Source organism: Fructilactobacillus sp. X2R6C1, from assembly GCF_059901295.1.
Window position 1 is genome coordinate 115175 of sequence record NZ_JBWXUZ010000004.1, and the last position, 55238, is coordinate 170412.

General features: G+C 37.0%; 77 protein-coding genes, 2 tRNA genes, 1 other RNA gene and 1 other annotated feature (2 of these 81 running past the window's edge). Of the genes, 14 read left to right on the forward strand and 66 right to left on the reverse strand.

Going from position 1 to position 55238, the window contains the following annotated elements; translation table 11 throughout:
• The 29 genes from AC6UDF_RS05450 to AC6UDF_RS05590 form a co-directional block, all read right to left on the reverse strand.
• Positions 1–98 carry the beginning of an ArpU family phage packaging/lysis transcriptional regulator gene (locus AC6UDF_RS05450; protein ID WP_500694538.1) on the reverse strand. The gene continues 346 nt to the left of window position 1, outside the view, so 98 of the gene's 444 nt are visible here — the first part of the coding sequence; it begins with the start codon at positions 96–98; the stop codon falls past the left edge of the window.
• 114 nt (positions 99–212) lie between these two features.
• Positions 213–662, reverse strand: coding sequence for a hypothetical protein (locus AC6UDF_RS05455; protein WP_500706896.1), 450 nt, complete (start codon positions 660–662; stop codon positions 213–215).
• Positions 662–850 carry a hypothetical protein gene (locus tag AC6UDF_RS05460; protein ID WP_500724007.1) on the reverse strand — a complete coding sequence of 63 codons (189 nt, stop codon included), beginning with the start codon at positions 848–850 and terminating at the stop codon, positions 662–664. Before AC6UDF_RS05460 ends, AC6UDF_RS05455 begins: the two co-directional genes overlap by 1 nt.
• Positions 843–1268, reverse strand: coding sequence for a DUF1642 domain-containing protein (locus AC6UDF_RS05465; RefSeq protein WP_500706898.1), 426 nt, complete (start codon positions 1266–1268; stop codon positions 843–845). The genes AC6UDF_RS05460 and AC6UDF_RS05465 overlap by 8 nt, the downstream gene beginning before the upstream one ends.
• 62 nt (positions 1269–1330) lie before the next feature.
• Positions 1331–1828, reverse strand: a complete 498-nt coding sequence (locus AC6UDF_RS05470) for a MazG-like family protein (RefSeq protein ID WP_500706899.1) — start codon at positions 1826–1828, stop codon at positions 1331–1333.
• Entirely contained in the window at positions 1829–2056 is a 228-nt protein-coding gene (locus AC6UDF_RS05475; RefSeq protein WP_500706900.1) for a hypothetical protein, read from the reverse strand.
• Complete coding sequence (locus AC6UDF_RS05480) at positions 2053–2250, reverse strand: hypothetical protein (protein WP_500706901.1); 198 nt, start codon at positions 2248–2250, stop codon at positions 2053–2055. Before AC6UDF_RS05480 ends, AC6UDF_RS05475 begins: the two co-directional genes overlap by 4 nt.
• A complete protein-coding gene (locus AC6UDF_RS05485) occupies positions 2247–2471 on the reverse strand; it encodes a hypothetical protein (RefSeq protein WP_500706902.1) in 225 nt (74 codons plus the stop codon). The genes AC6UDF_RS05480 and AC6UDF_RS05485 overlap by 4 nt, the downstream gene beginning before the upstream one ends.
• Positions 2472–2762, reverse strand: coding sequence for a hypothetical protein (locus AC6UDF_RS05490; RefSeq protein ID WP_500706903.1), 291 nt, complete (start codon positions 2760–2762; stop codon positions 2472–2474). It abuts the gene before it with no gap.
• The gene (locus tag AC6UDF_RS05495) at positions 2755–2934 is read right to left on the reverse strand and encodes a hypothetical protein (RefSeq protein WP_500706904.1); all 180 of its coding nucleotides are present in this window, start codon (positions 2932–2934) and stop codon (positions 2755–2757) included. The genes AC6UDF_RS05490 and AC6UDF_RS05495 overlap by 8 nt, the downstream gene beginning before the upstream one ends.
• 6 nt (positions 2935–2940) lie before the next feature.
• Entirely contained in the window at positions 2941–3240 is a 300-nt protein-coding gene (locus AC6UDF_RS05500; RefSeq protein ID WP_500706905.1) for a hypothetical protein, read from the reverse strand.
• Positions 3241–3257: 17 nt separating this feature from the next.
• Positions 3258–3464, reverse strand: a complete 207-nt coding sequence (locus AC6UDF_RS05505; protein ID WP_500706906.1) for an HPP family protein — start codon at positions 3462–3464, stop codon at positions 3258–3260.
• A complete protein-coding gene (locus tag AC6UDF_RS05510; RefSeq protein WP_500706907.1) occupies positions 3457–3990 on the reverse strand; it encodes a hypothetical protein in 534 nt (177 codons plus the stop codon). The genes AC6UDF_RS05505 and AC6UDF_RS05510 overlap by 8 nt, the downstream gene beginning before the upstream one ends.
• Positions 3977–4189: a DUF3310 domain-containing protein gene (locus AC6UDF_RS05515; RefSeq protein WP_500694525.1), complete on the reverse strand. Its 213-nt coding sequence runs from the start codon at positions 4187–4189 to the stop codon at positions 3977–3979. The genes AC6UDF_RS05510 and AC6UDF_RS05515 overlap by 14 nt, the downstream gene beginning before the upstream one ends.
• A complete protein-coding gene (locus AC6UDF_RS05520; protein ID WP_500706908.1) occupies positions 4176–4871 on the reverse strand; it encodes a putative HNHc nuclease in 696 nt (231 codons plus the stop codon). The genes AC6UDF_RS05515 and AC6UDF_RS05520 overlap by 14 nt, the downstream gene beginning before the upstream one ends.
• Before the next feature lies 1 nt (position 4872).
• Positions 4873–5064: a hypothetical protein gene (locus AC6UDF_RS05525; RefSeq protein WP_500706909.1), complete on the reverse strand. Its 192-nt coding sequence runs from the start codon at positions 5062–5064 to the stop codon at positions 4873–4875.
• 14 nt (positions 5065–5078) lie between these two features.
• A complete protein-coding gene (locus AC6UDF_RS05530) occupies positions 5079–5453 on the reverse strand; it encodes a DUF1064 domain-containing protein (RefSeq protein WP_500706910.1) in 375 nt (124 codons plus the stop codon).
• Entirely contained in the window at positions 5434–6156 is a 723-nt protein-coding gene (locus tag AC6UDF_RS05535; protein ID WP_500706911.1) for a phage antirepressor KilAC domain-containing protein, read from the reverse strand. The genes AC6UDF_RS05530 and AC6UDF_RS05535 overlap by 20 nt, the downstream gene beginning before the upstream one ends.
• Before the next feature lie 5 nt (positions 6157–6161).
• On the reverse strand, positions 6162–6350 hold the full coding sequence (locus AC6UDF_RS05540) for a hypothetical protein (protein ID WP_500706912.1): 189 nt from the start codon (positions 6348–6350) through the stop codon (positions 6162–6164).
• A complete protein-coding gene (locus AC6UDF_RS05545; RefSeq protein ID WP_500706913.1) occupies positions 6347–7138 on the reverse strand; it encodes an ATP-binding protein in 792 nt (263 codons plus the stop codon). The genes AC6UDF_RS05540 and AC6UDF_RS05545 overlap by 4 nt, the downstream gene beginning before the upstream one ends.
• Positions 7128–7874, reverse strand: a complete 747-nt coding sequence (locus tag AC6UDF_RS05550) for a DnaD domain protein (protein ID WP_500706914.1) — start codon at positions 7872–7874, stop codon at positions 7128–7130. The genes AC6UDF_RS05545 and AC6UDF_RS05550 overlap by 11 nt, the downstream gene beginning before the upstream one ends.
• Positions 7875–7888: 14 nt before the next feature.
• Positions 7889–8263, reverse strand: a complete 375-nt coding sequence (locus AC6UDF_RS05555; protein ID WP_500694517.1) for a hypothetical protein — start codon at positions 8261–8263, stop codon at positions 7889–7891.
• A gap of 11 nt (positions 8264–8274) precedes the next feature.
• Entirely contained in the window at positions 8275–9120 is an 846-nt protein-coding gene (locus tag AC6UDF_RS05560; protein ID WP_500724009.1) for a PD-(D/E)XK nuclease-like domain-containing protein, read from the reverse strand.
• Entirely contained in the window at positions 9059–9940 is an 882-nt protein-coding gene (gene bet / locus AC6UDF_RS05565) for a phage recombination protein Bet (RefSeq protein ID WP_500706916.1), read from the reverse strand. The genes AC6UDF_RS05560 and bet overlap by 62 nt, the downstream gene beginning before the upstream one ends.
• Before the next feature lie 3 nt (positions 9941–9943).
• Positions 9944–10165, reverse strand: a complete 222-nt coding sequence (locus AC6UDF_RS05570; RefSeq protein WP_500706917.1) for a hypothetical protein — start codon at positions 10163–10165, stop codon at positions 9944–9946.
• Between the two features lie 266 nt (positions 10166–10431).
• Positions 10432–10659 carry a hypothetical protein gene (locus AC6UDF_RS05575; RefSeq protein ID WP_500706918.1) on the reverse strand — a complete coding sequence of 76 codons (228 nt, stop codon included), beginning with the start codon at positions 10657–10659 and terminating at the stop codon, positions 10432–10434.
• Positions 10660–10672: 13 nt separating this feature from the next.
• Positions 10673–10987 carry a hypothetical protein gene (locus AC6UDF_RS05580; protein ID WP_500706919.1) on the reverse strand — a complete coding sequence of 105 codons (315 nt, stop codon included), beginning with the start codon at positions 10985–10987 and terminating at the stop codon, positions 10673–10675.
• On the reverse strand, positions 10984–11244 hold the full coding sequence (locus tag AC6UDF_RS05585; protein ID WP_500706920.1) for a helix-turn-helix domain-containing protein: 261 nt from the start codon (positions 11242–11244) through the stop codon (positions 10984–10986). Before AC6UDF_RS05585 ends, AC6UDF_RS05580 begins: the two co-directional genes overlap by 4 nt.
• A complete protein-coding gene (locus AC6UDF_RS05590) occupies positions 11237–11491 on the reverse strand; it encodes a helix-turn-helix transcriptional regulator (RefSeq protein WP_500694507.1) in 255 nt (84 codons plus the stop codon). Before AC6UDF_RS05590 ends, AC6UDF_RS05585 begins: the two co-directional genes overlap by 8 nt.
• A 135-nt stretch (positions 11492–11626) precedes the next feature.
• Here AC6UDF_RS05590 and AC6UDF_RS05595 point away from each other — a divergent pair, with 135 nt between their 5' ends.
• From AC6UDF_RS05595 to AC6UDF_RS05610, 4 genes are all read left to right on the forward strand, one after another.
• Positions 11627–12271 (forward strand): LexA family protein, encoded by a 645-nt coding sequence (locus AC6UDF_RS05595; protein WP_500706921.1) that lies wholly within the window; start codon positions 11627–11629, stop codon positions 12269–12271.
• A 32-nt stretch (positions 12272–12303) separates the two neighbouring features.
• Positions 12304–12768: a hypothetical protein gene (locus AC6UDF_RS05600; protein WP_500706922.1), complete on the forward strand. Its 465-nt coding sequence runs from the start codon at positions 12304–12306 to the stop codon at positions 12766–12768.
• Positions 12769–12819: 51 nt separating this feature from the next.
• The gene (locus AC6UDF_RS05605; RefSeq protein ID WP_500706923.1) at positions 12820–13758 is read left to right on the forward strand and encodes an SHOCT domain-containing protein; all 939 of its coding nucleotides are present in this window, start codon (positions 12820–12822) and stop codon (positions 13756–13758) included.
• A gap of 143 nt (positions 13759–13901) precedes the next feature.
• Complete coding sequence (locus AC6UDF_RS05610) at positions 13902–15020, forward strand: tyrosine-type recombinase/integrase (RefSeq protein ID WP_500706924.1); 1119 nt, start codon at positions 13902–13904, stop codon at positions 15018–15020.
• 66 nt (positions 15021–15086) lie between these two features.
• Here AC6UDF_RS05610 and AC6UDF_RS05615 read toward each other — a convergent pair.
• Positions 15087–15160 (reverse strand) — tRNA-Glu (locus AC6UDF_RS05615).
• A gap of 117 nt (positions 15161–15277) precedes the next feature.
• On the opposite strand from AC6UDF_RS05615, the gene AC6UDF_RS05620 reads away from it, so the two are divergent.
• Positions 15278–15350 (forward strand) — tRNA-Gln (locus AC6UDF_RS05620).
• A 63-nt stretch (positions 15351–15413) separates the two neighbouring features.
• Here AC6UDF_RS05620 and AC6UDF_RS05625 read toward each other — a convergent pair.
• The 5 genes from AC6UDF_RS05625 to AC6UDF_RS05645 all read right to left on the reverse strand — a co-directional run bounded on the left by AC6UDF_RS05625 (position 15414) and on the right by AC6UDF_RS05645 (position 17226).
• On the reverse strand, positions 15414–15881 hold the full coding sequence (locus AC6UDF_RS05625; protein ID WP_500694340.1) for a DUF2798 domain-containing protein: 468 nt from the start codon (positions 15879–15881) through the stop codon (positions 15414–15416).
• A gap of 132 nt (positions 15882–16013) precedes the next feature.
• Positions 16014–16508, reverse strand: a complete 495-nt coding sequence (locus AC6UDF_RS05630) for a DnaJ domain-containing protein (RefSeq protein WP_500694339.1) — start codon at positions 16506–16508, stop codon at positions 16014–16016.
• 96 nt (positions 16509–16604) lie between these two features.
• Complete coding sequence (locus AC6UDF_RS05635) at positions 16605–16829, reverse strand: TipAS antibiotic-recognition domain-containing protein (protein WP_500709641.1); 225 nt, start codon at positions 16827–16829, stop codon at positions 16605–16607.
• Positions 16801–16962, reverse strand: coding sequence for a hypothetical protein (locus tag AC6UDF_RS05640; RefSeq protein ID WP_500694421.1), 162 nt, complete (start codon positions 16960–16962; stop codon positions 16801–16803). Before AC6UDF_RS05640 ends, AC6UDF_RS05635 begins: the two co-directional genes overlap by 29 nt.
• A gap of 39 nt (positions 16963–17001) precedes the next feature.
• Entirely contained in the window at positions 17002–17226 is a 225-nt protein-coding gene (locus AC6UDF_RS05645) for a MerR family DNA-binding protein (RefSeq protein WP_500694338.1), read from the reverse strand.
• Positions 17227–17613: 387 nt separating this feature from the next.
• Between AC6UDF_RS05645 and AC6UDF_RS05650 the strand changes: the two genes are divergently transcribed.
• Positions 17614–19665 (forward strand): NlpC/P60 family protein, encoded by a 2052-nt coding sequence (locus AC6UDF_RS05650; protein WP_500694337.1) that lies wholly within the window; start codon positions 17614–17616, stop codon positions 19663–19665.
• A 115-nt stretch (positions 19666–19780) separates the two neighbouring features.
• On the forward strand, positions 19781–20095 hold the full coding sequence (locus tag AC6UDF_RS05655) for a hypothetical protein (protein WP_500694336.1): 315 nt from the start codon (positions 19781–19783) through the stop codon (positions 20093–20095).
• A gap of 72 nt (positions 20096–20167) precedes the next feature.
• Here AC6UDF_RS05655 and AC6UDF_RS05660 read toward each other — a convergent pair whose 3' ends face one another.
• Both AC6UDF_RS05660 and AC6UDF_RS05665 read right to left on the reverse strand, forming a co-directional pair.
• Positions 20168–21532, reverse strand: coding sequence for a glucose-6-phosphate isomerase (locus AC6UDF_RS05660; protein ID WP_500694335.1), 1365 nt, complete (start codon positions 21530–21532; stop codon positions 20168–20170).
• Between the two features lie 97 nt (positions 21533–21629).
• Positions 21630–22799: a class I SAM-dependent methyltransferase gene (locus AC6UDF_RS05665; protein ID WP_500694334.1), complete on the reverse strand. Its 1170-nt coding sequence runs from the start codon at positions 22797–22799 to the stop codon at positions 21630–21632.
• A gap of 117 nt (positions 22800–22916) precedes the next feature.
• On the opposite strand from AC6UDF_RS05665, the gene AC6UDF_RS05670 reads away from it, so the two are divergent.
• Together AC6UDF_RS05670 and ssrA are read left to right on the forward strand one after the other, a co-directional pair.
• Positions 22917–23690, forward strand: coding sequence for a Cof-type HAD-IIB family hydrolase (locus AC6UDF_RS05670; RefSeq protein WP_500694333.1), 774 nt, complete (start codon positions 22917–22919; stop codon positions 23688–23690).
• Between the two features lie 49 nt (positions 23691–23739).
• Positions 23740–24106, forward strand: a transfer-messenger RNA (tmRNA) gene (gene ssrA, locus AC6UDF_RS05675).
• 55 nt (positions 24107–24161) lie between these two features.
• Here the strand turns inward: ssrA and AC6UDF_RS05680 are convergent.
• Positions 24162–24821, reverse strand: coding sequence for a hypothetical protein (locus AC6UDF_RS05680; RefSeq protein ID WP_500724011.1), 660 nt, complete (start codon positions 24819–24821; stop codon positions 24162–24164).
• 136 nt (positions 24822–24957) lie between these two features.
• Between AC6UDF_RS05680 and AC6UDF_RS05685 the strand changes: the two genes are divergently transcribed.
• Positions 24958–25434, forward strand: a complete 477-nt coding sequence (locus tag AC6UDF_RS05685; protein WP_500724013.1) for an isochorismatase family protein — start codon at positions 24958–24960, stop codon at positions 25432–25434.
• A gap of 4 nt (positions 25435–25438) precedes the next feature.
• Here the strand turns inward: AC6UDF_RS05685 and AC6UDF_RS05690 are convergent, their stop codons facing one another.
• The 8 genes from AC6UDF_RS05690 to AC6UDF_RS05725 all read right to left on the reverse strand — a co-directional run bounded on the left by AC6UDF_RS05690 (position 25439) and on the right by AC6UDF_RS05725 (position 32893).
• Positions 25439–26023, reverse strand: coding sequence for a YdeI/OmpD-associated family protein (locus AC6UDF_RS05690; protein WP_500694330.1), 585 nt, complete (start codon positions 26021–26023; stop codon positions 25439–25441).
• A gap of 95 nt (positions 26024–26118) precedes the next feature.
• Complete coding sequence (locus tag AC6UDF_RS05695) at positions 26119–26604, reverse strand: C40 family peptidase (protein WP_500696040.1); 486 nt, start codon at positions 26602–26604, stop codon at positions 26119–26121.
• Positions 26605–26811: 207 nt separating this feature from the next.
• The gene (locus AC6UDF_RS05700; protein WP_500694328.1) at positions 26812–28212 is read right to left on the reverse strand and encodes a DHA2 family efflux MFS transporter permease subunit; all 1401 of its coding nucleotides are present in this window, start codon (positions 28210–28212) and stop codon (positions 26812–26814) included.
• 120 nt (positions 28213–28332) lie between these two features.
• Positions 28333–29730, reverse strand: a complete 1398-nt coding sequence (gene asnS, locus AC6UDF_RS05705; RefSeq protein WP_500724015.1) for an asparagine--tRNA ligase — start codon at positions 29728–29730, stop codon at positions 28333–28335.
• Positions 29731–29773: 43 nt separating this feature from the next.
• Positions 29774–29983, reverse strand: a binding site (T-box leader).
• A gap of 46 nt (positions 29984–30029) precedes the next feature.
• Positions 30030–30779, reverse strand: a complete 750-nt coding sequence (locus AC6UDF_RS05710) for a sulfite exporter TauE/SafE family protein (protein ID WP_500724017.1) — start codon at positions 30777–30779, stop codon at positions 30030–30032.
• A 23-nt stretch (positions 30780–30802) separates the two neighbouring features.
• Positions 30803–31549, reverse strand: a complete 747-nt coding sequence (locus tag AC6UDF_RS05715) for a sulfite exporter TauE/SafE family protein (protein WP_500696847.1) — start codon at positions 31547–31549, stop codon at positions 30803–30805.
• A gap of 25 nt (positions 31550–31574) precedes the next feature.
• A complete protein-coding gene (locus AC6UDF_RS05720; protein WP_500696035.1) occupies positions 31575–32348 on the reverse strand; it encodes a sulfite exporter TauE/SafE family protein in 774 nt (257 codons plus the stop codon).
• A 17-nt stretch (positions 32349–32365) separates the two neighbouring features.
• Positions 32366–32893, reverse strand: coding sequence for a GNAT family N-acetyltransferase (locus AC6UDF_RS05725; protein WP_500724025.1), 528 nt, complete (start codon positions 32891–32893; stop codon positions 32366–32368).
• Between the two features lie 157 nt (positions 32894–33050).
• On the opposite strand from AC6UDF_RS05725, the gene AC6UDF_RS05730 reads away from it, so the two are divergent.
• Positions 33051–33932 carry a 3-hydroxyacyl-CoA dehydrogenase gene (locus tag AC6UDF_RS05730; protein ID WP_500694323.1) on the forward strand — a complete coding sequence of 294 codons (882 nt, stop codon included), beginning with the start codon at positions 33051–33053 and terminating at the stop codon, positions 33930–33932.
• 44 nt (positions 33933–33976) lie between these two features.
• On the opposite strand, the gene AC6UDF_RS05735 is transcribed toward AC6UDF_RS05730, so the two are convergent.
• The 12 genes from AC6UDF_RS05735 to cdaA form a co-directional block, all read right to left on the reverse strand.
• Positions 33977–35317, reverse strand: a complete 1341-nt coding sequence (locus AC6UDF_RS05735; RefSeq protein WP_500724019.1) for a dihydrolipoyl dehydrogenase family protein — start codon at positions 35315–35317, stop codon at positions 33977–33979.
• 81 nt (positions 35318–35398) lie between these two features.
• Entirely contained in the window at positions 35399–36001 is a 603-nt protein-coding gene (locus AC6UDF_RS05740) for a cation efflux transmembrane domain-containing protein (protein WP_500706785.1), read from the reverse strand.
• Positions 35991–36311 carry an ArsR/SmtB family transcription factor gene (locus AC6UDF_RS05745; RefSeq protein WP_500694320.1) on the reverse strand — a complete coding sequence of 107 codons (321 nt, stop codon included), beginning with the start codon at positions 36309–36311 and terminating at the stop codon, positions 35991–35993. Before AC6UDF_RS05745 ends, AC6UDF_RS05740 begins: the two co-directional genes overlap by 11 nt.
• A gap of 87 nt (positions 36312–36398) precedes the next feature.
• Complete coding sequence (locus AC6UDF_RS05750) at positions 36399–36647, reverse strand: hypothetical protein (protein ID WP_500694319.1); 249 nt, start codon at positions 36645–36647, stop codon at positions 36399–36401.
• A 50-nt stretch (positions 36648–36697) separates the two neighbouring features.
• On the reverse strand, positions 36698–37510 hold the full coding sequence (locus tag AC6UDF_RS05755) for an HAD-IIB family hydrolase (RefSeq protein ID WP_500724021.1): 813 nt from the start codon (positions 37508–37510) through the stop codon (positions 36698–36700).
• 110 nt (positions 37511–37620) lie between these two features.
• Positions 37621–38664, reverse strand: coding sequence for a lactonase family protein (locus AC6UDF_RS05760; RefSeq protein WP_500708223.1), 1044 nt, complete (start codon positions 38662–38664; stop codon positions 37621–37623).
• A gap of 102 nt (positions 38665–38766) precedes the next feature.
• Positions 38767–39081, reverse strand: a complete 315-nt coding sequence (locus AC6UDF_RS05765; RefSeq protein WP_500696028.1) for a hypothetical protein — start codon at positions 39079–39081, stop codon at positions 38767–38769.
• A 60-nt stretch (positions 39082–39141) separates the two neighbouring features.
• On the reverse strand, positions 39142–40287 hold the full coding sequence (locus AC6UDF_RS05770) for an ABC transporter ATP-binding protein (RefSeq protein ID WP_500708225.1): 1146 nt from the start codon (positions 40285–40287) through the stop codon (positions 39142–39144).
• Positions 40288–40432: 145 nt separating this feature from the next.
• Positions 40433–42250 (reverse strand): glutamine--fructose-6-phosphate transaminase (isomerizing), encoded by a 1818-nt coding sequence (gene glmS, locus AC6UDF_RS05775; RefSeq protein WP_500694314.1) that lies wholly within the window; start codon positions 42248–42250, stop codon positions 40433–40435.
• A gap of 201 nt (positions 42251–42451) precedes the next feature.
• Positions 42452–43804, reverse strand: a complete 1353-nt coding sequence (gene glmM / locus AC6UDF_RS05780) for a phosphoglucosamine mutase (protein ID WP_500694313.1) — start codon at positions 43802–43804, stop codon at positions 42452–42454.
• Between the two features lie 17 nt (positions 43805–43821).
• Complete coding sequence (locus AC6UDF_RS05785; RefSeq protein ID WP_500694312.1) at positions 43822–44793, reverse strand: CdaR family protein; 972 nt, start codon at positions 44791–44793, stop codon at positions 43822–43824.
• Between the two features lie 2 nt (positions 44794–44795).
• Complete coding sequence (gene cdaA, locus AC6UDF_RS05790) at positions 44796–45644, reverse strand: diadenylate cyclase CdaA (RefSeq protein ID WP_500694311.1); 849 nt, start codon at positions 45642–45644, stop codon at positions 44796–44798.
• Between the two features lie 167 nt (positions 45645–45811).
• On the opposite strand from cdaA, the gene AC6UDF_RS05795 reads away from it, so the two are divergent.
• Positions 45812–46462, forward strand: coding sequence for a DUF1361 domain-containing protein (locus AC6UDF_RS05795; protein WP_500694310.1), 651 nt, complete (start codon positions 45812–45814; stop codon positions 46460–46462).
• A 37-nt stretch (positions 46463–46499) separates the two neighbouring features.
• On the opposite strand, the gene AC6UDF_RS05800 is transcribed toward AC6UDF_RS05795, so the two are convergent.
• Together AC6UDF_RS05800 and murB are read right to left on the reverse strand one after the other, a co-directional pair.
• Entirely contained in the window at positions 46500–48611 is a 2112-nt protein-coding gene (locus AC6UDF_RS05800) for a cation:proton antiporter (RefSeq protein WP_500694309.1), read from the reverse strand.
• 15 nt (positions 48612–48626) lie between these two features.
• Positions 48627–49526, reverse strand: coding sequence for a UDP-N-acetylmuramate dehydrogenase (gene murB, locus AC6UDF_RS05805; RefSeq protein ID WP_500694308.1), 900 nt, complete (start codon positions 49524–49526; stop codon positions 48627–48629).
• Between the two features lie 100 nt (positions 49527–49626).
• On the opposite strand from murB, the gene AC6UDF_RS05810 reads away from it, so the two are divergent.
• Positions 49627–50397 carry an exodeoxyribonuclease III gene (locus AC6UDF_RS05810; RefSeq protein WP_500694307.1) on the forward strand — a complete coding sequence of 257 codons (771 nt, stop codon included), beginning with the start codon at positions 49627–49629 and terminating at the stop codon, positions 50395–50397.
• 14 nt (positions 50398–50411) lie between these two features.
• A complete protein-coding gene (locus AC6UDF_RS05815) occupies positions 50412–50945 on the forward strand; it encodes a 3'-5' exonuclease (RefSeq protein WP_500694306.1) in 534 nt (177 codons plus the stop codon).
• A gap of 19 nt (positions 50946–50964) precedes the next feature.
• Here AC6UDF_RS05815 and AC6UDF_RS05820 read toward each other — a convergent pair whose 3' ends face one another.
• The 6 genes from AC6UDF_RS05820 to rnr form a co-directional block, all read right to left on the reverse strand.
• Positions 50965–51453 carry a GNAT family N-acetyltransferase gene (locus AC6UDF_RS05820; RefSeq protein ID WP_500694305.1) on the reverse strand — a complete coding sequence of 163 codons (489 nt, stop codon included), beginning with the start codon at positions 51451–51453 and terminating at the stop codon, positions 50965–50967.
• Positions 51440–51919 (reverse strand): tRNA (adenosine(37)-N6)-threonylcarbamoyltransferase complex ATPase subunit type 1 TsaE, encoded by a 480-nt coding sequence (tsaE, locus tag AC6UDF_RS05825; protein ID WP_500694304.1) that lies wholly within the window; start codon positions 51917–51919, stop codon positions 51440–51442. The genes AC6UDF_RS05820 and tsaE overlap by 14 nt, the downstream gene beginning before the upstream one ends.
• Before the next feature lie 15 nt (positions 51920–51934).
• Entirely contained in the window at positions 51935–52909 is a 975-nt protein-coding gene (gene pta / locus AC6UDF_RS05830) for a phosphate acetyltransferase (protein WP_500694303.1), read from the reverse strand.
• 2 nt (positions 52910–52911) lie between these two features.
• The gene (locus AC6UDF_RS05835) at positions 52912–53613 is read right to left on the reverse strand and encodes a uracil-DNA glycosylase (RefSeq protein WP_500694302.1); all 702 of its coding nucleotides are present in this window, start codon (positions 53611–53613) and stop codon (positions 52912–52914) included.
• Between the two features lie 82 nt (positions 53614–53695).
• Positions 53696–54169, reverse strand: coding sequence for an SsrA-binding protein SmpB (smpB, locus tag AC6UDF_RS05840; RefSeq protein WP_500694301.1), 474 nt, complete (start codon positions 54167–54169; stop codon positions 53696–53698).
• 11 nt (positions 54170–54180) lie between these two features.
• Positions 54181–55238, reverse strand: the 3' end of a protein-coding gene (gene rnr, locus AC6UDF_RS05845; protein ID WP_500694300.1) for a ribonuclease R. 1282 nt of this gene lie beyond the right edge of the window; 1058 of the gene's 2340 nt are visible here — the last part of the coding sequence; its start codon lies beyond the right edge, outside the window; it ends in the stop codon at positions 54181–54183.

The following is a 55238-nucleotide window of genomic DNA, read 5'->3' on the forward strand; positions in this document are numbered from 1 at the left end:
TGACTTAATTCTCTGTTGTGCCAATACGTGTATTTCTCTAAAGCCATTTTTGCATTTGCGATCGTCTGTTCTTTATTTAGAAATGTGAAGTGAGACATAAGCAGAACTCCTTTTCGTGTGATATACTATAGAAGTTCTGTAATACGAACGTACGTTTTTCGATGAATAGAGAAAGTGGGCTTTAGGGATATGGTCTGCTTTTTTTGTTTGGTCTAAAATTCTTTTATTTCTTGTGCGTATGGCCGGTAAACTTCTGGGACCTCTGTATCAATCTGCTTTTTTGTAAATTCATCAGCCCAAGTGTTTTCTACGCATTCCCACTTCTGTTTATCTCCCTTTCTTAAATAAAGACTGTGTCCTTTCGAATTGGAAATAACTGGAAGTTTAACTACATATTTTGTTGGCTTAATCTTGAATCCATTGACTAAAGCGATTAACAATTTTGATTGATATTTGTTTAAATCCTTAAACATAGGATTGTCTAACGACATGCGAGTGATATCTCGTTTCATTGTTACAGCGACATCTAATTTATCGTCTGATCCGGTTTCCTCAACTGTCTTTCTAACTTCCTCATTTAACCAAGTTGCTTGACCAGCAGTTAGCTCTGGTACATTTTCTTCCTTGTTATCTGGAACTTTGCTAAATAAAATGTTAGTCATTACCAGCACTCCTTATTTTTGAATTTTGAAATGATTTGATGATTAGTGGCCATAAATTGACCATCAACCAATTCAACATCAATGTTTCCAACTACTTTCAATGATTCTTTATCAATATTTCCATAAAACTTTTTTGCTTCGCCGTTCATTTCTTGGACGGCTTTTTCAATCGGCTCGAATTTACCCATCATCAATCACCAACTCTTTTGGAATTTTAAACTTACGATACATTTCTGGCACTTTATCTAATTCATCATCAGTAAACGTAATTTTGGTGTCAGTAAAACTTGGCCTTGCTTGAAACTTATCTAATTTATATGAATCATATGCTGACAAATACATTTGGCTTCCATGGTCAATAATATTTGGCATAGGAATTACATATTCTTGATTATCAAATGTATAGCCATCCTTTACCGCTCCTAAAATTAATCGAACATGCTCACATAAATCTAAAAATAACCATTCAAACACTTGTTTGTCTGATTTATCTAATTCAGACTTATCAGCAAATAACAGTTCACCAAGCGCCGCACAATGATAATTTTTATTTCTTTCAATCCAACCTGCGACAAATTGTGGTATCTTTACCTTTTCTTTTTCCATAATCTAAAATCTCCTTTGTTTGTGTTCGGAACTAATTACGCAAGTTTTAGATTATTTGTTTTTTATTTTTCGATATCTTCTTTTTTAATGAAAGTACCGTGGTCAGTCTTGCCTGTACGATCCTTAATCACGTTGTAAGAAGCTGAAATTAAATCCTCAATATTCCAACCATTCTGTTGAGCAATGATTGTAATTACTATATAGATATCGCCCAAAGCGTCTTTTAAGTCATCTGTGTGTTTCTTGTTGTGAGCTTCAGCTAACTCGCCAGATTCTTCCATGAGCTTGATAACTTGCTTATCGGTCTTTTTATCTAAACCATGTTGGACCGCCCATTCTCTGATTTTTTCTGTTGCATTTTGCTGTTTTTTCAATTCTTGCTCTCTCCAATACAACTCTTTTTCTCTATGACGTATACTTTCTTCTTTTTCATAATGAATCTGGTTGCTATCTTTCATCTGTTTTCTAAGTCGTTTTTTATTTATTTTCATATGTTTCCCCTCAACCAACGAATTTAAACATTGTGATTTGACACTCTCTATTTCATCAAAACTAATCATTTATAGTTTCCTTCCACACATCGGACAGTAATTTATATCAGCAAATGGATGGTTCTCTAAATACGAACCTGCTGAAACATCTATACACAAATAGTATTTTTTATAGTTTTTGTTACTGCCAATATATAAAATCGTTGAAATGTCAGATGGATCGTTATCTTCATCAATTTCAATTAAGCTCTTTTGTTCATGCTGACAGTAGTGGCAATTCTTTTGTTCTTTAGTCATTTGTATAAATTCCTTCCACATTTAGGGCAATAATAAGCTTCAGTCATAATAGCTTTGTCTCCATATTTCCAATAAAACAGTTTCCATTTATGGTCTGAATCATAATTTAAACCTAATGCTCTATTTTGCTTATCGTGATACATAAATTTCCCAATACCTGTACAATAAGGGCACTCTTTTTGTTGTTCAGTCATTGCGCGTCAACCTCTTTCGCATACTTTTGATAATCTTTTGGCATTTCTTGAATTTCATCTAATGAAAAGATTGCATAATCATGTTTGCTAGCCTCTGAATCGCTAATAAAATAGCAAAAAGCATAACATCCACTATGTCTATCTGATCGAAATACTGTGACGTAAGCAACTGGTAATTGATATAAATTAACATCTGGTAGTGGAACTACATACTTTTTCATTTAATTAACCTCAACTGCCATTTCTTGATATGGTTTTGGTAAATCTTTTAATTCTTCCTCGCTAAAAATTGCCTCATCATGATTTTCTACTTCACTAAGATCATAAAGTCGTTCTCCATATTGTTGAGCCTCATATTGTTCAACCGCATATGGACCATTTAAGTAATAACTTCCTTCTGGAACTTTAGTTAAAAATGAATTCATATAAATGGGGATATAACTATCCATATTTCTACTTGTTACATAAGTAGTATCAAGTAAAGGAATTGCATACTTCTTTTGTTTAGTCATTCTTATGTTTTGCTCTCATTTCTTTTACATAACCAACTAACTCGTCTTCCATTTCGTTAGCTTCTTTTTCAGTGATTGGAAATCCTTTTTCGTTAAAGTGCATAAACACACCTGGAATCTTTTTATGAATTCGTTTAACAAATTCCTCATAACTTACTGTTTTATCGTTCATTCATTCTCACCACCCATGACTAGATACATCCTCACTAATTAAAAATGCTAAGTCGCCTAAATCTTCAATTTTAAAATCGCTATCCTTCTTTTTCTGGTAATCAACTTGTTTATAATCATCTAAATTAACTTGTTTAGAAAAATCAGTTTGGAAAAATGAGTCTAAAGATTCTAAAACATCTTTTATCATTTCCTTATTGTCTTCATACTCTTGTTTAACCTCTTCATGGATAGCTTTATCGATAGCTTTGTCATACTTATCAGAATTTTGCATGATTTCCTGTTCTTTGCCTAAATTTCTATTCATGTAAAAGCACATTTCAATCATCTCGTTTTCTTTGGATGGCCTGAATATAAACGCCCTTTAAATCCATGTTCGTCAAATAAATCAGACATATCTATTTCTTGGTGCATATCACGTTGTTTTGTTTTTTTAATACTGCTATACAACAACATCATTGATGCAATTGCACAACCAACGCTAATACCGGCACAAAACCAGCTGATACAAATTGGAATTAAATTAGTCAATGTAAACCTCCTGAGCTAAAAGCTGATTATACGGTGAAAATTGTTCAACTTCTGATTCAGTGAAAATAAATTGTTCTTTATACCTGCTAGGGGACAAAATACCTAGTTCTTGTGGATGAAGTATTGATTCTTTGTTGCTCATTGCAACACCTATCCACGTTTTCCCCCAGTAAGGGCTAGTTGTTTTCACTAAATAGTACTGGTATTCACCATCTTCAGTATCTGGGATTGGAATAATGTATCTTCTTTGCTTCCCATTTTTCTTACATTCCGATCTTGACTTAATTAAAATCAATCTATCTAATAAACAATTATTTAGTTTTAATTTGCTTTCAATTCTTTCTAAACGCTCATCTGTTTTCTTATTTTTCATATTTTCTGATTGTTCCCTCTGGTGCCTGCCCCTCTCTAAAATCTTTAGGTACTCCTCGTGTGTCTCATGTAGTAGTTGAAAATTTTCATCCATTGATTTGTCTAATTTTTTCATTGATTCTTCCTGTGATATTTTCTCTTTAGACTTTTTCATCTTTTGCCTCCATATAATCAATTAATCGATTCAAATAATCACGCGCTTTTTTCAAATCTTGAATCGGTGTTCCTTTATCCTCGAATCGAACAATATACTTCATGATATTTCCAACCATGAATCCAATGAACTTATCTTTTGGCAAGATATCTGACATATGAGTGATTAGATCATATTTCCCATGCTTATAACGGTTCATCATTTCTCTCCTGTTCGTCTAATCGTTTGTTACTCGTCAATTTAAGCTGTCTGATTAACTCATCATCCAATTTAATCGGCTTGATTTGGAACTGTCTGGCAAAGTCAGCAATTCCCATTGAATGCCGTAAATTGTGATGCTTTCTACAAAGTGACCACACATACATCCCTCGTTGATCAATCTTGTATCTGTTTCGGCCCATTCCAACTGCCTTAAAGTGGTCAATGTCAGCTCCCGGCTTTCCACAGATAATGCAATCACGATGTAAAACACACTTTCGGACGAGACCATAATTACCTTGGATTTCATCAAAACACTTCGTTTTAAACGGCACATCTTCATCAATAAAGTAACCAATAATGAAGTCGATAAACTTCTTTGCTAGTGTCACAGAACAGTCAGCCATTGAAAAGTATTGCGGTTCTTTCATGGTCTCAATGAACTCATACTTTAGAAAAGCTTCAGACTCTGGTTTTAAGAATCCTGTGTACTCAGAAAAGTCGCCAATCAATCCAAATATCTTTTTTCGCTGGTCTGGAGTTATATGGCGTCCATCAGCAATATCAATCTCCACAATTGGCTGGCGTCCATCTGAGAAACGTTTTATCTTTTCCATGTCTAATTGTTCGTCAACATTTAAAACGAGATGTGAGCCTTTAATATGCTCTAATTTTGCATACATACTATTTGCCAGCTCCAATCCAACCAACAATGCCAAATATTGCAACTAAGATCAGAATTACCCACCATAGTTTCAGAGCAAACAGAATAACAAACCAGAAAATTATCAGAAAGAACAACCAACTGCAGCAGTCAGAATCCAAAAACCAGCAACCTAAAATTAATAATAAAATCAAAATTGTAACTAGCCACATGTTGGCCAACCTCCCTACATTTCCTTTTCTGTAAATGCGTGTCTCTTATAGTCATATCTGGCAATTGTGACTGGTATCTTGTACAGATATTCAAACATTGCCATTCTTAAGCTAGCGTCTGCCGTGATTTTGCTACCTTTAACGTCTACTACCTTGACTAATCGTTTTGTATTGTCGTAAATACAAAAATCTGGTGTGTAATAACGTCTTGAATGCCGCTTATTGTTTAGCTTGAATTTTGGCACAATCTCAAATCTTTCATGAAAGCTAATCGGGCATTGTTTGTTCTTCAATTCTTGCCGGTAGTATTGATACTCAGCTTTACTATCAAACTTGATACCGTCCGCTATGACTTTTTTCGCATGATATTTATTCAACGACCAAATCATCCTTTAAGAACTTATTAATAAAATATTGTTGTCCTTTACCAGTGACTTTGGTTGTTTTGGAAACAACAGTATTATTTGCATGCATAACTAACGTTTCCTTAACTTGGAACAATCCTTTATCCACTGATTTTTGAGTTGGCATGTTGTAGTCGGTTCCTTTACGTTTGATTAAGTATCCATTATTTCTTAGATATTGGAATAAACGGTTTTGCCCCATTTGAACGCCATTTTGACGAAGCAATTTAGCAAGTTCTCCAACCAAAATGCTAGTCTTGCTAGCGGTGACAGCATCAGCAAATAACGCTTTTGGCTGCATGGTTTCAATTTGTTTAGCTTGATTAGCTGCTAATTGAAGTGCGTCTCCCATATTTTGAGGAATATCGAAACCACCGTACTTTTTAATTCTGTCTTCCATCTGGTTGAATGCCTTAATATATTCTGCTTTGAATTTCAGAGCCTTTTTGCCATTAAAACCAAAGGCAAGCATTGTAAATCCATCGCGATTCATAAAATAAATTGGTCTATCTCTGCCATAATTATCTTTAACTGTGGACCTAGTAAACATCTCCTCAAAAGTGAGGACATCTTTTTCGAGATTTTGAACATCTCTAAGCACATTATCGTGACGTTTGCCAAATACTTCAGCTACTTTTAAACTAGTTGTTACTGCGTGTTTATCTTTCATGATTACTAAATCATTCATTTTTGTTACGCTCCTTTGCTTGTTTTAGTTTCTTGATTTTCAACATAACGTTGATAATGTGCTACCCAATTGTTTTTCGCTCGTCTTCTCATAACTCGCAACGCTTCTTCGTTTTGTTGATGTTCTTGTAGATTTTCGTAGAAAACACCGCCGTTTTTTAACGGTTTAACAAGTATTACTGATTCGTTTTTCAAAATAACCTCGCTCTATAATCTTTTGTGTCCTTGAATTTAATTATTTTATCTTGACTGCCTTTCATCACTCTCGAAACTACTTTGTCGTTATAGATGTGTAGCATTTGCTCTCCGGACAAATTAGTTGTGATAATAGTTCGATTGCGATGATTCAAAATTGCGTATAAAACATTTTGAGCCCAATTAGATGCTTCGCTGTCCCTCGTTTGAAAAGTTGCTTCACTACCTAAATCATCTAAAACTAAGAGATCCACTCCACTTAGTAGTGAAACCATTGACGCTTCTTGATAAGGACTTGTTTTATCGTGAAAGCTACCTTTGATACGTCTAAGCAATTCGTTAAAATCCACAAACAAACAACTCTGCATTGGCTCAGCATGATTATTTACATACTTTAGAATTGAATAAGCTAAATGAGATTTCCCAACTCCAGCTTTGCCAGAAATGATTGCATTACCTTTATTATTTTTATCGGTATAATAAGTTGCTAACTTTTCTGCTAGCTGCTTATTATTCTTCGTTTCTGAATTACGTTCTTGATAGTCGTTGAAACTTACCCTTTTTAAGTCCGGATCGTCCATAATTGAAGAACGTTTAAGCATGTTATAAGTGCTTCGACGCTTTACTGTTTTTCGAAGTTCTTCCATATGCTTATGCTCACGTTCTTTGGTGCACTTCCAACAACTTTTATGACCCTTAAATTCTTTAAGTTGAACGTCCGGATGAATTGAGCAAGTTTCTTCCAACGTTTTTAAGTCTTTACTTAAAAATCTAAGGTCAGAAGTCAAGGTTCCTTTCCTCCAATTCTTCTTGTGTTATTGTCTTGTGTTGCTTTTTATTACTATTTTGGAAATGTCGATGTTTGAAATTATCCTCAGCCGTCTTAGCCTGTTGAACAGTATTAATGTTGTTTTTGCGATAACTTCTAAAAATGCTATCCATATAAGAACATGCAGCGTTATTACTGACGTTTCTCTGAGCAGTTATCTTAATGACATAGTTGACTAAGTCATTGCCAAATTCTTTAGACCATTCACTTAAATTCTCAATAACTGCATTTCGTGGAACTCCAAAATAGTTTTGAAACGAATTAATTGGCTTCAGTTCTTCTCGCTCTACTTCTTCTTTAGTTTTTGTTTTATTAGTACTTGTTTTATTAGTACTTGTTAGTGTGCGATTTTCCGATGTCGGGTTTTCCGATGTCGGATTACCCGATGTCCGATAATCGAACATCGGTGTATCAGATAATTCCCAAAATGGATCACCAAAATTACCTTGTTTATTTCTCAATTGTGACCGTCTTAAATATCCATACTTTTCAAGTTCTTCTAGTCCTTTCCTTAATGAAGCTCTTCCATCAATGGAATGGTTCATCACTTCGGTTTCATAAAACTTCCAAGTATCTTTTTGTGCCCACACGTACATAAATATTCCACGTGCTTTCCAACTTAAGCGTTCATCTTGAATTATTTGATTATCTGCAATAGTAAAATGCTCTTTATGATGTCTAACAACTTTTACCATGTTTAATCACCTCTTTATAGACGCCACAATTTACCATCATTAATTGTTAAGTGTTCAATTGCCCCAATTTTGAAATCTTTATAATTTTTAATTGAAATTAAATTTTTATCTACTAAGCTATCCATAGTTTCTTTTATTTCATCTAAAGTTAAAAACGGAAGCAATAGTTGAAGATGCTCATAATTTTCTGCTAGATGAAGTTCATTTCTACCAGCAATACGTCCTTCTTTTTCTGCTTCTACCCATTCTTCATCTGGTTCTCCAACTAAATTCATTCGTTCATATAATTTTTGGAGAATAATCGTTTCTTTTAATCCAATTTCAGTAGCTAATTTTTTAGGAATTAAAATGGGTGTTTCATTAATCAATGGAAATTTTGGGAAATACATATTATTACCTCCTAATACAATTCAATTGAGTCAATTGGTGTCACAGTACTTAGCTTCTTATTCATTCGACAGTAATCGCAATGTTCACATGCAATTGGTTTTTCAGTACCATTGATCACATTTGCAATATGCTGCTGTTTCTCTTTTAATTCGTCCATTTCTGTATCCATCATGAATTGTGGAATTGAAAAGATGGCTTTGTCTGGTTCTTGTTGTTTAGAAACAGCAATGATATAAGGAGTGGACTCAATACCAAATGTTTGTTTAATCAACTCTTGGTAAATTGCCATTTGCAAAATATATCCACGACTTTCTGCAAAATTCTCAGGAATATGTCGTTCAGCATTCCAGTGTTTTTTGTGGAAATCATCAACAGTTTTCAAATCAAAGAACATGTTTTTATCAGGAGACAAGCAATCAAGTTTCCCCATCCATTGAATGCCGTCAATTTTTCCGGTTACAATAACTTCTTTTTTTCCTTGATAAATCAATGGAAACTTAGGGTCATTTTCAAGTGCTTCAATCATCTTATTGGCGTCTTTGTAATCTTTTTTAATTCCCTTTTCAGGGTTGCCATACTTATACAATTGCTTTTTATGCTCATCTAAAAACGCCTGATGTGATTCTTTACTTTCAAAATAAGAATGGAGATAATTGCCAACCAATAAGGGTGTTTCATCCCTTTTGGGTGCATACAATCCTTTAAGTTGTGCTAAAGCAGAAGATTCACATTGTAAGAAATTCCAGTAAACCGATTTTGACAAGTAATGCCAGTTAGCTTCAGAACTATAGTAATTACTTTTTGTCAGGTCGAAGGTCGTCGAGTTGTCCAAAGAGTTGCTCTTGTTGCTGTTCATTGAGTTCTTTACTGCTTCCGTCATCACTTGTCACATCCCTTTCTGGTTTCTTAGGTTTTTCTGATTGTGCTTTTGATTCGTCAACATCTCTGTTATCTTCATCAAATGGAGTTTCTGGGAATTCATCAGAGTTTTTGTTGTTTGTAACATCTTGTGGTTCTTGTTTTTTAGAATTATCAGAAATTAAATCATCCACACTAGTAGCAGTTTCTTCTTCAGCATTTACAGTTCTAGGTTTCAAATTAGCTTCTGGATCGCCTTGTTCTTCCTCTGTATAAAGTGATCCAAGATTTTCTGGGAACGCTTCACGCAAAGCATTAACAATTGCAGTCTTCCTAATCATATTCAGTGGCATTTGTTTCCAAGTAGCCTGACCCTTTGAGAACTCATCAAGTGAAATTTCAACGCTAATTGGAACCTTACGATCATCTCTATAAACCTTTGCCCAACCACCAATTAATGTATCCTTTGGAAGTTTGATAGCACCATTTAATTTAACAATTTCATCGCCGCGTTGAACGATGATTCCAGCTTCAAATCCTTGGAAATGAGGATCAGCATTAGCTCTTTTCATAAATGCTTCCTTTGAAGTAATAATCTGTGCTGGTCGACCTCTGAACTTAACCAAATAAGCCTCATTCAAGAATGGGTTTAATCCTTGAAATTTACATAGCTGTAAGAAATTAACAACTTCTTGATTAGTTACTTCAGCATTACCTGATACTAGATATTCTTTAACCATATTCCCTGATAATTTAACGTTTTTGCCGTTTGCTTCATATTCAATTGGTTTTGTCATTGCTGTGTTTTCGTTTGCCATTTTCTAGTCCTCCCAAGTTGTTAGTGCTGGATGAATTGCATTGATAATGCTTTGTTTGCGTTTATCCTCATCAGTAAATAATTGTTGTAGTACTTTTTGATCATCGACAGTCCTACTAGAAATATTTGCTTGAATATCGCTAAGTTGACTAAAACTATCGAATAAACGTTGATTTGAACTGATTAATTGTTTTCTTTGTTTTAATAATTGATTTATTCTTCTCATTATTTTTACCTCTCTATTCAAAATACTTGTCTTTGTGGTCATGGAGTTCTTTTGCACAATATCCAATAACCATTCCAATAATTAATGTGAGAAGTAAAAATAATCCTTGTGTTTCTGTAAAACTAATCATGTCTAATTCCTCCTATTTCATAGTCCGTTGAATTAACTGGCCATCACTGGTAGAATTAAACCGTTGGATGTTTAATAGAACCAATTTGTTAAGACCTGTCGAGCTGTTACTCGATTGGTCTTTTTTTGTGTCTTTATTAGTCATCTGATTTCATCTCCTCGCTAGCTATATATTCATCCATACAACTTTTGATAAGTTCGGTGGTGTTTGCTCCAGCAACTGGTTTGACTACTTCAAATAATGCATGCATTAATCCATTTGCTGATTTAGCAACTTCATCCATTCCAACAATATTTGCTTGAAATGAAGTTTTTTGATCTCCAACAATAAGCTTCAAAATTGTTTTTTTATTTTCTTCTTCCATTTCATTTACCTCATTAAATTTCAAATCCTTGGTTTCTTTCGGCCTCAATCATGTTGCTTTCAATTTCTAGATATTCTTCAGCATCGCTTGGGACAACTTCAAATTGATAATTCTTGTATGAATATCTGGCTGTCCCAGACGCTAATACCTTAGTTTTGCTTGAAAGCTTAACAATAGGCTTACTTACATCACTAATCAGTACCTTTATCTCGTCTGATTCAGTATTACTTGGATAACTACCATTCGACCAAAGAGTCCAATCAACGGTTTCGGTAAGTTGGTTTCGTAAATCTTCACTTTTAATGTTTTGCAGTTCGCATACTCTCAATTGATCGCCTCCTTATAAGTCACTGTGTGATTTGTAATCCACTCATCAACACCCTTACGCGGATATACATATTTGTTTCCTCGTGGAATTACTGGAAAATCCGGTTGGTAAATGTAGTATTTTTTGAGTGTATTAACGTCACAACACAGATATTTTGCTAATTCTTTTTGGTTAAACATTCCCTGCTTGATTTGCTGATTTTTAATGATTGAATCAGCAATTTTGAAGAGAACACTTTTAATTGTTTCTTCAATCATTCTTGCCCATCTCCTTTGTTGGTACACTTTTGTTACCATTAAGAGCAAAAAAAATATCACTAATTTTCAAGCCTAAACCATCAGCAATTTTTTTAGCTGTCGGTGGATATGGATTATGTTTTCCAGATAGGATGCTTTTTAAATTTGCATCACTAATTTTATTCTTTTTTGCAAATCCATTAATTGAATAACCATTCATTGCAATTGCTTCTTTTATCTTTTCTGGATCTTTTAATTTTAATAACATTTCTTAACCTCCCTTCAACATCTATAACTATAAAACATTTGGTATACAAATGCAACCATTTTTGGTATCTTTTTGATATTTTTTGGTATCTTTTTTCAACTTTATTGATAAAATACAGTTAAAGGAAGGTTACTCATGAATACTAATAGTGTAGATTTTGGAAAAGAACTAGCCAAAATCAGAAAAGAAAAAGGATATTCAATTAGACAAGTAGCTTTACAAGCGGGAATGTCCCATCCATACATTTCACAGGTCGAACATGGAAAAAGAAATATCCCTAAACCATCAACTTTAAAAAAGCTAGCTAAAGGTTTACGTATTTCAGATGAACAAATTTTTCAGTTAGCAGGACTAAAAGAATTGCTGCCTGCTAATGCAATAAAATTCGAAAATAATATGGTAGACGTACCAGTATTAGGAGAGATAGCTTGTGGTGATCCTATTTTAGCTCAGGAAAATATAGAGGGTTATAGAGCGACATCAATAAACTCATTACCTTATGGTGACAATTTTTGGCTAAAATGTAGGGGAGACTCAATGGAACCTAAAATTCCAGATGGTGCATATGTACTTATACATGTTCAATCTACAGTTGAAACTGGCGATATTGCAGCTGTTCTTGTTGATGATGAGACTAACGCTACACTTAAAAAAATTGTTAACCAAGAACATGAAACGATCTTAATGCCAATTAATCAAAAATATACCCCTATCGTCATTAACAAAAGCAATCCTGGTAAAATAATTGGAAAAGCAATTCAAATAACGATAGATTTATAAACTTTTTTAATATAAAAATAAAGGGAGATTTTATGAAAAAAAGTATTTTTTTATCAGCAGCCATACTAGTAGCATTATCTTTATCGTCTTGTTCATCTAAAACAAACAAAAACGAACATAAAAGTAGTAAGCCCAAAACTGAGAAAAAAGTTAAAAAGAATAAACAAGCAAACAATAAAAATAACAAAGAAAATAATAGTAGCAAAAAGACTAGTCAAGAGAGCCACACAAGTGTTAGTTCTAACAGTTCTTCATATACAAATACGCAACAGACAACTAACTCTCAGCAAACTACATCCCCTAACCAATCAAGTACATCTCAACCTGCTGTGTCTAACCAAACGAATAACCCTAACCAACAATCTGTTACCAGCCAGTCAGATAATTCTAACGTTGATCAGGACCAAGACCAAGCACCAGGAAATAATCCAGATGGAAGCCCAGATTCTTGGGTACAAGGTCAAATTGATTGGGCCAATTCTCATCCAAATGGATAGATAGTCCAACATTAATGGCCATAAAAACTGATACATAAGGAGAAACAAGCAATGGAAGAACTAGCGAGTTTAAAAGGAACTAACGGGCAATTGACAGTATATGATGATTATCTAATCATAAGTCGCAATGGTATATCTGCAATCAGCGCTCAAGGAACTCAAAAAGATAGAACTATCTATTTAGATGATATTCAATCAATAAACTACCAAAAGCCTACTCTATATCGAAACGGGTATCTTCAAATAATATTGGATCCTAAAATGGCTCACAATCAAACAACTTCTAAAATAGGATTTACTAATTCGCAAGCTCTTAAAGATCCAAATTCAATTGTTCTTAGAGCATTCAAAAAGAAAACAATAACAGATAGTGAAAATGTTTATAAAATAATTTCCGATAAACTAAAAGAAATTGAAAAAAATCCTAGTAATAAGACACACGGTCCATCATCGACAGGAAACGAGATAAAAATACTTAATCTGTCTATTAACAGAGACGATGAAGAAATTACAAAAAAAGCTACGATGCTTTCACCTAGTGAGTCTTATAAATTTAAGGACATCGTCAGTTATAAAATAAATCAACGTGGAAACAACGAAACAAAGCATCATGGAATAACACGAGCAATTGTTGGTGGAACTCTAATGGGTGGAGTTGGTGCAATTGTTGGAGCTATGACCGGTGGAAAGACTTATGAAGTCGTAAATTATTTGTCAGTGAATATTAATTTTAAAAACGATCAAACATGGGAAATTAAATTTATAACCACTAAAACAAAAGCTAATTCTTTGACTTATTCCAATTCAATTAAGCAATGTAATAAGCTCTGTGCCATTTTAGATGAAATTTTAAAAGATAACGACAACTCAAATACTACTTCAGATATTGACTCTGCTGATGAAATAAAGAAATACAAACAATTGGCTGATGAAGGAACTATCACTAGCGAGGAATTTGAAGCAAAGAAAAAGCAGCTTTTAGGATTATAAAAACAAAAAGCATCCCTACCGTGCGTGGTAGAGATGCTTAACCAGAGGATTTGAATATAAGAAAATTGGTAAAAGTAAACTCTACAATTTGTGGAGCTTATTTTTAACCATTATATCGAACATATGTTCAGAGGTAAATAATAATGGCAACTTTTCAAAAACGTGGAGAAAAATGGCGTGCAAGAGTCTACTATCAAGACCAAATGCATAAAAGACATGCGGCAAGTAAGACGTTTAAAACTAAACGTGAGGCTCAGAAATGGGCAACTGATCAAGAAAGTAATTTGAATAACGACCAATTCATTGAGAAAAGCAATCAAACTTTAGTTGAGTATTTTGATGATTGGTACAAAACTTTTAAAGAGCCGTCTTCATCAAAAGCAACCAAAAGACGTTATTTGGCCACTGAGAGATATTTGCAACGATACTGGAAAGATACCCCACTGCAAAAAATAAGTTATTTCTCGTACCAAAAATTCATCAATGAAATGGGTAAAAATCAAAGCATTAACTCTGTCCGGAAAATCCATCGACAAACTAGAACAGCAATTACACGTGCTGTGCAAATTCATTTAATCAATGAGAATTTTACAGATGGAATCGAATTAAGTGGTCGTCCGGAAAAAGATAGTTCAATGAAATATCTTGAAGCGGAAGACATGGAAAAGCTACTAGATTATTGCTTGAATTTTAGAAATATTGAAGATGTTTCAAAGGCTATGGTAGCAACTGCCCTATTAACAGGATTAAGGTATGAAGAAATAATTGGCTTAACATGGGACAATATCAATTGGAATGATCAGACACTAACGGTTAATAAATCATACAGTCAAGTTGATAAGGAATTTCAAAAAACCAAAAACGCTAGTTCAATGCGTACTATCAAAATTAACAACTCATTGATTGACTTATTTAAAAAAGATAAAAAAGTCCAAAATGAATTCTTGTTGAGAAATCATTTGAAAAATAAAAACAATTTTGTTTTCCTTGGACGCATGAATAATTTTATTTCTAATTCGAGTATTAATAAATCTATGAAATACTATGCAAAAAAATTAGGCATTAAACGAGTATCTTTTCACGGACTGAGACATACCCATGCAAGTTATCTTTTAAGTCAAAATGTTTCAATCCAATATGTATCCAAACGACTTGGCCATAAAAACATTGGAATTACCCAAGATGTTTACGCACATCTCCTCAAAACTAAGGAGAACGATGAAGCAGAGAAAACGCAGAAATTACTCGATAAAATCAACTAAAGAGACCAAATGGAGACCAATACAAAATAAAAAGCCTCTAAACCAATGTTTAGAAGCTTATATCAATTACCCGTATGAGACTTGAACTCATAGCTCCGCCTTGAGAGGGCGACGTCTTAAACCAGTTTGACCAACGGGCAATAAACTGAACAATTACATAGTTTACCCAATTTAAACCGGTCTGTCAACAAAGTAATGCAAAATTTTCTGTTGACAACTGTCCATAAAGAATTGTAGTATATTAGTTGTTCAAATATTGAGTATTCGCCAAATTGGTAAGGCAGCGGACTCTGAATCCGCAATTTACTGGTTCGAGCCCAGTATACTCAACTATAAATACTAAAAGAACCATTTCAATAACTATTGAAATGGTTCTTTTTTATTGAATTGATTCTAATTCCTGATTTCTTGAACCTTACTTAAAACCATTCTAGCAATTGGTCCAACGATCAGAAGTTGTAATGGCAGAGCCAAAATCAAGTTTCTAATCCATGTCATCCCAAACGTTGCTAGATTAAGACTAGAAAATCCGCCTTCAACTACAATTCCGAAAATTGACATGCAAGTTACCATCCCTAAAACCATCAAAATTGAAATTCCTAAAGAAATCAAAAGTGGCTTCTCTTCCATTTTTTCAGTAAAAATAAATTTGAAAAAGATTCCTTTTGCAAGTGGTCCCACAAAAAGTAAATCACAAACAGCCGCAATAACTAACGCAAATGGATAACCCATTAACACACTTTTAACAAAAGTGGAATCAACCCCACTCCCGAGTGCAATGTTATAGGCTTCCATCACGATCACCATCATACCTGCCATTAATCCAGTAAACAATAATTCTTCCTTAAAATCCTTTGGCATACTTAACCTCCTAATTTTTCAGCAATGATTAATCTACCACAAAGAATTTTTTCATGTAAGTTTTTATTACCATAAAAACTTAATTAATAAAAATAAAGACCAGGCATTACAATGCTCGATCTTTATAATTAATCACTTTTTCTGATAGAAGTAATACAAAATTCCACACACAATCAAAACCGCATAAGTAATACTAAGAGGTAAGACCTTAATGACAATCACTACCGTCGCAATCGAAATTGCGATTGCAATCCAGAAAATTACCTTACCAATGTCAGCTTCAGTAAAATGATAAGGTTCATGATTTTGATTTTGTTGCTGGTAATTAGAATAATTGTAATTAGTGTTTTGCTGATAAGAATCATTGTTAGCGTTAGACTCATTAGAATGTGATTCATAACTAGACTGACTTGATCCTGCATATGATCCAGAACTATAATTATTTTCTTTAATAATTTCATACGCACTGGTAATTTCTTTGAACTTGGAGGCAGCATCAGGAGAATGATTAACATCAGGATGATACTTCTTAGCCAATTTGCGATAAGCTCGGTCAACTTCTTGTTTGTCTGCTGTTGTGGGCAATCCTAATATTGCATAATAATAGTCTAAGTTTCCATATGCCATCATAATCCCCCCTTAAATGTATTTACACTAATTCTACCAAACATTGAACAATTCGGTTAATCAGTGTTTAATAAAACGTCTTTAGGGTTAGGATCATTACTTTGCATATTTTTGAATTGATTGAACCAAAATTTCTGTGGCACCAGTTCCCGCTTTATTATCGTAATATTTTTGAAACCGGCCATCATTTAAATAAATTTTAAACAGTCCTTGATGAGCTTCTATAGAATAATTTGGCCATGTATATTGCAAACACTTTTTGTGTAATTTGTAAATTTTTCTTCCATTATAATCAGTATTTTTTATAATCAGTATTTTTATCCCTTAATGATTGTTTTAATAAACCAATCATTCGATTTTCCATTTCTTGTATATTTTGAAAATCAACGGCAAATAAGTTTAAATACTTCTCATTAAATTGCTTAACTGTTTCTTCTCCATAATTATTACGAATTTCTTTTCCAAATTGCTTTTCATTCTTATCTAATTGCCCCTATTTAAAAAGTGCTAATTTATCTGTATCTTTCATTTTAATACCTCCATTCAATTCCTCAATTGTTCCATCAATAGTTTTAATTAATTGATTCAAATGTTGCTGTTTTTCGGATAATATTTCTCTTTGATTTATTAATGCATTGTGAAAACTAAAATCTTGATTGTTCATAATTTTTTTAATTTCTTTTAAGTCAAAACCAAAACTTTTGTAAAACAAAATCAACTGTAGTCTTAAAACATCAGTAAAATTATATCTTCAATAACTAGATTCTAAATCTCGTTCAACGATCAACAAATCTATTCACCCATAGTATTAAAGGATACGAGCTGTAATGCCCGTCATGACAGCTAAATCTTTTATTTTGTGCATGAATACTGCCTCCATATAAATCATTACTAACTGTCACATAACGTCGTGGTCAAGCAGTCTGGTTATATTTTGTAAGTAGCACAGTCATATTACACCAATGTTACTGAAACATTACTAGTTTAACAAACTATTTCCTGAATGTTTCGCACTATATCATTATAGTTACGCTTGAGTTTAACTCTTTTTTTCACATAGTTTTGATGTTATTGTTTATATATTCCAAAGGAGGAAATTAAATATATGAATAATGATAAATTACACTATAAAATGTACAAAGCTGGTAAGAGATGGATGTTTGCTGCCCTTGCAACTACAATGGTTGCCGGTGGCCTTCTAACTACCAGTAGCGTTGTTAACGCTGACGCCTTAGGAAATAACGCACAAGCTACTCAAAGTGCCAAGAAAGATAACGGCACTATTAAAAATGACTCATCTAAGAGCGCAGCAAAAGTTAACACTAACGTTGATAATCAAACAAACGATGCTAATGCTACTAAAGATGCCACTACTCAAACTAATGTTGCTTCAAACAATGATGTAAACAACACCACTAATGATGCAACAAAAGCTACAACTACTAACGATCAATCAGCAACTACTGATAATAATCAAGTAGCTGAAAACAATCAAAATGATGCTAACAATGATGCCGTTAAAAACGATAACCAAACATCAACTGTTACACCAAACAAGATTGAAAACAAGGTTGCAGAAGCTGTTACTCCTGCACAATCAGCTAAAACTGATGTTAACGTTAATAATTTAGACAACGCTGTTTCTGCTAAAGCAGATAACAAGCAAAACAACAACGCTGACCAAAAGACTACTAACAACGATTCAGTTAAAGCCGAAGCTACTACACAAGCACAATCAGTAAATACTGAAAAAGCTGAAAATAATGTAACCCCAGCTACTAAATCTGAAACTACTCAACAATCACCTGCTAAGCAAGCACCCGTTTCAAACAACAATGCAAAACAAGCTGATGCTAACACTACTACCCCTGCACAATCAGCTAAGACTGAAACTGTTAAGACTAACACTCAAAACAACAATGTTACCCCAGCAGCTCATTCTTACTCAAACGTTCAATTAAGTGCTGCTCGTGCAGCCGCAACTAACTTTAGAGTTCAAAATGTCAGCTTTAGAGCTCAAAATACTAATGCCGATCAAGTAGTTAACATTGGTAGACAATATGTTGGAACTCCATATGTTTGGGGTGGCAGTACACCAGCTGGATTTGATTGCTCTGGATTCGTTCAATACGTATTTGGCAAGGCTGGATACAGTCTTCCAAGAACTACTTACAGTCAATACCCTGCTACACAACACATTTCACGTAGCCAGGCTCAAAAAGGTGATTTAGTATTCTTCTCTAACGGTGGAGATCTTTACCACGTTGGAATTTACTTAGGTAACGGTTTAATGCTTGATGCTCAAAACCGTGGTGTTATTTACAACGATTCACTAAGCTACTTCCCTGGTACCGTATTATTCGGACGTGTTAACGGATTTAACGGTGGAAGCGCAAGTACTTACACACCAAGCCAAAACACTAACAACAATTCATATACTCCAAGAGTTAACTACGTTCAACAAAACGTAAGCACTCCAGCTGCAAGACCTGCTAATAACAGAGCATACACTTACAACTTGAGAGCTAATGTCCCTACTACTCAATTGAACAATGTTAAGAAATCAGCTAGTGTTACACCAACTCCAACTGCTTCAAATGGCAAACAACAAACTACTAGTGTTGTATCACAAAATAACACTAAGACGGTTAACTTGAATGTTCAACCAACAAAGGCATCATCAAATACTAGTGCCAACACTAACGAGACTGTTAAAACTTCAAAGACGACTCCTAACGTTCAACAAAATGTTCAACAAACTCCAGCAGCACCTAAAGAACAAGTAAGTAACTTGTCAAATGACACTACTGCTAAGAAGAACACAGTTGATTTGAACGCTTCAAAGAAGTCAACTGACCAAAAGGCAGCTCTTAACAAGAAGACTTCTGCTAAGGTTGTTTCAAACAAAGAAGTTTCTGACAAGAATGCTTCAAACAAAGAAACTGCTGCTAAGGTAAACAATGATGATAAGACAACTTCACACATTGCTACTAAGGATAACGGTCAAGCTTCTGCAGTTAAAAACAATGACCAAAAGAATGGCCACATCTTGCCGCAAACTGGTCAAGCAAGCACACTACTTATGAGTGCCATTGGTTCTATCATGGTTGCTCTTGCCGCAGTACTTGGTTTCAGACGTAAAGATACTGACAAATAATATCTAAACTAATAAATGGTCTTCCGATTAATCGGAAGACCATTTTTATTTATAAAATTAGATTGCTATTGAAACAGCATTAGTGCTATTCTTTTTATATTGGAGGTATGACAATATGGATGCACACTCAAAAGAAAAAGAACTTAAAAAATTAATCAAGGATCAAGAAAAGTTCCAAAAAGAAAACTCAGATAAATTCAACGCTGATTTATTATCTAATTACAACGAACGAATGGACGTTGTGAAAGAGTTGATTGAAAATGAAAATCAGACCAATAACTTACGTGATACTAAGGTTGCTAAGCCGACTCGAGATGATAAACGTGGAATGGACAAAAACCGTCACGTTGATGATCAAATGAATGATCTTGAAAGAGCACAACAACGCTTAATTAAGAAGCTACGTACTCTTGAAGGAAAATGGGAATAACCCTCTTATTACAATCAAATCATTGACCATATAAAAAGAACGGATTCAACTGAATCCGTTCTTTTTGTCTATTTAGTTATTGTTTTCCTTTTTTAATTCTGCATCCAGTTTCTTGGTTAATTCTTCGTAACCAGGTTTACCTAATAATGCGTACATATTATTCTTGTATGCTTCAACGCCTGGTTGATTGAATGGATTAATGCCATTTAGGTAACCAGAAATAGCAACCGCAACTTCAAAGAAGTAAATTAAGTAACCTAGTGAATATTCTGATTGATCAGGAATATGAACGGTCATAACTGGAACCCCACCATCGGTATGAGCTAAAACAACCCCTTCATAGGCTTTGGTATTAACTTCGTTAACCGTGTCATCTTGAAGGTATTTAAGACCATCAAGGTTTGACTCTTCCTTTGGAATCGCAATATCGTCATCAGGCTTATCTAATTTAACAACCGTTTCAATCAGATCACGTAACCCCTCTTGAATGTATTGACCTAATGAATGAAGATCAGTTGTAAAGTTAGCTGATGATGGATAAATTCCCTTTTGGTCTTTTCCTTCTGACTCACCCATTAACTGCTTCCACCATTCTGAGAACATTCTCATGTTTGGTTCGTAGTTTTCGAGTAATTCAGTGGTATAACCCTTTCTGTAAAGGATATTTCTCAACGCAGCGTAACGATAGGCATCGTTTTTATTAACATCTGGATTGGTGTATTCTTTGGAAGAATCAAGTGCACCCTTCATTAATTGACTAATGTCAGCACCGGTAGCAGCAATTGGTAATAAACCAACTGGGGTAAGAACTGAGTAACGTCCACCAACACCATCTGGAATTACGAAGGTTTCGTAGCCGTTAGCGTCAGCTTCTTGTTTCAAAGCACCTCGATGAGCATCAGTAGTAGCATAGATTCGTTTGTTAGCTTCATCTTCACCATACTTTTTAACTAACTTTTCCTTGAAAATTCGGAAAGCAATTGCTGGTTCAGTGGTTGTTCCAGACTTAGAAATGATGTTAATTGAAAAGTCATCGTCACCGATGTAGTTCAATAAATCATGAATATATGGAGCACTGAGTGAATTACCCGCAAAGACAACCTTGACACCACGACGCTTGTCATCAGGTTCAGAGTTGTAAAAAGTACCATTCAGAAAATCAACGGCCATCTTAGCACCTAAGTATGAACCACCAATTCCAATCACAACTAAAACTTTTGAATCAGACTTGATTTTGTCAGCTGCTTTTTGAATCCTTGCGAACTCATCTTTGTCATAATTTTCTGGAAGATCTAACCAATCCCGGAAATCATTTCCAGCACCAGTGCCATCCCTTAACTCTTTATCCGCTGCAGTCACCATCGCTTGAATCTCAGGCAACTCATCCGGATGTACAAACTTGCTTAACTTAGAATCATCAAATTTCAAATAAGCCATTACACTATCCCCACTTTCTATAATATCGCTTACATTATACAACAAAAATTAATTACATAATGATGTTTTTGCTCTGTTAATTTTATTATATTAGTTCTTATTTAATCCGCACATTGATCCCTTTAAACGATCCCTCACGTTCATAATCATGGTCAATCGGAAAATCATTTGGGTTAGAGTAAGTTTTTCCAAAATTAACGTTAACACCGTTTGCGGCAAATGCATCCGAGATTTCAGACCGAAACCTTTTCGAATTCATTTTATTGGTATCTGTGGTAAAGAAGACGGACGCATCCTTACTAGCAACTTGACTTACCGCACTAACGAGAGCTTGTAAGTCACGCTTAATCTCAAACCGATTCTTTTTATCTCTAACAAAGACAGGCACGTTAACGGTGATTAAGTCAAACTTCAAATCATGTTTTTGCGCATAATCTAAGTACCCAAAGACACTCATTTTTCTGACCTCTTGGGCACCGATCATGTATCCATTAGCATCAATTTCATTAATCAATTGAGATTTAGCACGATTACTATCGTCAACATTAACGGTCTTAACGCTACCACCACCAATCATGGCACTAGCAACTCCGGTTCCCTCATAAAATAAATTTAGACCAACTTTATCTTGTGATTGATCAAAAACGTCCTGTCTTACATCGCGATAAATGATGTCTAATCCTGTCGTTTTGGCGTTCTGTAAACTAATTGGATACGTTACTTCACCCTCCAAGACATTGGCCGAGCCTACAGGATCGGGACTAGCGTTTTCAACTGACTTGATTTCAGAACCATGTTCAAACTGCTGATACTCGTATAAATTCTGGTAACTCCCCAATTGATTAACAATGATTGGAATCAATTGATTTCGTAATTGGTAAATTCCAGCATTTTCCCAGGTAATCACGTCTTGACCATCGTAGCTGTCAATTGTAATTCCGGCCAAACCGTCTCCTTGTCCGTTAAACAGGCGATGAATATCAATGCCTTCATCTTGAAGTAAAATCCGTTTACTGAAGGCCTGACTAAATAAATGACCAAAGAAACGATCGTCAATAGATTGATTTTCCTTACGATCCAAAATCCAACCGATTCCCCCAGCTTGTTTGCCAAAGTACGCACTGGCAACGAAATGATCTCCTTTAATTAAAGCCACGACCTCGCCGTTGCTAAAATCCGCTTCGTTAACTAAATCTTTTTCACTAATTTGTGGATAACCGCCCTCAAACTTTTTGACGGCTTTACCGGTTATTTCAACTTTTTTCATATTATTTTATTCTCCTCTAAAAATCGCTTCCTATCTCATTGTACATGTAATCACGATTAATTAGTAGGATTGCAAAGTAGGTCATATGTTAAAATAATAAGCAAAGGAGATTCGATTATGTATAAATATTTAGTATTTTTTGACTTAGATAGGACCTTGTTTGATGAACATTCAAAGGTGAACGATGAAGTTGCAAACGCAATGGATGAAATCAGAAAACACGGTGGCCTTCCGGTAATCTCAACCGGAAGGAATCTTTTTGAAATCAGAGATACGTTAGAGAAAACCAAGATTGATTCCGTGGTAGCCGCAAACGGTGATTTTGGAATGTTAAGAAACCAAGAAGTCTTTTCTAATACAATCAACCCCAAAATCATTGATCGTTTGTACAACTTTGTTGAAAAACACGATAATACATTAGTTTTACTGAACCAAAAACGTGGTGCCATTACCAATCACGATGAATTGGCAGTTAAAGCCTTTGAACACGTCCACGCTCCACTTCCGACCATTGTCACAAAAAAGTATTGGCACGAAAATCCTATTAACATGATGGTGGTTACCAATACTGATCTGGATACTGACTACGTAGAAAACTTTGGAGATGTCCTAACCTTTTACCGTAATTCGCCCTATTCAATTGATGTGGTCGTTCATGACGTTTCTAAGGCTACTGGAATCAAGCAATTAATAAACACTGCTGGACTAACTGGAATCCCAACATACGCGTTTGGAGACGGTAATAACGACATCCCAATGTTAGACTACGTTGATCATCCGGTCGTAATGGGTAATGGACTTCCAAATGTCAAACCACATGGTGAATTCATTACCACCAAAAATACCGACCATGGAATTGTCAACGGACTGAAGCATTTTAACCTGATCTAAATCACTGTAAATTAGGCAGATATCATGGTATAGTAATAATGTGTCTGTCGGGGGCGTTATGGATTCGACGGGTATAGTTTGAGCCTGAATTGCATTCCGTACGACGATGCGTCAAATCGCTCAGTTTAATTATAACTGCAAAAAATAATAACAATTCTTACGCCGTAGCTGCCTAATAAGCGCTTGACGTAGATCTAGCTGATTTTTCCTATGGATCAGTCCTAGGTCCTACCTTTAATAGGATACGCTTACTGCTCCCATCTGAAGTAGTATGAAGAGATTAATCAGATTAGCTGTGCATGCTAGCATTGACTAATTGCGGATTGTACAGTGAACTTCAAATGATTAGCCTACGAATGTAGACGTTCAGGAGGCAATATGCTCGGACGCGGGTTCAAATCCCGCCGCCTCCATAATTAAAAGCGAACCAGTCATTAAATTGATTGGTTCGCTTTTTTGTGTTTTATAAGCTTAACGTGGAATTGTCACATCTTTTTCTAAATTTGAAGAATGTGGACCGGTTGCTTTTGAAACAACGTTTTCTGATATGTGAGCAGTTCCGTCCCCATTATCTTTAACGGTCCCCTCTAATCCAATATCACTAGTAGCGTTTTGAGTTATAAACCAATATCCCGTCTGATCTCCAGATAGTTTACCACCATAATTCCAATAACTAATTTTATTAGTAGTCGTATTTTGAAAATAAGGTGTTTCTTTCTCTAATATTTGTTTAGCAATTGGTTCTGTCAAAGTGCTTGTTTGCTTAACATCATTCTCAGCCTGATTATTGTCACCATCTGCTGGAGTTGCTTCTGTTTTTGCTTGAGAAGATTTAGGAGTTATTTGTGCTGAATTATGTTGATTGAAAGTTCGATTTGAAATTATTGATGAAGAATTCCGTCTAAACTCATTTTGTATTCTACTTATTAAAGCACCAGCATAATGGTTAAATAGAAAGAACCCAATCAATACAATCACAACCCCTGAAACTAATTTCATCAGAAAATTACGTCTTCGTTTTGATTTAACCTCTAAGTAATCTTTCCGCCAACTTGGATCATTTCTGCGTTCCTTATAAAACTGATACGTATGACTGGTACGTGTCCCACTGGTTAAATATTTTTTAGGCATTTGAATTCCTTTATCATCTTGTTTTAATATCTACTTACATATTTATATATTACACAAACAAAAAGAATTCTACAATATACCTATTTCAAATAATCGTTGTACAATGATGTAAATTATTTGTTTGAGAGATGAAATTATGAAAACACTATTAATAATTGATATGCAAGAAGGTCTAAAAAATATATATAATGTGGACTCAATTATAAACAATATAAACAAAAGAATAAACTACTACCGAAAACATAGTTCACCAATCATTTTTATGCAACATATTAGTGAATCAATGCACATTAACAGTGAAGAATGGCAGCTTAATCACAATATTAATAACCTACCTCAGGACAGATACTTTAATAAGTATGTTCCTGATTCATTTTATGAAACTGGTTTAGAATCATTTTTAAACAGTCAATCAGTGGATACAATTGAAGCATGTGGTGCACAAACTGAGTATTGTGTTGATACTACCATCAAAGTAGGATTTCATTTGGGATTTAAGATAACTGTTCCAGATAATTCATTTTCTACATTTGATAACAATATTCTTACAGCAAAACAAATTAATCAGCAATATTCAAAAGTATGGAAAGATTCATTTATTATTAATAATTAAGAAATTAATAATGCAACAATCTTCCATCATCACACCAACCACCATACATCTCATTGACTCTCGTCTTCTTTACTAGCTTACGTAACCGATGTTTATATGATTGGGGTTTACTAAATTTCAAGCGGGACTGAACACCATCAACGCGAACTCGTTGGTACAAATCGGGAAAATGGTTAAAGTTATCCCATACTTTCGGATCACGTTTTAAGGCACGTTTAACGGGCTGAATAATCTTAAACGATTTAGGAGACAAATCTGGTAACACTCGTTTGCCTTCTTCAGTCATTAAACCTAGTTTAATTAGTCTTCGAGCCCGCTCCTTGTTGAGCTCGGTCCAGTTACTGTTTTCCTTTCGAGGAGTCAATCGTTGTGCTAGTCCCGTTTCATCCGAACTTTTATGCAAACCATCGACCCAGCCAAAACACAGTGCCTCTTCGACGATATCCAAATAAAACATCTTTTCTTCACTGGTTTTACTCATGCTGACTGGAACCCACAGACAATCTTCTCTCTTGCAATTTTCAGCAAACCAGTCACGAAGTTCCTTTCTTGATGTAATTGGTAAAAATGGCTCGTCTTTTCTTAGCACTTGAAATGCACTCCCTTCAACATTTGCCTACATAGTAATCAGCAAAGTTGGAGAAGTCAAAAAAGCCGTCAGGCTCATTAAAACCTAACGGGACTTTAAACTGTTTTCTTAGTAAATGAAACTGGACGCGAAACCCCCACTAAATGCCACCACGGGGCGTGGATTGGCTCAATCACCACTCCACGATTTTGCGCATCAATCATTTGATGTTTGTTTAAAGCAATCCCAACGTGGTAAATGTCACTTTTACTTGAACCAAAGAAGACTAAGTCACCTTTTTTGATTTTACTCTTTCTAACATGCTTATAAGCATCGTATTGAGCCTGTGCGGTTCTTACAATATTACGATTAGCACCATTTTCCATGACATACTGAGTAAAGCCAGAGCAATCAAAACTGTTAGGTCCGACTGCACCGTACGAATATGATTTACCAAGCTCACTAGTAGCAACCCGCTTAACGTTTGAAAAATGGACTTTATTTGCGGATACTCGATTTTGGTTAGTGGCGATGTTTACAACACCAAATAAACCTAACGACGCAATCGCTACTGTTACACCTCTGATTAATCCTTTGAACATCTTACCAGCTCCTTTATTAATTTATTGTGCATTATTTTACAATCATCATACACTTTCTATGATAGATTAGGATTAATACCAAATGATTACATCACGATTGCAAATCCATTAATTTCAGTAGTTTTGGCATTATATTGTGAAATTAATTTATAATTAACCAAAAAAAGATGGAAATCATTTGATTTCCACCTAAAATACGTTTTTAATTTATTTTTGATCTTTTTTTGGCGTTCTAATCATAACCGCAAACAATAATCCGATGACCGCAATTACCAAGAAGACCCAGTAAACCATGTGGAATCCATTAACCTGAGCTGGCATTGCCGGCATACTGAGTTTGAAGAATCCAGTTGCTCTAACCAATACAATCGTTGCAACCGCAACTCCAGTTGACCCAAGTACCTGTCTGACCGTCGTAATTAAAGCCGTTCCATAAGAAATCAAATCTTCTGGCAGTGAATCGGCCCCAAGCGTAACCGCAGGCATCATGACAAAGGCATTTCCACCCTCAATTAGCATTGCCAAGATCATCATGCCCCAGATATTGTAAATTGGGAAAAAGGCTAAAATGGCCCAGCCCAGCACAATCATCAACATTCCTGTTAACATAACTGGCTTAAATCCAATTTTATCAACAATCGTACCCGTGATTGGGTTCAAGATACTTAAGAAAACAGCTCCAGGAACTAGTGCCATCCCGGAAATGAATGGTGATACTCCCAATACCTGTTGATAATACAACGGGAAGATAATGGTAACTACAATCAATGAAATGTATGAGAATCCGGTTAAGAGTACCGCCAAATCATAGTTAAACGTCTTTAAAACGTTCAGGTTCAATAGTGGATTGCTAATTCTAAACTGACGGAAAACAAACAACGCAATCAAAACGATACTAATAATCAGGATGAGTAAAAGCATTCCATAGTTATTGTTTGGTTTAGCAATTTCACTAATTACATACAAGATCCCAATCAAACCAAATGAATAGATGATTGAAAGCCAATCTAACTTTGATTTAATTCGTGGCATAACGTCTTTCATCACAAAGAATGAAATCAGGAATACAGCAGTGATAATCACAATGAAGACATCAAACAAACCACGCCAAGTGGTAAACTTCAAAACGATTCCCGAAATGATTGGTCCACACGCCAGAGCTGAACCCATAACCAGTCCGGCAACTCCCATGATTGTTCCTCGATCATCTTCCGGTGTGATATTTAGTAAAACAGTTTGATACGATGGAAACAAAATTCCAACGGCAATTGCTTCTAATGCTCTTCCAATCAGCACCCACGTAAAACTATTACTAATTAAAATGATTAACGTCCCTAGATCAAACATCAGTAAAACTCCCATAAAGAGTTTCTTAAAACTCATGTTGTTCAAAAGCCAAGGACTAATCGGCATCATGATACACATGATGATCATAAAGCCAGTTGTTAACCATTGAACTGTTGATGCTGAAATATCAAAGTACTTCATCAATGTGGGATAAGCCGTCGATAGTGATGACTGACTAATCGACATGGTGAAAGTACCGATTAACATGATGGTAATAAACCAAAATCTTTCTAATCTACTAAGTCCATTACTTTTTGCCATATAAAGCGCTCCTTTTCGATTTGTACTAATTTAATAGCTATTTATAGACTATCATTTTTTCATTTGAATTGTTACAAAAGATAACAAAAAGCTCATGATTTCTCATGGGCTCATTTTAGTCTAAAATTTAATACTACCTTGGGTTCTTGGATAAGGGATAACATCACGAATATTATCCATCCCAGTGACATACATCAGTAATCGTTCGAAGCCAATTCCAAAGCCAGAGTGCTTAGTGCCACCGTATTTACGTAATTCGAGGTACCACTCGTACTCATCCTTTGATAAATGAAATTCATCCATTTTGTCAGCCAATTCTTGCTCACGCTCTTCTCGTTGGCTTCCTCCAACTAGTTCACCAATTCTTGGAACCAGAAGGTCTGAAGCAGCAACGGTCTTACCATCGTCGTTATCACGCATATAAAAGGCTTTGATATTCCGTGGATAATCAGTGACAAACACGGGTTTGCCAAACACTTTTTCGGATAGATAACGTTCGTGTTCAGCCTTTAAATCAATCCCCCACTTAACCGGATATTTAAACTCAACGTCAGCTTTTTCAAGCAAATCAATTGCTTCCGTATACGTGATCCGCGCAAACTTCTCGTTCACAGTAGTTTGAAGCAACTTAAGTAAGTTGTCGTCGACGTTATCATTTAAGAATTGAAGGTCCTCTGCAGCATTTTCAAGTAGATAATTAATGACATACTTTAGCATGTCCTCAGACGTTTCGATAATGTCATCTAAATCAGCAAAGGCCATTTCCGGTTCAATCATCCAAAATTCGGCAGCGTGGCGTTTAGTATGCGAATTTTCAGCTCTAAAAGTTGGGCCAAAAGTGTATACGTTTCTAAATGCCAGAGCAAAGGCCTCGACTGGTAATTGTCCACTAACGGTTAAGTTCGTCTCTTGACCAAAGAAATCCTTTGAGTAATCGACTTTACCATTTTCATCCTTTGGCAGGTCATTTTGATCTAAGCTAGTGATCTGAAACATCTCACCAGCCCCCTCCGTGTCACTACTAGTAACAATCGGAGTGTTTACATAGACAAAGCCGTGTTTTTGCATGTATTCATGAATCGCAAAGGCTGCCATCGAACGAATCTTGAAAACAGCGTAAAAAGTATTGGTTCGAGGACGTAAATGTGCAATAGAACGAAGGTACTCAAGTGATTGCTTCTTCTTTTGCAGTGGATAGTCTAGATCAGAAACACCCTCAATCTTAACTTGCTCCGCATGAATTTCAAATGGCTGCGGGGCATCCGGGGTGTCCACGAGTTTGCCAATCACCTTCAGAGTTGAACTAATCGGCAGTTTGATGATGTCATCAAAGTTATCTAGATCACTCTTGACAATCACCTGAACATTCTTAATGTATGAACCGTCGTTGACTTCGATAAAGGCAATCTTTTTAGAATTACGAATGGTTCGAATCCATCCTTCTAGAACTACTGATTCATTACCAAAATCGTGTTTCTTAGTGTACAAATCTTTTGCTAAAACGTTTTGTTCTTTCATACTTAACAACTCCTTTTTAGACAATAAAAAAGACCTCATCTCAAAAAGGGACGAGGTCATCGCGGTACCACCCATATTGTTTATGTAACATAAACCAACTCACACAATGATAACGGATTGCCACCGTTAAGCCCTACTTCGTTCAAGCTTTAAAACTCAAGGTGTTTTTCCCATTAACTCTTTATCGAACTCTCACCAACTTCGACTCGCTATAAAAGAAATTAATGGTACTCGTCCTCTTTATTGTCATATCTTATTTGATTTAAAAATACCATAATCATAGGCTGGTTGCAACAGGATTAGTAAGTTTTAATTCCTAAATAAATGGCCAATAAAATTGCCAAGATTCCGACCCCGTACTTCATGATATTGGATGGGATGAGACGTACGATGGCTGGACCAATGTATCCGCCAATAACCAATCCAATCGTTAGCGTAATCAGAACTGGCCAGTTAATCTGAATTGTAAAAATAAAGATCAAAGCCGAGATCCAATTCATAACTAGTGACATCACATTTCGAATGGCATTATCCACGGCATATGACTCATTTAAGGCTCGCATTAAAATCGCCATGATCAAAATTCCACCACCAGCACCAAAATAACCTAAGTACATTCCAACCAACGTCAGTGCAATGGCGGTAATGGTCTTACCCCATAATCCCAAATGGGTTTTCATTAACTGCTTTTGACTCTTCGGTAGCATGATCAAAACCCCAGACAACATGATGACAACTGGTGCGATATCCGCAAAACTTTTGTTGGAACTATGAAGAAGAATCAGGGAACCGAGTGCAGACCCAATTCCAGCAAAAATAACCACTTTTAAAATGGTCTTACCTTGACCCTTTAATTCTCTTTGAGATGAGGCCACTGCGCTCATGTTACTAAACGCAAAACCAACGATGTTAGTCACACTGGAAACGATTGGTGATAGTCCGGAAGCCAACATTGCTGGATATGAAACAACGCTAGCAAGTCCCACAGCGGTTCCCATAATTCCGCTTAAAATCCCAGCAAAAATCAATAAGAAATACTTTAAAATCAAACTTCCACTTTCTCCTTGTTTTATTAATAAGTCTTAATTCCCAAACAAATCGCTAATACAATGGCACCGATCCCAACCCCATACTTCATAACATTGGATGGAATATGACGTACGACTGACGGCCCAATATATCCACCTACTAGTAACCCAACTGTGATGGCAATCAAAGCCACCCAATTGATTGGCATTGTAAACATAAATATGATGGCCGAAATCCAGTTCAAAATTAACGAAACAAAATTTCGGATTGCATTACAAACAGCATAAGGTTGGTTCACGGCTCGAAGTAAAATTGCAATTAACATGACTCCTCCGCCAGCACCAAAGTAACCTAAATACATCCCAACAAAAAGAAGTGCAATGGCGGTAATTATCTTTCCCCATACGGTCATATGCGTCTCAGATAATTGTTTTTGACTCTTTGGCAGCAACATCAAAACTCCCGAAATCATAATGATGATTGGGGCAACGTTTTCAAAACTTTTATTCGAACTGTTAAGTAAAATTAAAGAACCAATAATGGTCCCAATTCCAGCACAGATGGTAACCTTAAAGATGACTTTGCTTTGTCCCTTAAGTTCTTTTTGGGACGCTAAAATGGCACTTGAATCACTAAAAGCAAAGCCAACCGTGTTGGTAACGTTTGCAACGATCGGTGCAAATCCTGCCAGAAGCATCGCTGGATAAGCAACTAAACTGGCCAGTCCAACCGTACTTTCAAGCACCCCGCTAACAACTCCTGCCACTACTAAAAAAATTAAATTCCACATAATATTTTCCCTACATTCATCTTTTTTAAAAATATGCCTGATATGCTAAAAAAGCAGCCAGGATAATCGCACCAATCGCAACCGTGTACTTCATTACAGCTGATGGAATTACCCGGACAATAATCGGGCCAATGTACCCACCAATAAACAGACCAATGGCAAGCACCACCAAAGCACTCCAACTAATTGGGGTAGTAAAAATAAAGATGGCAGCTGATACTGCGTTCATGGTTAAAGTCGTCACATTTCGGACCGCATTGCAAATGGCGTATGGTGCATCGATAATTCGAATCAAAATGGCAGCCATTAGCACTCCGCCGCCTGCACCAAAGTAGCCAACGTAAATCCCAACAATCACAATGGCAATCGCGGCAATTGCACTCGCTGTTTTTGAAATACTTTCAGAAGCAAACGTTGACTGTCGTTTTGGAATTAACATTAAAACTCCAGACAGTAAGATGACGAAGGGAGCAACATCTTGAAAGCTTTTATTGGAACTATGTAACAGGATAATTGATCCAATAACCGCACCAATGACCGCAAATAGCATAACGTGAAGAGTGACCGAACCCTGTCCTTTGAGCTCTCGTCTCGATGACAAGACGGCACTCGTTCCGCTAAAAATAATTCCCACCGTAATCGTGACGTTTGCCATAATTGGTGGTAATCCAACAAACAAAAGTGCCGGATAAAGAATCACACTTGCCATGCCAACGACACTACTCAACGTTCCGGCAATGATGCTAGCAATTAAAAGAAAAATGCCATTAAATAACAACGAAAGAACCAACTTTCCCAATTAAGATTATTAACTACTTACTTAATGTTACCACTAATTGGCTTCTCCATTATCAAATCACGCTGAGCACTCTCGCCAAGTTGAAATACATGATCCCCAACTTGCTTAAATCCCATTTTTTGATAGAACTTTAATCCGGCATCATTATGTTCCCAGACCCCAAGCCACATCTTGGTCTTATGGTTTCTTTGGGCCTCTCTAACTGCCAGATTGATAAATTTTGTTCCAATCCCATGTCGTTTAAAATTCTTTTTCAGGTAGATTCGTTCAACTTCTAAATAATCCGTCCCCATTTTTTCGGATTGAGCATCATCAATATTCAATTTTAAATAACCTGCTAGTTGGCCATCAACGTAGGCAAAATAAAATTTAGAGTTTGGATTGGATATTTCACTTTTTAGTTTCTCTGGATCATACGCACTGTCTAGGTACTGATTTAAATTTTCAGGTTTGTTTTCAGTTCCAAATGTATCGGCAAACGTCTCCCGACTAATTGCCTGTAAAGACATCACATCGTCAAGAGTTACTCTTCTAGTGTCATTCATCATTACATACCTCCATTAACAATTTAGTTAATATTTTAACTAATTTACTCTGGCTTGCAACCATTGTCATTTATAACAGATAAAGAAGGTTGCTTAAGCGCTTTCACTAGCATAGAATAGAAGTGGATAATAAGTAAATATATAGGAGGAAATCACCATGACATTCAATAACGTTGTCATTGTCGGTGGAGGCACCTTAGGCTCACAAATTGCTTTCATGTCAGCTTTCCACGGAAAAAACACTACTATTTGGGGCCGTTCAGACGGCTCACTCGATCGTGCTAAGGCGCGAGTAGCTCGTTGGGAAAAAGCAGTAAAAAAAGACATTGGAGCTACCGATGAACAGGTCAAGAACGCAGAGGAACATCTCCATTACACCACTGATTTAAAGGCCGCTCTTAAGGGTGCTGACTTAGTTATCGAGGCTCTTTCTGAGGATCCAGATGTTAAAAATGACTTTTACAAAAAGTTCAACGATTTAGCTGATCCAGATACTGTTATCGTTACTAACACTTCGACTTTACTACCATCACAGTTTGCTGATGCTACTGGTCGTCCTGACAAGTATTTGGGTTACCACTTCGCTAACTCAATTTGGAAAAACAATACCGCTGAAATCATGTCACAATCTAAAACTAATAAGGATCTTCCAAAAGAGATGGAACAGTTTTCACGTGAAATTGGAATGGTTCCAATCCTAGTTAACAAGGAACAACCGGGTTACCTATTGAACTCACTGTTAGTACCATTTCTATCAGATGCTTTAGTCCTCTGGAACAATGGCGTTTCTGATCCTGAAACGATCGATAAGGCATGGATGATTGGAACTGGTGCACCACTTGGTCCATTCGCCATTATGGACATTATTGGGATGAAAACCATGTATGATATCACTAAGATGTCAACTAACCCAGAAGTTAAAAAGGCTTCCGAAAAATTCAAGGATATGATTGACCAAGGTAACATTGGTCTTGAATCCGGTAAAGGCTTTTACACTTATCCAGATCCTGATTTCAGAAAACCGGAATTTCTTAAATAGAATTAGATACAAAAAAAAGTTCGCCATTTGGCGAACTTTTTATTTTATAGATGATTCAAAGTCTCAGAACCAAGTGTTGGGAACAATGGGATCAATTCGCTCATCTTTTCTGGTGAGATGTGATACTCAACAAATGGTGCCAAAGTACTAATAACGTTATCAGCTTCAGAACTGATCTCAGTAGCACCTACTAGGTAACCTTGTTTGTCGGTGATTGAAATGGTCTTACCTTTGTTCTCTTGCATTGCAAATCTGAACCAATCAGTGGCAAGGTCTGATTCTTTAACATCATACTTATCAGGGTTGGCCTTAGCTTCGTCAACACTAACACCGATCTCAGCAATTCGTGGTGATGAGAAAACTGCACTTGGAACAGCTGGATACTTAATTGGATCAGTAGTAGCACCAGTAAATAACTTGGTAAGGTACATTGACTCGAAAATGGCAGTTGGAGTTAACTTACCAACTTGTTTATCAAGAACATCGCCAGCAGCGTAAATGCTGTCAACTGAAGTTTGAAGATGATCATCAACTTTGATTCCTTTCTTATCGTAATCAACACCAACTTCTTTAAGACCAAATCCTTCAACGTTCGGATCACGGCCAGTTGCGTCAAGAACCCAATCAGAGTCAATGTCGTCTTTGTTAGTCTTGACTACAAAACCATCACCTGATTTTTCGATTGATTCAGGATCAACGTTTCGAATGATTTGAACTCCTTGAGATTCAAGATCTTTAAGTAATGACTCAACAAATGGTTGATAAAACTTTCTTAAGGCCTTGTCATGGTGCAATAGGATGGTAACCTTAGTTCCAGCATTTGCTGCGATGGTAGCAAATTCAATGGCAATGTATCCACCACCGATAACGGTCATGTGTTCTGGTTGTTTTTCTAAGTTCAAGAAATCAGTTCCATCGTATGCCAAGTCAGCACCGGGAATATCAATCTTGTGATAATGAGCTCCAGTTGCTACAACAAGTTTATCAGCGGTGTACTTGGTACCGTCAACGTCGATGGTGTGCGCATCAACGATCTTTCCATACCCATGGATCACATCGATGCCAACACTCTTTAGACCTTGTTCGATTCCACCAGGTAATTGACTGATAACTTCTTTTTCATGCTTAACGTTATCGGCCCAATTGATCTTAGTAGTTCCATCTAAGCCGTGTCCTTGGAAGTTATCAACGTCTTTTTTCATCTTAACTGGGAAGTCTAAAGCAATCTTAGCGTTACATCCACGGTTAGGACAAGTTCCACCAATCTTGCCAACTTCAATAATGCCAGCTTTTTTACCCTTTAGGGCCAATGGAATAGCACCGTTAAAAGCACCATGTCCACTTCCTAAATACAATACATCAAATTGATAATTGTTTTCACTCATACTTAACACCTCACCTTTTAGTTTTGTACAACTAAACTTTATACAATTATTATTATAGTTCTATAATTGCACTTGTCAAGATTAGCTCTCCACAAGACATTCTAATGCCTCCTTACCAATAAGGAAAACAATTAGAATTGCTGCTGCTGAATCGATCCACCAAATATGGAAAAAATAATTAAGCAAAACTCCGATAAGCACCGTCCCAGCAAGATAAGCACAAGTAACACTACACATGGCATCCTGAATTAAAGCGTTAGAACCAATTACTTTCCCAATCCAATACTTAGCATAGGCGATCATTGGCATGATAATAAGAGACAAAATAGAAATGATGATCCCCATCAGACTGCCATCAGCACCTTCATGCTGAAACAAATTATATCCAGAAGTAACTAGAATATAGACACACAGAAGGAGCAAAATGATGCTAACGATCTTCGTGGCAACCTTATCCACTCGATTAATGTCAATTTTTGAACTCCCTTTAAACTCAATTTCCAAACGAAATAGTAAAACAAATCCAGCAATAATCTCCATCAAACTATCAAGACCAAACGCAATTAATACAATTGAGTGGGCATCGATCCCGGCCTTTAAGCCAACCGAAAATTCTACTATCATCCAAGCAATCGCAACCATCTCAATTATCATTCCATACCCAACCACGTTTTTAGTTTCCATGTTTGACACCCCTTACCACGTGATCCGAATGAGCTAGTCCTTCATTTACAATGTCCATAATATGAGGATCATCCAGGCGATAATAATTTGACTTGCCCTTCCGTTCGCTACTTACCAATTGATGCTTTTTAAGCATTGCCAATTGATGAGAAGTAGCTGATTGTTCAAGTCCAAGTTCCTCACTAATCTCACCAACGTTGAGTAAGTGATTTTCTAACAACACTAACATTTGAATCCGAACCGGATTACTCAAAATTTTAAATAACTCATGAGCTTCTTCTAATTTTTTGGGATTAATCTTAGAATCCATGATTTTCTCCTTATATATGTAATTTATTTCATATGAATACATTATCATATGTATCCTAATAAAAAAAGCCACAACGGCTAATTCATTTTAATCCTTGATTCCATGACTTTTAAAAACAATCTGATTAATAGCGTGATCAATGTCACCAAAGTCAGAAAAAGCCTGGTTAATTGCATCGTTAATCGTAACTTCATCTGAAATCTTAGCTAATGCATCTTTTACGATTGAACGTTTCAACTCAATCTTGTACATCTCAACATCAGGAGTACTTGGATATTTTTCAAAGTACTTATCCAAACGTCCTTCAACAATGTTATTTAATTCTTCGTTATTCATTTTTAATCGCCTCACGTATATTTGTACTGTCATTACCTTACTAAATGAAACTACTGATTATCTAAAATGGTATCAATTGTCCTTAGAACCCCATCATCGTTATTATCAAACTCGGTAACGTGACCAGCGGCGTCCTTTGCCTCCCGAATGCCATTCTTCATAGCATAACTATTCGGAGTTAAATCCAACATTCCTAAATCATTCTCATTATCCCCAAATGTGACAACCTCTTCAGGATTGGCATCATATTTTTTCATCAAATAGCGCACGCCAGTTGCTTTGTCGATCCCTTTTACACCAATTAGGTCGGTATTAAAGCCAGAGTTCAAACTCTCAAGATTATCTGGAAGCATCTGTCGCATTTCATGAACTTTTCGCATCACGTTTGCACCTTGCTTAAACGTCACACCAACTTTTACTAATTGATCATCAGTGTTCTCACTTGTGATGTTAGCCAAATCATTCAAACGGACCGTATTACTATAGTATTGTTTCATTAACTGATACATTTTTTCGGGTAGCCTTTTATCTACATAAGTATGCTTAAGCCCAGATACGTTAACCCCGACAATGTCAGGGCCAAAATCATCATAAAGCATCTTTAACGTCCGTTTAATCTGATCATCATTCAGCGATTCGGCATGGACTAAATCATTTCCACGATAAATTACTGAACCATTTTGAGAAATAAAATCCATTTGGTCCCGATAATCAACAAACAGGCTTTGTAATTTATCATTCGGTCCGCCACTAGCGACGGCAAAATTAACGTTTTGGTGTTTCATTTTTTGAAACGTTTTTAAAAACTTAATCTCATCATATCGATTAGCTTCATTTAAAAAAGTTTTGTTCATATCTGTCACAATTAATTTAATCAAAATCTCCACCCCACCTGTTTAAATTAATTATATCAATTTGTTAAGGGAATGAAAAAAGTTAACGCTATAAAAGCATTAACTTTTCATTAAATTAACTATTTTCGAGGAGCAACACAGGTTCCCTCTGGTACCGCAAAATCCTTTTGAATGACAGACAACTTACCATTCTCATGATTTCGCTCGTACAAGGTTGCGTTATTAGTGTTTTGATTTACAGCAATTAGAAAGGATTGATCTGAATTAAAGTTAAAATCACGCGGAAATTCCCCTTCAGTTGAAATTACTTGAATTCGCTCTAAGTCACCATCATCTAGGACCTTAAAAACAGCAATCGAATCATTGCCACGATTAGAAACATACACAAACTTCTCATCGTTAGTTATTCGAATTGCAGCTCCACCATTAGCATCTTTGTAGTCATTGGGAATAGTTTTAACAACCTGTTGGACGGTAAAGATGCCAGCTTCTTCATTATAATCAAGAACTGCAATCTTACTACTTAGTTCACCAATTAAGTAAGCCTTTCCCGTCGATTCAGCAAAAGCAATGTGTCTTGGACCAAATCCAGGTGACAACTGAATCTCACTAACAGGAGTAATCTCACCCGCGTCAGAAACATCATACAAATAAACTCGATCCAATCCCAGGTCACAAATCACTAAGCGATCATCAGGAGTTAGATCGGCATAGTGTGGATGAGGACCACTTTGTTGTTCTGGTAGTGGACCGGTCATTCCATCGTCATGGATTCGCTGTGATTCTTTGACAGTCCCGTCACTTTCAATGTGATACGCAATGACATTACCAGTATGATAATTTGCTGTATAGACCATCTGGCGTCCTTCGTCTACAGTAATGTAGGCTGGTGAGGGACCTACTTCAATGTCTTCTTGCATTAATTTAGCTGGCATGGTGCTGCTATCAAAAACAGCAATCCCACCACGTGTTTCCGCTTCATCTTGATTACGATCAATCGCATAAATTTTATGGTCATCAGACTCAACAACATAGGTTGGACAGCTAATTTGCGCAATTAGCTGAGCATTTTCCAGCTGTTTTTTGTCTTTGTTTAATTCAATTTGATAAACGCCCTTACTAGTTTTTTGGGTATAAGTTCCAATTAAAAATTTTTCAGTCATCATCAACACCTCCAAATATTATTCATACTCATTATGCCATATTTGGTGGTTGGTGATAACAAATATTAATGATTTAATTCACAAAAAGATTAGCCAATTGATTTAACCAATATGGTTCTCTTTTAAAATCATCTGGACTTCATGATCCATTGCTGGGGTTCGTTTCCACTCCTCAAAGTGGTCAAAGTTTTCCTTTGGCATCACATAATTCTGGTTAACATAGTTCTCGTAATTAATGACATGAACGGAGTGAGGAATGTTTAGTTGAAGGATTCGAACCTGTTTAATCATTTTTCGTTCTGCAGCAAGCTCAGCTCGTCCGTTCTGCACCATGTTGCTGATTTCAAGGTACTTAGAACCATCTAATCGCGTAATTTCCTCAATCAATGTAAATGTTTCATGACTCTTCATTGCCATCTAAATCTTCCTCCTAAACAAAAATGCTATTATTCACTTTGATGAATAATAGCAAAATTTTTATCGTTGTCCCCAGGCATGTTTCTCAAGTTGCTTGTATTCATGCTTAGTGACCATTACTGATTTTCCATTTTTCTTTTGGTACCTCATCTTCTTACTTGGATGAACAATGTAACTTGGGTGTCTAACAACAGCCATCGTTGGATGACCAGATACATTTACCAAGCAAAAGAAAATCATGGCAAATAAAACCGCCCACGTCATAACCTTAGTGGTCAATGGCATCTTTTCTTGAATAACTTCACTATAGAACCGCTTATGGATGGTTCGTGCTGGATTAGGATCATTCGGGTGATCCTCAGCATACTCATTAGTAATTTCTTTTTGATACTTATTAATATCAAAATTCTTCTGAATGGTCTTTTCTTTTTTCTGGAATTGTTTTTTCTCTTTTTTGCTTAACGATTTAAACCACTTGATGAACTTCTGATATTCGGAGACGACTTCTTCCATCGGACCAATTTTCCGTAGCTTCCCGTAGTTAATCCAAGCAACCCGATCACACAACAGACGCACCTGCTTTAGTGAATGAGATACAAAGATAATGGTCTTACCTTCTTCTTTGAATTCATCAATCTTATCAACGCATTTTTGGTAGAAAGTATCGTCACCAACGGACAAGGCTTCATCAATAATCAAAATGTCTGGCTTAATGTGAACGGCAATGGCAAAGCCAAGTCGGGACCTCATACCACTAGAATAGTCTTTTACTGGTTGATCAACAAAATCACCAATATCAGCAAAGGCAATGATATCATCCATCATGTCATCAATTTGGTGGTTTGTAAGTCCCTGCATCAATGACTTCATTCGGATGTTTTCACGGCCAGTTAAATTCTTTCTCAAGCCAGCGTTAATTGCCACGATCGAAGTATCTCCGCGCACGTCAACTTGGCCGGTCGTTTGCGGAATAATGCCAGAAATAATGTTAGAAATGGTTGACTTTCCTGAACCATTTACACCAATGATTCCCAATGCTTCACCAGGCTGAACGGTAAATGAAATTCCCATCAAAGACCAAAAATGTGGGGTTTTATTTTTCCTTGATAATGAGAAAAACGACTTTAACTTGTCAGATTGAGTCTTGAACATGTCATACTCTTTGGTGACATCTTGTACTTTAATTTTATAATTTTTTTCAGTCATGGTTTACTTCCTAAATTCAAAATTACAACTGACACGATAATAAAATAATACGAGAAAATTACTAAAATGTAAAGAAAGTTCAGTACTCAACGATGCTTCAACAACATAATAAAAGAGCTACCAAGAATGGTAGCTCTTAAAAACATTATTCAACTGTAACACTTTTAGCAAGGTTTCTTGGACGATCAACGTTCAATCCCTTGTTCAAACTAGTGTAATAAGCAATTAGTTGAGCTGGAATGACACTAAGCAGCGGTGTTAACAACTCATCAACGTCTGGGATAACAAACGTATCACCATCTTGAGCTAGACTTTGTCGCACGATCGTCAAAGCACTGGCACCACGAGCTGCAGTTTCTTCCAGATTACTACGAGTTAATCCAGCGGTCTTCTTCTGGGTGATAATACCAATCACTGGAGTGCCCTTTTCAATCAATGCAATCGTTCCGTGCTTAAGTTCACCAGAAGCAAAGCCTTCCGCATGGACATAAGAAATTTCTTTTAACTTCAACGCTGCTTCAAGGGAAACAGTGTAATCAACCCCACGGCCGATGTAAAAGGCCTGTTTAGCATCAACGAAATATTTCTTAGCAATTTCATCAATCTTATCTTTTTCTTCAACAATTGACTGCATCCCAGTCGCAACCAAACCCAATTGTCGTGCTAAATCAAAATCTTTTGCGACCTGACGATTACCCCGCATACCAACGGCCTTTGCCAAAATGGCTTGGATTGCAATTTGAGCAGTATATGCTTTAGTTGAAGCAACTGAAATTTCTGGACCAGCATTAAGCAACATCGTGTAAGTTGCTTCGCGTGACAAGGTCGAATTAGCAACATTAGTAATGGTTAAACTAGGGAAATGATGCTTGTTAACGTTCACTAAAACTTCCCGACTGTCAGCGGTCTCCCCACTTTGAGTCAAAAAGATAAAGAATGGTTTCTTAGAAAGCAATGGATCTTCGTAAGCAAACTCGGATGAGACGTGCACTTCAGTTGGAATTCCAGTGTACTTCTCCATCAAATCTTTACCGACTAATCCAGCATGATAACTGGTACCAGCACCCACGATATAGATTCGATCTGAATCAAGGATGGTATCCATTACGCCACAACCAACGTTCATGTTTCCGTCTGCATCAAAGTACTCTTTAACTAATTTTCTCATGACATTGGGTTGTTCATCAATCTCTTTAAGCATGTAGTAAGGATAAGTCCCCTTATCAGACGCACTTGGATCAATGGTTACCTTGAACTGATGACGCTCTACTGGCTTACGGTTTTCATCAAGGATGGTTACCTTATCAGGCTTTACGATCGCAACGTCACCATCAACCACCTCAAGAAAAGTATCAGTAACGTCTAACATGGCAATTGAATCAGAGCATACTACGTTGAAACCGTCACATAATCCAATCAACATGGGGCTTTTGTTTTTGGCTGCATATAAAGTATCTGGATCTTCTTTATCCATTAAGATAAAAGCATATGAAGAATTTTTAAGGAGTGAAAGCATCTTAATGAAGGCATCCTTCGTGCTCATTTTGTCTTCAGTCACAAACTTATCAACCAATTGGACCGCCACTTCGGTGTCAGTTTGACTATGAAACTTAACGTCTGATAAGTATTCTTTCTTCAATTGTTCATAGTTTTCGATCACACCATTGTGAACCAGATAGAAACGATTGTCATCTGAGAATTGAGGATGAGCATTTTCAATGTTCACTCCACCATGAGTGGCCCAACGAGTGTGCCCAATTCCGGCAGTTCCCTGAACCTCTGGTCCAATTTTTTTCTTTAAATCGTCGATACTTCCAGTCGTTTTCACTAAATAATCTTTGTGGTCTTTTCCTTCCACAAAGATTCCGGCTGAATCATATCCTCGATATTGTAATTTTTCTAATCCATTAACTAAAATGGATGTCGCATTCTTATTGCCTGTAACTCCAACGATTCCGCACATGGGAATGACCTCTCTTTAAAATTGGTATAGATGTATTTAAATTTTATTTATATACTTAACATCTTTGATAATAAAGGTTTCACAAGTGTTTGTCAAATATAAGTTAGAATTGGTATAGCACTGATGAACGAAATTTAATAAAAATTTAAGCATAATAAAAGAGTTAACAAACGTTAACTCTTTTATTAATTCGTGATTGCTTTATTCAATTCCCATATCGTCTCTAACAACGTCGGCAATTTTGTTTGCATACTTATCACTTTCTTTTTGAGTCGGAGCTTCCACCATGACTCTTAACAGCGGCTCAGTCCCACTTGGTCGAACCAAGACACGACCATTACCATTCATTTCATCTTCAACATCATCAATGGCCTTTTTAACATTATCATGATCCATCGCGTGCTTTTTGTCAGAAACCTTCACGTTAACAAGACTTTGAGGATATTTTTTCACTTCGTCTGCTAATTCGGAAAGCGGTTTACCGGTTTCTTTCATAATATGCATTAATTGCAGACTGGTTAGCATCCCATCTCCAGTGGTATTAAAATCCAAAAACACAATGTGACCGGACTGTTCGCCACCTAGATTGTAACCATTGGCTTTCATTGATTCAACCACGTATCGGTCCCCAACTTTAGTTTTCACACTATTTAAGCCGTTGGCTTCCATGGCTTTGTACATTCCGAGGTTACTCATCACTGTCGTAACAATGGTGTCATGCTTTAATCGACCATTAGCATCCATATACTTACCACAGATGTACATAATCTTATCACCATCAACGATGTTTCCCTTTTCATCGACAGCAATGCACCGATCACCATCACCATCAAAGGCAATCCCTAACTGGGAACCATTTTCAACAACCATTTTTTGCAACTGTTCTGGGTGAGTGGAACCGACGTTATCATTAATGTTTAGTCCATTAGGTGAGGTCGCCATTGTTTTAAAGTCAAGGCCAAGGTCAGCGTAAAGGCGGGGAACCAAGTTGCTGGTAGCCCCATTTGCGGCATCAACTGACACCTTAATCCCACTTAATTCATCTGGAATCGTTTGGGACAGAAAGTGAAGATACTTTTGCGATGCTTCGGTGTACTCTGCTGAAGTGCCTAATCCCTTTGCTGAGGGACGTGGTAAGTCATCAGTATCACTTTCAAGAATCTTCTCGATGTCAGCCTCGATGTCATCGGACAATTTATATCCGTCACCGCCAAAGAATTTAATTCCATTGAACTCAGCGGGATTATGTGAAGCCGTAATCATAACTCCGGCATCAGCACTTTGATCTCTAACCAAGTATGCTACTCCGGGGGTAGTGACAACTCCGAGTTGAACCACCTCAATTCCAACGGACAACATTCCAGCTACCAAAGCATCTTCCAACATTTGTCCAGAAATTCGTGTATCTCTTGATACCAAGACACGTGGCTGATGATCTTGAACACTGTGCTTAGTCAGAGCATAACCACCTGCACGACCAGCCCGAAAAGCCAATTCTGGGGTTAAGTCTTTATTCGCAACTCCTCTAATTCCATCTGTTCCAAAATATTTCATATATAGTCCTCACTTTATTACTTATTCTTTGCGTTAATCTGTACTTTAACCGTTTCCGGATCCAAGCCACTTACTTTGGAGTTACCCGCATCAAGTGAAACCGTCTTAGTATTATCACCGGACATGTTTTCGACATCAACGTCGGCATTAACCGAATTAATCCCATCAATCGTGTCTTTATCACCTAACAATAACACATCAGATGGATCACACTTAACGTCATAGGTCTTACTAGCCTGCTTATTAACTAAATTAACCTTGACTGGTACCCTCTTATTATCACCTGCTGAAACCGGTAAATCAACCGAACTTGTTGATGGGGTAATAATAACGTTGATGGTCTTTCCTTTTTTGTCTAAAGCCTCAATCACCGCATCCTGTTTTATATCACGCTTGGTGTTAGGCTTCAAGTTAGTTTTAGCAACTACTGAATCAATTCGATTAATTTGATCACTCGGTCCAGTCACTTTTGCAGAACTGACGTCTAACGACGGCTTTCCGGCCTTATAACCAGAAGCAATGTTTTTCTTGTCGTAGACAGCTTTTACGGGGAACTTAACGGTCCGACGTGGTTGAATGTTAACTTTAATGCGAGCAGGTTTAATCTTACTCTTAATGTCAGAATTTAGACCCTGCTGTTGTAATTTAACGATGTGTTCTCCGGGCCCCAAATTACTAAGGTTAGCATACACCTTAAAGTTCTGGGTATTAGCGGTTGTAGTGACTAACGCCGACGGCCCTGACAACTGGACGTTAACTTTTTCTGGATAGCCAATTACAAAATACTTGTCTGAGTTTACGTTGAGCTGTAATGGAACTGACAGTGTCTTGGTTTTATTAGCTGCCATCTGGGTGCTTTTAGTCGAATTACTGGTACTGTTAGTGAGACCCATATCATTTTTGCCATCATGAACATAGAAAAACAGTGCAATTGTAAAGACTAGTGCCAAGATAGCATAGAATAATTTACTCCGAAAAGATTTTTTCATGGCTACTTGTCACCTCCGAAATGCTTCTGAAAGAAACTAATCGCACGAGTCACAATCGTTGGATGTTGCTCCTGTCGATCACGAGGAATCAACTGACTTCTCAGGTATTTCAGGTAATCCTCCTGAGTCATCCCACGAAGAAGCTCATTGTTTCTAGTGATTGAAACTTCTCCCGTTTCTTCTGAGATAACAATCGTTAAAGCATCGGAAACTTCCGAGATTCCAACGGCAGCACGATGACGAGTTCCCAATTCCTTAGGGATCAAATTACTCTGCGATAACGGTAAGTAGGCAGCCGCTGCAGCAATCTTATCATCCTTAATGATGACCGCTCCGTCATGAAGAGGCGTATTGGGAATAAAAATGTTAATTAATAACTGACTTGAAATGTCAGCATCAAGCTTAATCCCGGTCTCAATGTATTCTTCTAGCCCGGTATGCATTTGAATGGTGATTAACGCTCCAATTCGACGCTTAGACATGTATTGAATTGCTCCATCTAAAGCATTAATCATTTTTTTGGCTTTTTCATCCTGATTCTGGGTTGCTCTAAAGAGTGAGCCGCGTCCTAATTTTTCAAGTCCGCGTCTAATTTCAGGTTGGAAGATGATAATGCATCCAATAACTCCCCAATTGATAATTTGATCCAGAATCCAAGATACCATCGTCAGTCCTAAATACCAACTGGCAATTTTAGCGATAATAATTACAATAATGCCGCGAAAAAGTTGCACTGCCCGAGTGCCACGAAGAAGCATGATTAACTCGTATATCACGAGCCAGACAACCAATATATCAATTAAGTTGCTTAGGTTATGTAATGTAAATAAGCTACTCCAATCAATCCCCATAGAACGACCTCCAATTTGTATATTATTATATCACTGAATTATTGCTGAAATAAAGGCAGTTAACTAATTCCAAATATTAAAAAAATTAAATTCTATGGTTAAATTTCTAGTTTTTTTTTCTAATTTGGGGTTTAATTTATATATAGAAGAAAAGGGGTCAAATTATAATGTCACAAAATAAAAGATGGCAAGTTAGAATATTTTTCATCGGGTGGATCGTGCTTTTATTCATGTTTCTACGTGATACACGCTTCGGTTTTTTAGCGCTCAACACCCTTTTAGGATACATCCCAATTGAACTTAGTTTCCACATCGGTAACAAACCACACCAAAATAGTTTCGTGTTCTGGATCCTATCACTTCTGTGGTTATTGTTCTATCCCAATTCACCCTACATTCTGACCGACCTACTTCATCTCGCTTGGCTACATCCTGATGAAGCCAATGGGTTACTTCGACTTGATCCGCACGTCTGGTTTTTATACACATGCCTGATGATCAGTGCATTAAGCTGTGCCTTTATCGGTTTCTGGAGTTTAGTCCACGTTGCTAAGGCCATTGACGTTAAAATTCATTTATCCGGTAATTTTTCTAACTTCGTTACAATTGTGATTCTAACGGTTGCAAGTTCCATCGGACTATTCATTGGACGGTTTATGCGAGTCCACACAATTTACCTCATCCTTTCACCTAGGATGTACATTCGACCATTTTTAAACATGTGGAATATGCACATGGTCGTATTCGTATTTTTGATGACCGTTCTACAGTTAATGATCTACTGGATTTATTCCATTATCAGTAATAATAAGGAATAATATAAAATCCCCCACTTATCAATAAGTGGAGGATTTTTTAGTTATCATTCAACATTAGCGTTTCCTTATAATTAATGTCCTGACGCAAGTGAAGCCCCATCGCGTGACTAACTTTTTTATTATTAATCAATTGTTCTACAGCGCGACGTTCTGCTTCCAGTGCAACTGACCGCAATCTTAACAACTGATACTCAAAGACTTCATCATCTTCGTCGGGATCATCGTATGAATTGGCCCGCTCAATCTGACTCTGATAGAAAGTGACAATAAAGTGAACAATTTGTGAGTCAAAGTCCTGACCATTAATGTCGCTTCGACTTAAAAAGTCTGAAATAGCATCAATGGCGGCCTGATCACCAACAATCGTAACAAGGCGTAATTCACTCTTGGTCTTTTTACTTTCTGATTCACTTACCTGCCAGGTTTTAATGGAATGAAGAATCGATGAAAACCATCCCGGATAGTACCAGTGATTTTTGCGATAGCCGTCGTAACCATTTGCAAACATTCGACGTTCCTCACGATTAATCCTTCGATTTGCAATCCAGTAAGTATCTTTTGAGATTTGTTGTTCACGATACAAATCTTTAACCGCCTCACGTTTTCCCTTTAAAGCAACTCGTCTCAAACTAAGTTCTTCATTGAGAGACGTACTTTCTGCACTATCGTCTCTCGTCTTTCTTAAAAGTTTTCGTAACTCAACCTGATAATCCAAAACAATATCATATACCGCTCGTTCATTATCATTGGTCTTATTATTTTCAAGACTGACAATGGCCCTCTTTACGATGTAAATCCGAGCAGCATCTTCCGAAATATAGCCCTCCTGCTCATCTTCTTCATCTTCCGTCTCATCATCATCTTCATCCTTATCAATCAATGAGGCTCGGGTCTGAAGTGAACTAGCATCTGGGGAAATGATTGGCAAGATAATGGTAGCCGCAACTAAACTGATCACGATAACCATTGCGGCAATAAAAAGCATCAAAGAACGGTCGGGAAACTCCTTTCCATTCGATAAAAATGCGGGAACCGAAAGAATTCCTGCCATGGTAATGGCACCACGAACCCCGGAAATTCCAGCCAATAGCGCAACCGACAAACTGGGCTTCTTATTGGACCGTTTAGTAATGTAGTACGAAAAGAATTCGTATCCTAAAATCCAGACCACTCGAATTACCAAAAGAGCCACCCAAACGGCAAAAGCAATCCCAAACGAAGCTAAAGTTCGATATTCCGATCCATTGATGACCACCCTAGTAGCAACCGGTAATTCAATACCTAAGATTAAAAACACAATCCCGTTTAAACAGTAAACAATGACATCCCAAGTACGATTGGTCAACAAGTTGACTTCTGGTGACTTGGTATTGGTAACGTTAGTCTGTAAGTGATCAATAATCCCAGCGGCAACCACCGCAATAACTCCCGAAGCATGAAGAAGATCTTCAGCAATTACATAAATAATAAACGGTGTCAAGATGTGCAGGACGACGTTAAAAATCACGTCATTGAAGTGTACCTTTAATAACAAATTACGAAGAACAATAATTAAAGACATTCCAACAATTCCAATGATCAAACCCACTAGTGCGGTATAAACAAAATCAACCGCAGCGTGTTCCAAAGAAAAGTAACCGGTGACAACTGCAGCAATCGCATATTTAAACGCAATTAGTCCACTAGCATCGTTAATCAAGCTCTCACCTGATACTAGATGCAAAATATTACTTGGAAGATGAACACGCTTTGAGATGGACTGAACGGCAATTGGATCGGTTGGAGACAAAATCGCAATTAGAGCAAAACAGGCTGCCAGTGGCATTGATGGTACCAGCAAATTAACGAAATAACCGCCAATAATGGTTGTAATGAACACCAACCAGATGGCATTTTCAAAAATGGGACCACGTAATTCCCAAAGTTCTCGTTTTGGAAAGTCACGACCATCATTAAATAGCAATGGTGCGATGAACAGCAATAAAAACCAGTCCGTGTTTAAATCAATTTTGAATTTAAAGAATAATGCTAATCCTAAACCAAGCAAAATTTGAATCAAACTAACTGGAATCTTAGTGACATAGTGAGAGATAATGCTAGAAAGCAGGACTAAAACTATTAATGTGATGACTGCTTCAACTATTACCATAAGCTATGTTTCCTCCTATTTTGGCTCACCAATAATTCGAACCTCAGTCTCAAGGTGAACCCCATTATCTTTATACACAGTTTCCTGAACGTGCTTAATCACATTCAAATAATCAGTAGCGGTGGCACCACCAACGTTAATGATAAATCCGGCGTGTTTTTTGGACACTTCAGCTCCGCCAGAGCGATATCCCTGTAGTCCAGCATCGTGGATCAGCTTTCCGGCAAAGTATCCTTTAGGACGCTTGAAAACACTCCCACATGAAGGCCATTCTAAAGGTTGCTTTGATCTTCTCAGGTAGTTCAAATGATCCATCTCGTTTTGAATCTCACGTTTATTCCCGGGTTCAAGTTTAAAGGTCGCTTCCAAAACAACGTCCCTATAGTCTTGAATACTACTATGACGATAACCAAAGTCTAACTGGTCGTTGTTTAAAACAATAATCTCACCCTTACGCGTCAAAACCGTGGCTGATTCAAGTGCATATTGGGTCTCTCCCCCATAAGCACCGGCATTCATAAACACTCCGCCACCGACACTGCCAGGAATCCCAGCAGCAAATTCTAATCCAGTCAAACCGGCTTTTTGAGCAGCCTTAGTTGCATCAATGTAAGCAGCCCCAGCCTCGGCAATTACCCGATGGTCTTCAGTTCTAATGTTATTCATTTGGGTCAAAATCATGGTTAACCCACGAATTCCACCATCTCGTACGATTAGATTACTGGCATTTCCCAGCACAGTAAGCGGCATTTTAATTTCATTTGTATAATTTAATAATTCTTCGGTTTCTTTAAATGATGAAGGAAATGCAAGAAAATCAGCTTTCCCACCAGTTTTAGTCCAAGAATACTTGGAAAGTGGTTCATCTTTTAAAATTTTAATATCCTTGAATTTTTTTGTTAAATCTTCAGTCATTCGTCATTTTCCTTTCTAATTATCCATATTACATTCTAGCACGTTATCATTATTTAAACACTTCTGATCGTGCTATACTGGCATTAAAGGAGGGGATACAATGAATTTTATCTCATGGAACGTAAATGGTTTACGTTCAGCAGTTAAAAAGAATTTTTACGAATTTTTTAATGAAACTGATGCTGACTTTTTTAATGTTCAAGAAACTCGAGTTCACGAAAATGATATTGCTTTAGAAGTACCAGGTGACTATTACCAATACTGGGACTCAGCGGAACGCCCCGGCTACTCAGGCGTAACTACTTTCACAAAGCATAAAGCTGATAACGTGTTTTATGGTGTTGATGGAAGCGATACTGACACCGAGGGCCGTTGTTTGACACTCGAATATCCTGACTTTTATTTAATTAATACCTACGTACCCAATTCAGGCGAAGAGCTGCAAAGACTCGACTACCGTCTTGATTGGGACCAAAAATTTATTACCTTTGTAAGTAAACTTGCTGAAAGAAAGCCGGTCGTGATTGGCGGCGATATGAGCGTTGCTTATCAACCAATTGACATCGATGACCCAGAAGAAGATCACCACAAGGCTGGATACACCCAACAGGAACGTGACGATTTTGGTCGATTATTAGCTTCTGGATTTGTAGATACCTTTAGAGCACTTCACCCTTACCAAAGTGGTGCCTATACTTGGTGGAGTTACCGTTACGACGAGCGAGCCCAAAATCGTGGTTGGAGAATGGATTATTTCTTGGTTTCTAACTCAATTCAAGATGACGTTGCCGAGTCAAACATTCTTGGTGAGGTAACCGGCTCAGATCATGCTCCGATCCAATTAATTACTGATGGACTTAAGATTGATTAGAGGAGAATTGTTAAATGAATTTTGCGGCAATTGACTTTGAAACTGCTGCGGGCCAACGGGCCAGCGCTTGTTCGGTCGCATTAACGGTAGTAAGAAATAACGAAGTCGTTGATGAGTTTTACTCATTAATTAACCCCGAATGTGAGTTTAACTGGCGCAATATCAATGTTCATGGTATTCATGAAAAAGATGTAATTGACTCACCAACCTTTCCAGAGGTGTGGGATCAAATTAGCCCCCTCTTTGATAGAAATAAGCTGGTGATTGCCCACAACAATAATTTTGATAATAGTGTATTAAAAAAGAGTCTGGAAAGGTATGGTTTATCAAAACCACACTATCAGACTCTTGATACCGTTAAGACTTCCAAAAAGTTTTACCCTGGATTTGTTAACCATAAGTTAAACACGGTTAGCGAGAACTTAGGGATCGAATTAAAACACCATCATAATGCGCTAGATGACAGCTTAGCGTGTGCTAACATCTTAATTTATGAATACCAGCAGTTTGGTAAAAACGCCGTTAAACCGTTCGTCAAGTTAATATAAAAAGGCTGAGAATTTTTTCTCAGTCTTTTTTTACGTTCATTTTCATTTCAATTACATGATCGTCATGTTCACTAGTGATAAATCCTAATTTTTTGTACAATCGAAACGCCCCTAAATTGGACTTTAAGACCGTCAATCGCAATTCATTAAGGTGACTAAAAGTGCCCACCCAGTAAATTGCTTCCCGAATCAGATTGGTCCCAAGTCCAATGTCCTGATAATCAGCTAAAACGGCGACACCAAGTTCCCCGGCAGTCTCGTCAACCTGACTAACACTCAAGACTCCAATTAATTTCGTCCCAGCAACTGCCACTAAAATGATGTTAGTCCCAGTGGCATTCACCGCGTCAATGGCATCTGCTTCGGTTTCAGCGGTCAATTGATCAATCTGAACATCCGTCGTAAAGTTACTAGATTCTTGACTTAATCGTTTCATTAACTCGATTAGTGCTTCGGAATCGTCCGATTTAGCAGCACGAATCGTAATTTCTTCATTATCCTTTGCCAAGCACTAAGTCTCCTGACTTTAAAATCGAATCAAAATGCTGTCCCTTAGCAGTCATTTCAATTGTCCGATCGTTATCCCCCAGATCATCATTTCTAGTAAATCTGATTCTCAAATACTGGTCGGGAAGTTCGTCCTCCGCAAATTTGGACCATTCAACGACGCTGACTCCATCACCGTTAAAATATTCATTCAGACCTAATTCGCCGGCTCCTCCCTCTTCAAGACGATAAACGTCCATGTGATAAAGGGGCAACCGTCCATTTTTGTATTCCCGAATAATGGTAAAAGTCGGACTTTTGATGTTTCGCTTAATTCCGAGACCTTTCCCAAGTCCTTTTGTGAAGGTAGTCTTTCCCGCACCAAGGTCGCCATCGAGTAAAATAACGTCTCCAGCTTTTAAATCCGGGGCGAGTTCTTCGCCTAATTTTTCAGTTTGATCGGGACTATCAACCTTAAATTTAATCAATTCAATCGCCTCAAATTAAAGTGCTTGAGTAGCCGTGATAATGGCTACCTTGTAAACATCTTCAGCATTGCATCCCCTCGACAAATCAGAAACTGGTTGATTCAATCCCTGAAGAATTGGACCAATGGCTTCAAATCCACCTAAACGTTGGGCAATCTTGTAACCAATGTTTCCTGACTGAAGCTCTGGAAAGACAAAAACAGTTGCCTGACCAGCAACGTTTGAACCAGGTGCCTTACTCTTTGCAACCGCGGGAACAACCGCAGCATCAAATTGGAGTTCCCCATCAATTGGAGTATCTGGATCTAACTTTTGGGCAATCTTGGTTGCACTTTGAACTTTATCGACTTCTGGTCCCTTAGCTGAACCCTTGGTTGAAAAACTAAGTAAGGCAACTTTGGGATCGATATCAAACAACCGGGCTGTATGTGCACTTTCAACGGCAACTTCACCAAGTTGTTGATCATCAAGTTCAATGTTAATGGCACAATCTGCAAACAAGTAACGTGTGTCACCCTTTTGCATGACAAAAGCACCACTAATCAACTTCACACCTGGTTTAGTTTTAATAATCTGAAGTGCAGGACGAACCGTATCACCAGTTGGGTGAGCCGCACCGGACACCATTCCGTCAACGATTCCCATGTATACCATCATCGTGCCAAAATAATTCGGATCTTTCAACCATTGCTGAGCTGTTTTTTCATCCGTTTTGCCATTACGCCGTGCAACAAGTGATCTAACCATCTCGTTGAACGTGTCAGAATCAACGTTTTGGATATCAATGATGGTAATTCCGTCCAAATCATTTCCGTTTTCTTTAGCAACTTGTTTGATTTTGTGGGGATCACCCAATAACGTTGGTTCAACCAAATTATCTTTTTTAAGCCGACTAGTTGCTTCAATAATTCTTGGATCTCCCCCTTCAGGGAATACTAACTTAATGTTTTTATCGTTAATCTTTGCTTTCAAACTATCAAAAAGGTCCATAATTAACTCTCCTTATTAGTGGCAGTGACGTGTTCTGGTAATTTCCAGTTAATCGGCGTCTCACCCATGGCTTTTAGTGCTTCATTCGTCTTTGAAAACGGTTTTGAGCCAAAAAAGCCTCGATTCGCAGAAAGGGGACTTGGATGAGCCGACTGAATCACAATATTAGCGTCAGTATTAATCAACTTGATCTTATCCCTAGCAGCCCTTCCCCATAGGATGAAGACAACCGGTTCAGGACGCTTTGACAATTGTTCAATAGCATAATCAGTGAGTCTTTCCCATCCTTTGCCACGATGAGAAAAAGCCACTCCATCTTGAACGGTCAAAACGGAGTTTAATAACAATACCCCTTGTTCAGCCCAACTTTTTAGATAACCGTGATTAACTGGTTTAATGCCCAAATCACTTTGTAATTCCTTATAAATATTCTTTAAAGATGGTGGAACAGCTACGCCTGGCATTACCGAAAAGCTAAGACCATTGGCTTGATTAGGACCATGATATGGATCTTGTCCCAGAATAACGACTTTCACCTTACTAAAGGGAGTCCACTCAAATGCCTGAAAAATATGGTGCATTTCTGGATAAATCGTCTTGTTATTATACTCTTCAACCAAAAAACGCCTTAACTTTTGATAATATGGTTTCTCAAATTCTGGTTCCAAAATTGGCCACCAGTCGTTATGAATAAACGGTTTCACTATTAACACCTCCAATTTATTCTACCATAAAATGTGAATTTTTAGGCAAGCAAAAAGAGAGTGCAATAGCACTCTCTTTTAATTAATAATGTTTCATAACGCGATCAATTTGCCGTTGAGTATCACGTTGCTTTATGGTTTCACGTTTATCATATTCACGCTTCCCTTTAGCAACCCCAATCAGCACCTTAGCGTAGCCATGTTTTAAATAAACTTTTAAGGGAACAATGGTAATTCCCTTAGTCAAAGTCGCTTCACCAAGTTTTTTGATCTCTTTTTTATGCAACAACAACTTTCGATTACGCAATGGATCATGATTAAACTGGTTTCCTTGCGCATACTCACTGATGTGGACATTCATCAAATAAGCTTGTCCGTTTCTCACCTGCACGAATCCGTCCTTTAGATTCATACGGCGTTCTCTAACTGATTTAATCTCAGTTCCCGTTAGTGAGATGCCAGCTTCATAAGTATCAGAAATAAAGTAATCATGTCGGGCCTTTCGGTTAGTTGCCATTACGTTCTTTTCAGTTGGTTGATGCTTTTTTCTAGCCATGTTCCCATCCCCTATTTTTTGCGACTATTAGATGGTTTGGTTCTGATTTTAAACGAATGACCTTTTTTACCGTTCTTTCTACGATCTTGATTCTTATAACTCTGACGACGATTTTTCCCATCAGAATGTTTGCCACTGTGATGGTGCTTATCATTTTTATGTTCCTGTTTTGGGAGAAGTTCACTCAATGGAGCATCTTCTGGTTTAACGATCTCAAAGTCAACGGTCATCTGATCAACGTCGGCCGCAACACATTTAACCCGTAACGTTTGTCCAATCTTATAAGTTCTTCTGGTATTTCTACCAACAAGCGCCAAGTACTTTTCAACGTACTCATAGTAATCATCATTCATCTTGCTGATATGAATAAGACCTTCAACGGTGTTTGGAAGTTCAACGAACATTCCGAACTTCATCACTGAAGATACAACTGCATCGTATTCCTCACCAATATGTTGAGTCATGTACTCAGCCTTCATCATCGAATCAACGTCTCTTTCGGTGTCAACACCGCGACGCTCAGTTTCTGAACAGTGAACCGCAACTTCTCCAACCTGGTCAGCATAGGTTTGCTTGGTAACATCATTAATCCCATTATCTTCATAATAATGAACTAAACGATGGACAAACAAATCAGGATAACGTCGAATTGGTGAAGTGAAATGGGTGTAGTATTTGGCACCTAATCCAAAGTGTCCCACACACTTATCACTATATTTGGCCTGTTGTAAACTTCTAAGCATCATTACTGATACCATTGTTTCTTCAGGAAGTCCGTGTACTTTACTTAAAATGTTCTGTAAAGTCTTGGGAGTTAAATGATCGGGGTCAGCTTTTACTTCAATTCCAAAGGCAGTTAGGAATTCAAAGAAGTCCTTAACTCGCGTTGGATCTGGCGTCTCATGGACACGATAAATGAACGGAACTTTAAGTCGATAGTAAGTTTCAGCAACAGTTTCGTTTGCAGCCAACATGAATGATTCAATCATTCGTTCGGCTAAACCTCTCGTTCTAAGTTTAATATCAACGGGTTTACCTTCTTTGTTCATGATGATTTCTGCTTCATCAT

Bases quoted from the DNA above. Each gene is read 5' to 3' on its own strand.
- AC6UDF_RS05455 (WP_500706896.1), bottom strand. From the start codon at position 662: ATGACTAACATTTTATTTAGCAAAGTTCCAGATAACAAGGAAGAAAAT.
- AC6UDF_RS05460 (WP_500724007.1), bottom strand. From the start codon at position 850: ATGGGTAAATTCGAGCCGATTGAAAAAGCCGTCCAAGAAATGAACGGC.
- AC6UDF_RS05465 (WP_500706898.1), bottom strand. From the start codon at position 1,268: ATGGAAAAAGAAAAGGTAAAGATACCACAATTTGTCGCAGGTTGGATT.
- AC6UDF_RS05470 (WP_500706899.1), bottom strand. From the start codon at position 1,828: ATGATTAGTTTTGATGAAATAGAGAGTGTCAAATCACAATGTTTAAAT.
- AC6UDF_RS05475 (WP_500706900.1), bottom strand. From the start codon at position 2,056: ATGACTAAAGAACAAAAGAATTGCCACTACTGTCAGCATGAACAAAAG.
- AC6UDF_RS05480 (WP_500706901.1), bottom strand. From the start codon at position 2,250: ATGACTGAACAACAAAAAGAGTGCCCTTATTGTACAGGTATTGGGAAA.
- AC6UDF_RS05485 (WP_500706902.1), bottom strand. From the start codon at position 2,471: ATGAAAAAGTATGTAGTTCCACTACCAGATGTTAATTTATATCAATTA.
- AC6UDF_RS05490 (WP_500706903.1), bottom strand. From the start codon at position 2,762: ATGACTAAACAAAAGAAGTATGCAATTCCTTTACTTGATACTACTTAT.
- AC6UDF_RS05495 (WP_500706904.1), bottom strand. From the start codon at position 2,934: ATGAACGATAAAACAGTAAGTTATGAGGAATTTGTTAAACGAATTCAT.
- AC6UDF_RS05500 (WP_500706905.1), bottom strand. From the start codon at position 3,240: ATGAATAGAAATTTAGGCAAAGAACAGGAAATCATGCAAAATTCTGAT.
- AC6UDF_RS05510 (WP_500706907.1), bottom strand. From the start codon at position 3,990: ATGAAAAAGTCTAAAGAGAAAATATCACAGGAAGAATCAATGAAAAAA.
- AC6UDF_RS05515 (WP_500694525.1), bottom strand. From the start codon at position 4,189: ATGAACCGTTATAAGCATGGGAAATATGATCTAATCACTCATATGTCA.
- AC6UDF_RS05520 (WP_500706908.1), bottom strand. From the start codon at position 4,871: ATGTATGCAAAATTAGAGCATATTAAAGGCTCACATCTCGTTTTAAAT.
- AC6UDF_RS05525 (WP_500706909.1), bottom strand. From the start codon at position 5,064: ATGTGGCTAGTTACAATTTTGATTTTATTATTAATTTTAGGTTGCTGG.
- AC6UDF_RS05530 (WP_500706910.1), bottom strand. From the start codon at position 5,453: ATGATTTGGTCGTTGAATAAATATCATGCGAAAAAAGTCATAGCGGAC.
- AC6UDF_RS05535 (WP_500706911.1), bottom strand. From the start codon at position 6,156: ATGAATGATTTAGTAATCATGAAAGATAAACACGCAGTAACAACTAGT.
- AC6UDF_RS05550 (WP_500706914.1), bottom strand. From the start codon at position 7,874: ATGGTAAAAGTTGTTAGACATCATAAAGAGCATTTTACTATTGCAGAT.
- AC6UDF_RS05555 (WP_500694517.1), bottom strand. From the start codon at position 8,263: ATGTATTTCCCAAAATTTCCATTGATTAATGAAACACCCATTTTAATT.
- AC6UDF_RS05560 (WP_500724009.1), bottom strand. From the start codon at position 9,120: ATGAACAGCAACAAGAGCAACTCTTTGGACAACTCGACGACCTTCGAC.
- bet (WP_500706916.1), bottom strand. From the start codon at position 9,940: ATGGCAAACGAAAACACAGCAATGACAAAACCAATTGAATATGAAGCA.
- AC6UDF_RS05570 (WP_500706917.1), bottom strand. From the start codon at position 10,165: ATGAGAAGAATAAATCAATTATTAAAACAAAGAAAACAATTAATCAGT.
- AC6UDF_RS05575 (WP_500706918.1), bottom strand. From the start codon at position 10,659: ATGGAAGAAGAAAATAAAAAAACAATTTTGAAGCTTATTGTTGGAGAT.
- AC6UDF_RS05585 (WP_500706920.1), bottom strand. From the start codon at position 11,244: ATGATTGAAGAAACAATTAAAAGTGTTCTCTTCAAAATTGCTGATTCA.
- AC6UDF_RS05590 (WP_500694507.1), bottom strand. From the start codon at position 11,491: ATGTTATTAAAATTAAAAGATCCAGAAAAGATAAAAGAAGCAATTGCA.
- AC6UDF_RS05595 (WP_500706921.1), top strand. From the start codon at position 11,627: ATGAATACTAATAGTGTAGATTTTGGAAAAGAACTAGCCAAAATCAGA.
- AC6UDF_RS05600 (WP_500706922.1), top strand. From the start codon at position 12,304: ATGAAAAAAAGTATTTTTTTATCAGCAGCCATACTAGTAGCATTATCT.
- AC6UDF_RS05605 (WP_500706923.1), top strand. From the start codon at position 12,820: ATGGAAGAACTAGCGAGTTTAAAAGGAACTAACGGGCAATTGACAGTA.
- AC6UDF_RS05610 (WP_500706924.1), top strand. From the start codon at position 13,902: ATGGCAACTTTTCAAAAACGTGGAGAAAAATGGCGTGCAAGAGTCTAC.
- AC6UDF_RS05625 (WP_500694340.1), bottom strand. From the start codon at position 15,881: ATGCCAAAGGATTTTAAGGAAGAATTATTGTTTACTGGATTAATGGCA.
- AC6UDF_RS05630 (WP_500694339.1), bottom strand. From the start codon at position 16,508: ATGGCATATGGAAACTTAGACTATTATTATGCAATATTAGGATTGCCC.
- AC6UDF_RS05650 (WP_500694337.1), top strand. From the start codon at position 17,614: ATGAATAATGATAAATTACACTATAAAATGTACAAAGCTGGTAAGAGA.
- AC6UDF_RS05655 (WP_500694336.1), top strand. From the start codon at position 19,781: ATGGATGCACACTCAAAAGAAAAAGAACTTAAAAAATTAATCAAGGAT.
- AC6UDF_RS05660 (WP_500694335.1), bottom strand. From the start codon at position 21,532: ATGGCTTATTTGAAATTTGATGATTCTAAGTTAAGCAAGTTTGTACAT.
- AC6UDF_RS05665 (WP_500694334.1), bottom strand. From the start codon at position 22,799: ATGAAAAAAGTTGAAATAACCGGTAAAGCCGTCAAAAAGTTTGAGGGC.
- AC6UDF_RS05670 (WP_500694333.1), top strand. From the start codon at position 22,917: ATGTATAAATATTTAGTATTTTTTGACTTAGATAGGACCTTGTTTGAT.
- AC6UDF_RS05680 (WP_500724011.1), bottom strand. From the start codon at position 24,821: ATGCCTAAAAAATATTTAACCAGTGGGACACGTACCAGTCATACGTAT.
- AC6UDF_RS05685 (WP_500724013.1), top strand. From the start codon at position 24,958: ATGAAAACACTATTAATAATTGATATGCAAGAAGGTCTAAAAAATATA.
- AC6UDF_RS05695 (WP_500696040.1), bottom strand. From the start codon at position 26,604: ATGTTCAAAGGATTAATCAGAGGTGTAACAGTAGCGATTGCGTCGTTA.
- AC6UDF_RS05700 (WP_500694328.1), bottom strand. From the start codon at position 28,212: ATGGCAAAAAGTAATGGACTTAGTAGATTAGAAAGATTTTGGTTTATT.
- asnS (WP_500724015.1), bottom strand. From the start codon at position 29,730: ATGAAAGAACAAAACGTTTTAGCAAAAGATTTGTACACTAAGAAACAC.
- AC6UDF_RS05715 (WP_500696847.1), bottom strand. From the start codon at position 31,549: ATGTGGAATTTAATTTTTTTAGTAGTGGCAGGAGTTGTTAGCGGGGTG.
- AC6UDF_RS05725 (WP_500724025.1), bottom strand. From the start codon at position 32,893: ATGAATGACACTAGAAGAGTAACTCTTGACGATGTGATGTCTTTACAG.
- AC6UDF_RS05730 (WP_500694323.1), top strand. From the start codon at position 33,051: ATGACATTCAATAACGTTGTCATTGTCGGTGGAGGCACCTTAGGCTCA.
- AC6UDF_RS05735 (WP_500724019.1), bottom strand. From the start codon at position 35,317: ATGAGTGAAAACAATTATCAATTTGATGTATTGTATTTAGGAAGTGGA.
- AC6UDF_RS05740 (WP_500706785.1), bottom strand. From the start codon at position 36,001: ATGGAAACTAAAAACGTGGTTGGGTATGGAATGATAATTGAGATGGTT.
- AC6UDF_RS05745 (WP_500694320.1), bottom strand. From the start codon at position 36,311: ATGGATTCTAAGATTAATCCCAAAAAATTAGAAGAAGCTCATGAGTTA.
- AC6UDF_RS05750 (WP_500694319.1), bottom strand. From the start codon at position 36,647: ATGAATAACGAAGAATTAAATAACATTGTTGAAGGACGTTTGGATAAG.
- AC6UDF_RS05760 (WP_500708223.1), bottom strand. From the start codon at position 38,664: ATGACTGAAAAATTTTTAATTGGAACTTATACCCAAAAAACTAGTAAG.
- AC6UDF_RS05765 (WP_500696028.1), bottom strand. From the start codon at position 39,081: ATGGCAATGAAGAGTCATGAAACATTTACATTGATTGAGGAAATTACG.
- AC6UDF_RS05770 (WP_500708225.1), bottom strand. From the start codon at position 40,287: ATGACTGAAAAAAATTATAAAATTAAAGTACAAGATGTCACCAAAGAG.
- glmS (WP_500694314.1), bottom strand. From the start codon at position 42,250: ATGTGCGGAATCGTTGGAGTTACAGGCAATAAGAATGCGACATCCATT.
- glmM (WP_500694313.1), bottom strand. From the start codon at position 43,804: ATGAAATATTTTGGAACAGATGGAATTAGAGGAGTTGCGAATAAAGAC.
- AC6UDF_RS05785 (WP_500694312.1), bottom strand. From the start codon at position 44,793: ATGAAAAAATCTTTTCGGAGTAAATTATTCTATGCTATCTTGGCACTA.
- cdaA (WP_500694311.1), bottom strand. From the start codon at position 45,644: ATGGGGATTGATTGGAGTAGCTTATTTACATTACATAACCTAAGCAAC.
- AC6UDF_RS05795 (WP_500694310.1), top strand. From the start codon at position 45,812: ATGTCACAAAATAAAAGATGGCAAGTTAGAATATTTTTCATCGGGTGG.
- AC6UDF_RS05800 (WP_500694309.1), bottom strand. From the start codon at position 48,611: ATGGTAATAGTTGAAGCAGTCATCACATTAATAGTTTTAGTCCTGCTT.
- murB (WP_500694308.1), bottom strand. From the start codon at position 49,526: ATGACTGAAGATTTAACAAAAAAATTCAAGGATATTAAAATTTTAAAA.
- AC6UDF_RS05810 (WP_500694307.1), top strand. From the start codon at position 49,627: ATGAATTTTATCTCATGGAACGTAAATGGTTTACGTTCAGCAGTTAAA.
- AC6UDF_RS05815 (WP_500694306.1), top strand. From the start codon at position 50,412: ATGAATTTTGCGGCAATTGACTTTGAAACTGCTGCGGGCCAACGGGCC.
- pta (WP_500694303.1), bottom strand. From the start codon at position 52,909: ATGGACCTTTTTGATAGTTTGAAAGCAAAGATTAACGATAAAAACATT.
- smpB (WP_500694301.1), bottom strand. From the start codon at position 54,169: ATGGCTAGAAAAAAGCATCAACCAACTGAAAAGAACGTAATGGCAACT.